The 57,271-nt window shown below is 67.5% G+C and carries 53 protein-coding genes and 3 tRNA genes (1 of these 56 cut by a window edge); 33 read left to right on the forward strand and 23 right to left on the reverse strand.

From position 1 onward, the window contains the following. From dnaA to BJQ94_RS00050, 10 genes are all read left to right on the forward strand, one after another. Positions 1-1,419, forward strand: a complete 1,419-nt coding sequence (gene dnaA / locus BJQ94_RS00005; RefSeq protein ID WP_265398165.1) for a chromosomal replication initiator protein DnaA — start codon at positions 1-3, stop codon at positions 1,417-1,419. A 365-nt stretch (positions 1,420-1,784) separates the two neighbouring features. Beyond that, positions 1,785-2,933, forward strand: coding sequence for a DNA polymerase III subunit beta (gene dnaN / locus BJQ94_RS00010; protein WP_265398166.1), 1,149 nt, complete (start codon positions 1,785-1,787; stop codon positions 2,931-2,933). Between the two features lie 43 nt (positions 2,934-2,976). Further along, positions 2,977-3,864, forward strand: a complete 888-nt coding sequence (gnd, locus tag BJQ94_RS00015; RefSeq protein WP_345893461.1) for a phosphogluconate dehydrogenase (NAD(+)-dependent, decarboxylating) — start codon at positions 2,977-2,979, stop codon at positions 3,862-3,864. A 7-nt stretch (positions 3,865-3,871) separates the two neighbouring features. Then, positions 3,872-5,059 carry a DNA replication/repair protein RecF gene (gene recF, locus BJQ94_RS00020; protein ID WP_265398167.1) on the forward strand — a complete coding sequence of 396 codons (1,188 nt, stop codon included), beginning with the start codon at positions 3,872-3,874 and terminating at the stop codon, positions 5,057-5,059. Next, complete coding sequence (locus BJQ94_RS00025; RefSeq protein WP_265398168.1) at positions 5,052-5,540, forward strand: DciA family protein; 489 nt, start codon at positions 5,052-5,054, stop codon at positions 5,538-5,540. The genes recF and BJQ94_RS00025 overlap by 8 nt, the downstream gene beginning before the upstream one ends. A gap of 121 nt (positions 5,541-5,661) precedes the next feature. Then, positions 5,662-7,641, forward strand: coding sequence for a DNA topoisomerase (ATP-hydrolyzing) subunit B (gene gyrB / locus BJQ94_RS00030; RefSeq protein ID WP_265398169.1), 1,980 nt, complete (start codon positions 5,662-5,664; stop codon positions 7,639-7,641). A gap of 85 nt (positions 7,642-7,726) precedes the next feature. Continuing rightward, on the forward strand, positions 7,727-10,219 hold the full coding sequence (gyrA, locus tag BJQ94_RS00035; RefSeq protein ID WP_265398188.1) for a DNA gyrase subunit A: 2,493 nt from the start codon (positions 7,727-7,729) through the stop codon (positions 10,217-10,219). Then, positions 10,212-10,619 (forward strand): DUF3566 domain-containing protein, encoded by a 408-nt coding sequence (locus BJQ94_RS00040; protein ID WP_265398170.1) that lies wholly within the window; start codon positions 10,212-10,214, stop codon positions 10,617-10,619. The genes gyrA and BJQ94_RS00040 overlap by 8 nt, the downstream gene beginning before the upstream one ends. 84 nt (positions 10,620-10,703) lie before the next feature. Then, positions 10,704-10,777: transfer RNA gene (locus BJQ94_RS00045), tRNA-Ile, on the forward strand. Positions 10,778-10,836: 59 nt separating this feature from the next. Further along, positions 10,837-10,909, forward strand: a tRNA-Ala gene (locus tag BJQ94_RS00050). Between the two features lie 54 nt (positions 10,910-10,963). On the opposite strand, the gene BJQ94_RS00055 is transcribed toward BJQ94_RS00050, so the two are convergent. From BJQ94_RS00055 to BJQ94_RS00070, 4 genes are all read right to left on the reverse strand, one after another. Continuing rightward, positions 10,964-12,412, reverse strand: coding sequence for an MATE family efflux transporter (locus BJQ94_RS00055; RefSeq protein WP_265398171.1), 1,449 nt, complete (start codon positions 12,410-12,412; stop codon positions 10,964-10,966). Positions 12,413-12,542: 130 nt separating this feature from the next. Next, positions 12,543-12,989: a MarR family transcriptional regulator gene (locus tag BJQ94_RS00060; protein WP_265398172.1), complete on the reverse strand. Its 447-nt coding sequence runs from the start codon at positions 12,987-12,989 to the stop codon at positions 12,543-12,545. A gap of 278 nt (positions 12,990-13,267) precedes the next feature. Next, on the reverse strand, positions 13,268-14,116 hold the full coding sequence (locus BJQ94_RS00065) for a peptidoglycan DD-metalloendopeptidase family protein (protein ID WP_265398173.1): 849 nt from the start codon (positions 14,114-14,116) through the stop codon (positions 13,268-13,270). A 164-nt stretch (positions 14,117-14,280) separates the two neighbouring features. Then, complete coding sequence (locus tag BJQ94_RS00070; protein WP_265398174.1) at positions 14,281-14,529, reverse strand: hypothetical protein; 249 nt, start codon at positions 14,527-14,529, stop codon at positions 14,281-14,283. A 51-nt stretch (positions 14,530-14,580) separates the two neighbouring features. Between BJQ94_RS00070 and BJQ94_RS00075 the strand changes: the two genes are divergently transcribed. The 3 genes from BJQ94_RS00075 (at position 14,581) to BJQ94_RS00085 (ending at position 16,341) form a co-directional block, all read left to right on the forward strand. Next, complete coding sequence (locus tag BJQ94_RS00075; RefSeq protein ID WP_265398175.1) at positions 14,581-14,808, forward strand: hypothetical protein; 228 nt, start codon at positions 14,581-14,583, stop codon at positions 14,806-14,808. Between the two features lie 132 nt (positions 14,809-14,940). Beyond that, positions 14,941-15,480 (forward strand): peptidylprolyl isomerase, encoded by a 540-nt coding sequence (locus tag BJQ94_RS00080; RefSeq protein WP_265398176.1) that lies wholly within the window; start codon positions 14,941-14,943, stop codon positions 15,478-15,480. Positions 15,481-15,492: 12 nt separating this feature from the next. Then, on the forward strand, positions 15,493-16,341 hold the full coding sequence (locus BJQ94_RS00085) for a rhomboid family intramembrane serine protease (RefSeq protein WP_265398177.1): 849 nt from the start codon (positions 15,493-15,495) through the stop codon (positions 16,339-16,341). Positions 16,342-16,492: 151 nt separating this feature from the next. Here the strand turns inward: BJQ94_RS00085 and BJQ94_RS00090 are convergent, their stop codons facing one another. After that, positions 16,493-16,735, reverse strand: a complete 243-nt coding sequence (locus BJQ94_RS00090) for a cell division protein CrgA (protein ID WP_265398178.1) — start codon at positions 16,733-16,735, stop codon at positions 16,493-16,495. A gap of 86 nt (positions 16,736-16,821) precedes the next feature. Between BJQ94_RS00090 and BJQ94_RS00095 the strand changes: the two genes are divergently transcribed. Genes BJQ94_RS00095 through BJQ94_RS00105 form a run of 3 tightly spaced genes read left to right on the forward strand, consistent with a single transcriptional unit; the run spans position 16,822 to position 18,469 of the window. Further along, positions 16,822-17,619, forward strand: a complete 798-nt coding sequence (locus tag BJQ94_RS00095; protein ID WP_265398179.1) for a class E sortase — start codon at positions 16,822-16,824, stop codon at positions 17,617-17,619. A gap of 53 nt (positions 17,620-17,672) precedes the next feature. Further along, entirely contained in the window at positions 17,673-17,834 is a 162-nt protein-coding gene (locus BJQ94_RS00100; protein ID WP_265398180.1) for a hypothetical protein, read from the forward strand. Continuing rightward, entirely contained in the window at positions 17,831-18,469 is a 639-nt protein-coding gene (locus BJQ94_RS00105) for a gamma-glutamyl-gamma-aminobutyrate hydrolase family protein (RefSeq protein ID WP_265398181.1), read from the forward strand. The genes BJQ94_RS00100 and BJQ94_RS00105 overlap by 4 nt, the downstream gene beginning before the upstream one ends. Before the next feature lie 74 nt (positions 18,470-18,543). On the opposite strand, the gene pknB is transcribed toward BJQ94_RS00105, so the two are convergent. The 7 genes from pknB to BJQ94_RS00140 form a co-directional block, all read right to left on the reverse strand. After that, positions 18,544-20,241, reverse strand: a complete 1,698-nt coding sequence (gene pknB, locus BJQ94_RS00110) for a Stk1 family PASTA domain-containing Ser/Thr kinase (RefSeq protein ID WP_265398182.1) — start codon at positions 20,239-20,241, stop codon at positions 18,544-18,546. Between the two features lie 84 nt (positions 20,242-20,325). After that, positions 20,326-22,071, reverse strand: a complete 1,746-nt coding sequence (locus BJQ94_RS00115) for a protein kinase (protein ID WP_265398183.1) — start codon at positions 22,069-22,071, stop codon at positions 20,326-20,328. Beyond that, the gene (locus BJQ94_RS00120) at positions 22,068-23,519 is read right to left on the reverse strand and encodes a penicillin-binding protein 2 (RefSeq protein WP_265398184.1); all 1,452 of its coding nucleotides are present in this window, start codon (positions 23,517-23,519) and stop codon (positions 22,068-22,070) included. Before BJQ94_RS00120 ends, BJQ94_RS00115 begins: the two co-directional genes overlap by 4 nt. Then, on the reverse strand, positions 23,520-24,860 hold the full coding sequence (locus BJQ94_RS00125) for an FtsW/RodA/SpoVE family cell cycle protein (RefSeq protein ID WP_265398189.1): 1,341 nt from the start codon (positions 24,858-24,860) through the stop codon (positions 23,520-23,522). It lies immediately after the preceding gene. Positions 24,861-24,909: 49 nt separating this feature from the next. Further along, positions 24,910-26,139: a PP2C family serine/threonine-protein phosphatase gene (locus tag BJQ94_RS00130; protein ID WP_265398185.1), complete on the reverse strand. Its 1,230-nt coding sequence runs from the start codon at positions 26,137-26,139 to the stop codon at positions 24,910-24,912. Positions 26,140-26,142: 3 nt separating this feature from the next. Beyond that, positions 26,143-26,742 carry an FHA domain-containing protein gene (locus BJQ94_RS00135; RefSeq protein ID WP_275875530.1) on the reverse strand — a complete coding sequence of 200 codons (600 nt, stop codon included), beginning with the start codon at positions 26,740-26,742 and terminating at the stop codon, positions 26,143-26,145. Then, positions 26,739-27,485 carry a DUF3662 and FHA domain-containing protein gene (locus BJQ94_RS00140; RefSeq protein ID WP_265398571.1) on the reverse strand — a complete coding sequence of 249 codons (747 nt, stop codon included), beginning with the start codon at positions 27,483-27,485 and terminating at the stop codon, positions 26,739-26,741. Before BJQ94_RS00140 ends, BJQ94_RS00135 begins: the two co-directional genes overlap by 4 nt. 228 nt (positions 27,486-27,713) lie before the next feature. On the opposite strand from BJQ94_RS00140, the gene BJQ94_RS00145 reads away from it, so the two are divergent. Continuing rightward, positions 27,714-27,797, forward strand: a tRNA-Leu gene (locus BJQ94_RS00145). Between the two features lie 100 nt (positions 27,798-27,897). On the opposite strand, the gene BJQ94_RS00150 is transcribed toward BJQ94_RS00145, so the two are convergent. Next, positions 27,898-28,266 (reverse strand): hypothetical protein, encoded by a 369-nt coding sequence (locus BJQ94_RS00150; protein ID WP_265398570.1) that lies wholly within the window; start codon positions 28,264-28,266, stop codon positions 27,898-27,900. A 147-nt stretch (positions 28,267-28,413) separates the two neighbouring features. Between BJQ94_RS00150 and pgl the strand changes: the two genes are divergently transcribed. Beyond that, positions 28,414-29,139: a 6-phosphogluconolactonase gene (pgl, locus tag BJQ94_RS00155; RefSeq protein WP_265398569.1), complete on the forward strand. Its 726-nt coding sequence runs from the start codon at positions 28,414-28,416 to the stop codon at positions 29,137-29,139. 117 nt (positions 29,140-29,256) lie between these two features. Beyond that, entirely contained in the window at positions 29,257-30,186 is a 930-nt protein-coding gene (locus BJQ94_RS00160; protein ID WP_265398568.1) for an aldo/keto reductase, read from the forward strand. A 33-nt stretch (positions 30,187-30,219) separates the two neighbouring features. On the opposite strand, the gene BJQ94_RS00165 is transcribed toward BJQ94_RS00160, so the two are convergent. Then, complete coding sequence (locus BJQ94_RS00165; RefSeq protein ID WP_265398567.1) at positions 30,220-30,378, reverse strand: hypothetical protein; 159 nt, start codon at positions 30,376-30,378, stop codon at positions 30,220-30,222. A 54-nt stretch (positions 30,379-30,432) separates the two neighbouring features. Continuing rightward, on the reverse strand, positions 30,433-31,770 hold the full coding sequence (locus tag BJQ94_RS00170; protein ID WP_265398566.1) for an MFS transporter: 1,338 nt from the start codon (positions 31,768-31,770) through the stop codon (positions 30,433-30,435). A gap of 217 nt (positions 31,771-31,987) precedes the next feature. On the opposite strand from BJQ94_RS00170, the gene BJQ94_RS00175 reads away from it, so the two are divergent. Both BJQ94_RS00175 and mtnN read left to right on the forward strand, forming a co-directional pair. Further along, positions 31,988-32,440 (forward strand): S-ribosylhomocysteine lyase, encoded by a 453-nt coding sequence (locus BJQ94_RS00175; RefSeq protein ID WP_265398573.1) that lies wholly within the window; start codon positions 31,988-31,990, stop codon positions 32,438-32,440. After that, on the forward strand, positions 32,437-33,192 hold the full coding sequence (gene mtnN, locus BJQ94_RS00180) for a 5'-methylthioadenosine/S-adenosylhomocysteine nucleosidase (protein ID WP_265398565.1): 756 nt from the start codon (positions 32,437-32,439) through the stop codon (positions 33,190-33,192). Before BJQ94_RS00175 ends, mtnN begins: the two co-directional genes overlap by 4 nt. Before the next feature lie 75 nt (positions 33,193-33,267). Here the strand turns inward: mtnN and BJQ94_RS00185 are convergent, their stop codons facing one another. The 5 genes from BJQ94_RS00185 to BJQ94_RS00205 all read right to left on the reverse strand — a co-directional run bounded on the left by BJQ94_RS00185 (position 33,268) and on the right by BJQ94_RS00205 (position 40,332). Beyond that, entirely contained in the window at positions 33,268-34,374 is a 1,107-nt protein-coding gene (locus tag BJQ94_RS00185) for an alcohol dehydrogenase catalytic domain-containing protein (protein ID WP_265398572.1), read from the reverse strand. 225 nt (positions 34,375-34,599) lie between these two features. Beyond that, the gene (locus BJQ94_RS00190; RefSeq protein ID WP_265398564.1) at positions 34,600-35,154 is read right to left on the reverse strand and encodes a DUF4287 domain-containing protein; all 555 of its coding nucleotides are present in this window, start codon (positions 35,152-35,154) and stop codon (positions 34,600-34,602) included. A 90-nt stretch (positions 35,155-35,244) separates the two neighbouring features. Continuing rightward, complete coding sequence (locus tag BJQ94_RS00195) at positions 35,245-37,761, reverse strand: glycosyl hydrolase family 65 protein (protein WP_265398563.1); 2,517 nt, start codon at positions 37,759-37,761, stop codon at positions 35,245-35,247. Continuing rightward, positions 37,758-38,498, reverse strand: a complete 741-nt coding sequence (locus BJQ94_RS00200; protein WP_265398562.1) for an HAD-IA family hydrolase — start codon at positions 38,496-38,498, stop codon at positions 37,758-37,760. The genes BJQ94_RS00195 and BJQ94_RS00200 overlap by 4 nt, the downstream gene beginning before the upstream one ends. Before the next feature lie 328 nt (positions 38,499-38,826). Further along, entirely contained in the window at positions 38,827-40,332 is a 1,506-nt protein-coding gene (locus tag BJQ94_RS00205) for an MDR family MFS transporter (RefSeq protein ID WP_265398561.1), read from the reverse strand. A gap of 214 nt (positions 40,333-40,546) precedes the next feature. Between BJQ94_RS00205 and pnuC the strand changes: the two genes are divergently transcribed. The 12 genes from pnuC (at position 40,547) to BJQ94_RS00265 (ending at position 55,099) form a co-directional block, all read left to right on the forward strand. Further along, entirely contained in the window at positions 40,547-41,185 is a 639-nt protein-coding gene (pnuC, locus tag BJQ94_RS00210) for a nicotinamide riboside transporter PnuC (RefSeq protein WP_265399425.1), read from the forward strand. Beyond that, positions 41,178-42,293 (forward strand): AAA family ATPase, encoded by a 1,116-nt coding sequence (locus tag BJQ94_RS00215; protein WP_265399426.1) that lies wholly within the window; start codon positions 41,178-41,180, stop codon positions 42,291-42,293. The genes pnuC and BJQ94_RS00215 overlap by 8 nt, the downstream gene beginning before the upstream one ends. 9 nt (positions 42,294-42,302) lie before the next feature. Continuing rightward, positions 42,303-43,880, forward strand: a complete 1,578-nt coding sequence (locus BJQ94_RS00220) for an AAA family ATPase (RefSeq protein WP_265399427.1) — start codon at positions 42,303-42,305, stop codon at positions 43,878-43,880. Beyond that, positions 43,877-44,662, forward strand: a complete 786-nt coding sequence (locus tag BJQ94_RS00225) for a hypothetical protein (RefSeq protein ID WP_265399428.1) — start codon at positions 43,877-43,879, stop codon at positions 44,660-44,662. Before BJQ94_RS00220 ends, BJQ94_RS00225 begins: the two co-directional genes overlap by 4 nt. Beyond that, on the forward strand, positions 44,659-46,653 hold the full coding sequence (locus BJQ94_RS00230; RefSeq protein WP_265399429.1) for a VWA domain-containing protein: 1,995 nt from the start codon (positions 44,659-44,661) through the stop codon (positions 46,651-46,653). The genes BJQ94_RS00225 and BJQ94_RS00230 overlap by 4 nt, the downstream gene beginning before the upstream one ends. Continuing rightward, on the forward strand, positions 46,646-47,527 hold the full coding sequence (locus tag BJQ94_RS00235) for a hypothetical protein (RefSeq protein WP_265399430.1): 882 nt from the start codon (positions 46,646-46,648) through the stop codon (positions 47,525-47,527). Before BJQ94_RS00230 ends, BJQ94_RS00235 begins: the two co-directional genes overlap by 8 nt. After that, entirely contained in the window at positions 47,520-48,899 is a 1,380-nt protein-coding gene (locus tag BJQ94_RS00240) for an AMP-binding protein (RefSeq protein ID WP_265399431.1), read from the forward strand. Before BJQ94_RS00235 ends, BJQ94_RS00240 begins: the two co-directional genes overlap by 8 nt. A 175-nt stretch (positions 48,900-49,074) precedes the next feature. After that, the gene (locus BJQ94_RS00245; protein WP_265399432.1) at positions 49,075-49,593 is read left to right on the forward strand and encodes a DinB family protein; all 519 of its coding nucleotides are present in this window, start codon (positions 49,075-49,077) and stop codon (positions 49,591-49,593) included. A gap of 108 nt (positions 49,594-49,701) precedes the next feature. Beyond that, on the forward strand, positions 49,702-50,589 hold the full coding sequence (locus BJQ94_RS00250) for a PRD domain-containing protein (protein ID WP_265399433.1): 888 nt from the start codon (positions 49,702-49,704) through the stop codon (positions 50,587-50,589). 202 nt (positions 50,590-50,791) lie between these two features. Further along, positions 50,792-52,642: a beta-glucoside-specific PTS transporter subunit IIABC gene (locus BJQ94_RS00255; protein WP_265399434.1), complete on the forward strand. Its 1,851-nt coding sequence runs from the start codon at positions 50,792-50,794 to the stop codon at positions 52,640-52,642. A gap of 96 nt (positions 52,643-52,738) precedes the next feature. Beyond that, a complete protein-coding gene (locus BJQ94_RS00260; RefSeq protein WP_265399435.1) occupies positions 52,739-54,160 on the forward strand; it encodes a glycoside hydrolase family 1 protein in 1,422 nt (473 codons plus the stop codon). Positions 54,161-54,241: 81 nt separating this feature from the next. Next, positions 54,242-55,099, forward strand: coding sequence for a Cof-type HAD-IIB family hydrolase (locus BJQ94_RS00265; RefSeq protein WP_265399436.1), 858 nt, complete (start codon positions 54,242-54,244; stop codon positions 55,097-55,099). 88 nt (positions 55,100-55,187) lie between these two features. Here BJQ94_RS00265 and BJQ94_RS00270 read toward each other — a convergent pair whose 3' ends face one another. The 3 genes in view from BJQ94_RS00270 to BJQ94_RS00280 are tightly spaced (each overlapping or abutting the next) and all read right to left on the reverse strand, a layout consistent with a single transcriptional unit that may run on beyond the window. Further along, complete coding sequence (locus BJQ94_RS00270) at positions 55,188-56,381, reverse strand: acetyl-CoA acetyltransferase (protein WP_265399437.1); 1,194 nt, start codon at positions 56,379-56,381, stop codon at positions 55,188-55,190. Then, positions 56,378-57,031: a CoA transferase subunit B gene (locus BJQ94_RS00275; RefSeq protein ID WP_265399438.1), complete on the reverse strand. Its 654-nt coding sequence runs from the start codon at positions 57,029-57,031 to the stop codon at positions 56,378-56,380. The genes BJQ94_RS00270 and BJQ94_RS00275 overlap by 4 nt, the downstream gene beginning before the upstream one ends. Then, positions 57,028-57,271, reverse strand: partial view of a CoA transferase subunit A gene (locus tag BJQ94_RS00280; RefSeq protein ID WP_265399439.1) — the 3' end only. The gene runs 497 nt beyond the window's last position; 244 of the gene's 741 nt are visible here — the last part of the coding sequence; its start codon lies beyond the right edge, outside the window — the gene reads right to left on this strand; it ends in the stop codon at positions 57,028-57,030. The genes BJQ94_RS00275 and BJQ94_RS00280 overlap by 4 nt, the downstream gene beginning before the upstream one ends.

The raw sequence follows: 57,271 nt of genomic DNA on the forward strand, positions 1-57,271 counted from the left end.
ATGCCAGACGGGGAACAGCCCATCAGCGAAACATGGCGGTCGGTCCTGACCATCCTGGAGTCCGATGATTCCATCACTCCCATGCTGTACGGCTTCCTGAACCTGGTCGAACCCAAGGGCATCGCCGCCGGCACGTTCTACCTCGAGGTTCCGAACGAGTTCACCGCGAGCATGCTCAACCAGCGGATGCGCGTTCCCCTGCTCACCGCGATGGGCCAGCTCAACGAGTCGGTCGCCGTCTCGACCTTCTATGTCGTGGTCAACCCCGAGCTCGAGCAGGAATCCCTCCGGCCGGTGCAGGAGCCTGTCCACCAGCCCGACATCGAGATGCCGGCCTCGCCGCAGTCCGTGTTCGAGAGCCCCGCACCGGAAAGCCCGCACGACACCAGGTTGAACGCGAAGTACAGCTTCGACAACTTCGTCATCGGCCAGTCCAACCGGTTCGCCCACGCCGCGGCCGTCGCCGTGGCCGAGGCCCCCGCCAAGGCATACAACCCCCTCTTCATCTACGGATCCTCCGGACTGGGCAAGACCCACCTTTTGCACGCCATCGGCCACTACGCGATGAGCCTGTATCCCGGCATCCGTGTTCGTTATGTCAGCTCCGAGGAGTTCACCAACGACTTCATCAACTCGATCGCGAACAACCGCGGGTCCGCATTCCAGAACCGCTACCGCAACATCGACATTCTGATGATCGACGACATCCAGTTTCTGCAGGGCAAGGCGGAGACGCAGGAAGCGTTCTTCCACACGTTCAACACCCTGCACGACCACAACAAGCAGGTGGTCATCACCAGCGACCTGCCGCCCAAGGCCCTCACCGGGTTCGAAGACCGGATGCGCTCCCGCTTCGAGTGGGGCCTCATCACCGACGTGCAGGCGCCCGACCTGGAGACGCGTATCGCGATCCTCCGCAAGAAGGCACAGAGCGAGAAGCTGCAGGTGCCGCACGACATCCTCGAGTTCATGGCATCGAAGGTGTCGTCCAACATCCGTGAACTCGAGGGAACCCTCATCCGGGTGACCGCTTTCGCGAGCCTGAACCGCACCCCGGTGGACATGAACCTGGTGCAGACGGTACTCAAGGACGTGATCACGCTCGACGAGGACAACGTGATCGCGCCGGTGGACATCATCACCAACACCGCGGACTACTTCAAGCTCACCGTCGACGACCTATACGGATCGTCCAGGTCACAGGCCGTCGCAACCGCGAGGCAGATTGCAATGTACCTCTGCCGGGAACTGACGAATCTGTCCCTTCCCAAGATCGGCCAGCTCTTCGGTAACCGCGACCACACGACCGTGATGTACGCGAACAAGAAGATCAGCGAACTCATGAAGGAGCGCCGGTCCATCTACAACCAGGTGACGGAACTCACAAACCGCATCAAACAGGATCACCGCTACAAGTAAGAGAAAATTTTTTTGGTTTTCGTACCTGTGGATAACCCTGTGGAAACTCATCGGACAACTTGCTCCGGCCTGTAGAAACTGAGCGGCGTCTTGTGAAAACTCTGAATTACAGAAACAACTTCCTGTCATTCATTGGCGTTAACGCTCACAGGGCGTCCACAAGTTACACGTTTGTGGTTCCCAGTCGTTCAGGGCGATCCACAGAGTTATGCACAGTTTCCACACCGGTTAAGAAGATTAACGATTAACTTAATTAGCTCCAGGTCCAACAACCTTTACTCGCCCAGGCTCACAAGAAATGGGCCGCCGATAAACCCGACTAGCATTGAGGCCGTATCCAGGTCTCCATCGACAGGAGTGACTTCGTGAGATTTCAGGCCAACCGGGACGTCTTCAGCGAAGCCGTATCTTTCGCTGTAAAACTCCTTCCCCAGCGCACCACCCTGCCCATTTTGAGCGGTGTGTTGATCGAAGCGACCGAAACCGGCCTGATCCTGTCGTCGTTCGACTACGAAGTGTCGGCTCAGACCGAAATCGCCGCCGATGTCGAAGAGACCGGCAAGGTACTCGTCTCGGGTCGCCTGCTCGCTGAGATCGCCAGCCGGATGCCCAACGCCCCGGTACGGTTCTCGACCAACGAGTCCCGGATCACCGTCAGTTGCGGCACCGCGAACTTCACTCTGCTGTCTATGCCGGTAGAGGAATATCCAAGCATTCCCCAGGTCAGCGCCCAATCGGGCCTCGTTCCTGCTGAGGAATTCGCCGCGGCGGTCTCCCAGGTCGCCGTCGCCGCGTCCCGGGATGACGTCACCCCGGTGATCACCGGCGTTCAGCTGCAGATCACCGAGAACAGCATCAGCCTCGTGGCCACCGACCGTTACCGGGTGGCCGTGCGCGAGATCGACTGGGACCCGGGAGCCAACCAGGCGCAGGAGCCGATCACCGCCCTCGTCCCGGCCCGCACTCTGCAGGAGGTCGGCAAGACCTTCGGCCACAGCGGCACCATCTCCGTGGCGATCACCAGCACCGACGACCGCGAACTGATTGCGTTCACCGCCGACAAGAAGACCGTCACCTCGCTGCTGATCAAGGGCAACTACCCGCCCGTGCGCCGGCTCTTCCCCGACAACGTCGACAACTACGCCGTGATGAACACCGCTGAACTGATCGAGGCCACCCGCCGCGTGCAGCTGGTGCTCGAGCGTGAAGCCGCCCTCCGGTTCAGCTTCACGACCGACGGGCTCACGCTCGAGGCGATCGGCTCCGAACAGGCCCAGGCCTCGGAGACCATCGACGCGATCCTCTCCGGCGGTGACACCGTGGTGTCCCTCAAGCCGCAGTTCCTGCTCGACGGCCTCGGCGCCGTGCACTCCGAATTCGTGCGGATCTCGTTCACCAAGACCGAGAACCCCAACAAGCCCGGGCCGGTGCTGATCACCAGCCAGACGTCACGCGAGCAGCCGGGCGCCGACAGCTACCGTTACCTGCTCCAGCCGAACCTCCTTCTGCGCTAGCGATACCGCCCCACCAGCACGACACGAACCACGAAGGACAGCCATGCACATCGGAATCGTCGGCCTCGGAAAAATGGGTGCGAACATGCGAGACCGGCTGCGCGCCGCCGGTCTCGAGGTGACCGGTTACGACCGCAACCCCGACGTGTCGGATGTCGCATCCACCGACGAGCTGATCGCTGCCCTTCCGGCCCCGCGGCTGGTCTGGGTGATGGTCCCCGCCGGTGCGATCACCACCGCGGTGATCGCCGACCTGGCCACCAAGCTCTCCCCCGAGGACCTCGTCATCGACGGTGGCAACTCACGCTTCACCGATGACTTCACCCACTCGGCCCTGTTGGCCGAACAGGGTGTGCACTACGTCGACGCCGGTGTGTCCGGCGGCGTGTGGGGCGCTACCAACGGCTTCGGCCTGATGGTCGGTGGCGACGCCGCCGACGTGGAACGCGCGATGCCGGTCTTCGACGCGTTGCGCCCCGAGGGTCCCCGCGAAGAAGGTTTCGTGCACGCGGGCAAGGTCGGCGCCGGCCACTACGCCAAGATGGTGCACAACGGCATCGAATACGCCCTCATGCAGGCGTACGCCGAAGGCTACGAACTCCTCGAAAAGCGCGACGACCTGATCCAGGACGTTCCGGGAGTCTTCACCGCCTGGCAGCGCGGAACCGTGGTGCGGTCCTGGCTGCTCGAACTCCTCGTACGCGCCCTCAAGGACGACCCGCAGCTGAGCGACATCGAAGGCTACGTCGAAGACTCCGGCGAGGGCCGCTGGACCATCGAGGAAGCCATCAATAACGCCGTGCCGGTTCCCGCGATCAGCGCCTCGATCTTCGCCCGATTCACCTCCCGCCAGGAGGACTCACCGGCCATGAAGGCGGTGGCAGCGCTGCGGAACCAGTTCGGCGGCCATGCCATAAAGAAGGCAGACTGATCCTCGCGTGCGGGTCACACACCTCTCACTCACCGACTTCCGCAACTATGCAGAAGCCGAGGTACCGTTCGGCCCCGGCCCGAATCTGATCGTGGGGCGCAACGGCCAGGGCAAGACCAACCTGGTTGAAGCGCTCGGATTCCTCAGCACGCTCAGCTCCCACCGGGTCTCCCAGACCGGCGCAATGGTGCGTTCGGGCCAGGACGCCGCGATCATCCGTGCCCGGCTCGAACACAATGGCCGGGATATCCTCGCCGAGGTGCAGATCAACCGTTCCGGACTCAACCGGGCCCAGATCAACCGTTCGGTGATCAAGACCCGCGAACTGCCCCGATACTTCTCCAGCGTGCTCTTCGCCCCTGAAGACCTCGCCTTGGTCCGCGGCGACCCATCCGGCCGCCGCCGGTTCCTGGACCAGCTGCTGGTACTGCGGAGCCCCCGGCTCTCCGGGGTGCTCACGGACTACGACCGGGTACTCAAACAGCGGAACACCCTGCTCAAATCGGCCCGGGCATCCGGCCTGAAGACCACCCAGCTCGGCACCCTGGACATCTGGGACGAACGCCTGGTGGCCCTGGGCTCCGAAATCATCGACGCCCGCGCCGATCTGGTCGCCCAACTGCTGCCGCCGCTGCACAACGCCTACCAGGCTGTGGCCGGCGCCGACCACGGACCGAACCTGGTTGCTTCCCTGAGCATTCTCGGCGCTGACGAGGAATCCGACGAGACCGGCTCCCCCGCCGCCACACCCCCGGCCGGCGGCAGCGACACCGCCGGCACCTTCCGCGCCGCGCTGGCCGGACTGCGCCGCAAGGAGCTGGACCGCGGCATGACCCTGGCCGGACCGCACCGTGACGACCTGGTCTTCGAACTGAACAACCTGCCGGCCAAGGGCTATGCCAGCCACGGCGAATCCTGGTCGTTCGCGCTCGCCCTCAAGCTCGCATCCGCCGAACTGCTGCGCCGGGATTCATCCAGCGGCGACCCGGTACTCATCCTCGACGACGTCTTCGCCGAGCTCGACCAGTCCCGGCGACGCCGCCTCGCGACTGCCGTGACCGGATACGAACAGGTGCTCATCACCGCGGCCGTCTTCGAAGACGTGCCCGAGATCCTGGCCGCACACGCAATTCATATTAATGCCGGCGCCGTCGTCGACGGGCCCGCGGCCGAAACCGAGCCCGACAATGGCTGAACACAGCGAGGCAGCGAAGGTCTACCTGCGGTTCAAGGACGTTTTCGGCGACCCCAACGCCGCGCGCAAGCGCACCCGGCGCAAGGCCAGCCCGCAGATCGGGTCCAGCGTGCCGTTCGGTGCCGGCCGGGATCCGCGCGGACTCGGCGAAACCATCAACTCACTGACCGCGCAGCTGGGCTGGAACTCCCCGATGGCCCAGTCCGACCTGCTCGGCTCCTGGATCGAACTCGCCGGAGAAGAGACTGCGAAGCACTCCACCCCCGCCGGCATCGACGAGGGCATTCTCACCGTGCACTGCGAGTCGACCGCCTGGGCCACACAACTGCGAATGATGAGGGTGGAGATCATGACGCACATCGCTCAGAAGTTCCCCGATGCCGGCATCGCCGCAATTCGTTTTCAAGGGCCTAACGCGCCCTCCTGGAAAAAGGGTCCCAGATCAATTCCAGGGCGGGGTCCACGCGATACCTACGGGTAGGGAGACAAATCAGGTCAACCATGCGAATAAAACGCGTCAAACGGCGGATTTGGCCTCTGGGGTCCAGGTCGTTTGGTAGGCTGAAGGGTCGCCTGTGCGACGGTCAGGAGCCCAATTTCACATGACAATTGAACCGAAAACTGAGCCGGAGCAGCACGCTTACGGCGCAGAAGACATCCAGGTTCTCGAAGGCCTCGAAGCTGTTCGCAAGCGACCCGGAATGTACATCGGTTCAACCGGTCCACGCGGTCTGCACCACCTGGTCTACGAGATCGTCGACAACTCCGTCGATGAGGCCCTCGCCGGGTACTGCGACACCATCGACATCCGCATCCTCGCCGACGGCGCGGTGCGCGTTCAGGACAACGGTCGCGGCATTCCCGTGGACATTCACAAGGCCGAGGGCAAGTCGACCGTCGAGGTTGTGCTGACTGTTCTGCACGCCGGTGGAAAGTTCGGCGGCGGCGGCTACGCGGTCTCCGGTGGTCTGCACGGCGTCGGCAGCTCCGTGGTCAACGCCCTCTCCAGCCGCCTCGAGGTCGAGGTGCGACGGCAGGGCAACGCCTGGCGGCAGAGCTTCGCGAACGGTGTGCCGAACGAGTCACTGCACCAGGACGAGGTCTCCGACGAGACCGGCACCACGATCACCTTCTGGCCGAGCGCCGAGACGTTCGAAACCATCGACTTCGACTACGAGACGCTGCGCGCCCGCTTCCAGCAGATGGCCTTCCTCAACAAGGGCCTGAGCCTCACCCTCACCGATGAGCGCCCGGAGAGCCTCGACGCCGAGGGCAAGCCGCTCACCAACACGTTCATGTACGAGCAGGGCCTGATGGACTACGTGGCCTACCTCAACCGGGCCAAGAGGGCCGAGCTGGTCAACGACGAGATCATCTCGTTCGAGTTCGAAGACACCGAACGCAAGATCGCGCTCGAGGTGGCCATGCAGTGGACCACCGCATACACCGAGAGCGTGCACACCTACGCGAACACCATCAACACCCACGAGGGCGGCACCCACGAAGAGGGCTTCCGCGCCGCGCTGACCACCCTGGTGAACAAGTACGCCAGGGAAAAGGGCATCCTCAAGGAAAAGGACGACAACCTTTCCGGCGACGACGTGCGCGAGGGCCTGACCGCTGTCGTGTCGATCAAGCTCGCCGAACCGCAGTTCGAGGGCCAGACCAAGACCAAGCTGGGCAACACCGAGGCCAAGGCATTCGTGCAGCGCGTCGTCGGCGACCAGCTCTCCGACTGGTTCAACCGCAACCCCGTGCAGGCTCGCGAGATCATCCGCAAGTCCCTGCAGGCCGCGACGGCCCGCATGGCCGCCCGCAAGGCGCGCGAGACCGCCCGCCGCAAGGGCCTGCTCGAGGGCGGCGGAATGCCGGGCAAGCTCAAGGACTGCCAGAGCAAGGACCCTGCCTCCTCCGAGATCTTCATCGTCGAGGGTGACTCGGCCGGCGGCTCCGCCGTGCAGGGCCGCAACCCCGAAACCCAAGCGATCCTGCCGCTGCGCGGCAAGATCCTCAACGTGGAGAAGGCCCGGCTCGACCGGGCCCTCGCCAACGCCGAGGTACAGGCCATGATCACGGCGTTCGGTGCCGGACTGGGCGAGGACTTCAACCCGGACAAGGTGCGGTACCACAAGATCGTGCTGATGGCCGATGCCGACGTCGACGGCCAGCACATCACCACCCTGCTGCTCACGTTGCTGTTCCGCTACATGCGCCCGCTGATCGACCTCGGTTACGTGTACCTGGCGCAGCCGCCGCTGTACCGGCTCAAGTGGTCGAACTCGGCCCACGAATACGTCTACTCCGACGCCGAACGAGATGCCCTGCTCGCCGATGGCGCCGCCGCCGGCAAGCGCATCCCCAAGGACAACGGCATCCAGCGCTACAAGGGTCTCGGTGAGATGGACTACAAGGAGCTGTGGGAAACCACCATGGCGCCCGAGTCCCGCACCCTGCTCCAGGTGACCCTGGACGACGCGGCAGCCGCCGACGAAATTTTCTCCACCCTGATGGGCGAAGACGTCGAATCCCGACGCAACTTCATCCAGAAGAACGCGAAGGACGTGCGTTTCCTTGACATCTGACGACACCACCGGCACCACGCCCGACACCGCCGACGCGGCGGCAGCGGCGGAAGCTGCGGCCAAGTACCGCACCCAGCACGGCAAGATCGACCAGGTCGACCTGCAGCTGGAAATGCAGCGCTCTTACCTCGACTACGCGATGAGCGTCATCGTGGGCCGCGCGCTGCCCGACGTGCGTGATGGCATGAAGCCCGTGCACCGCCGCGTCATCTACGCCATGTACGACGGCGGCTACCGCCCCGACAAGGCATTCTCCAAGTGCGCCCGCGTCGTCGGCGACGTGATGGGCCAGTTCCACCCGCACGGTGACTCCTCGATCTACGACGCGCTCGTGCGCCTCGTGCAGCCATGGAGCCTTCGCTACCCGCTGGCGCTCGGCCAGGGCAACTTCGGCTCCCCCGGCAACGACGGCGCCGCCGCCCCGCGATACACCGAAACCAAGATGGCCCCGCTGGCCCTTGAGATGGTGCGCGACATCGACGAAGACACCGTCGACTTCCAGGACAACTACGACGGCCGCACCCTCGAGCCCACCGTGCTGCCGGCCCGCTTCCCGAACCTGCTGGTGAACGGGTCCGTCGGCATCGCCGTCGGTATGGCCACCAACATCCCGCCGCACAACCTGCGCGAGGTGTCCGCCGGAGCCCTCTGGTACCTGGAGCACCCCGACGCCACCCGCGAAGAGCTGCTCGAAGCGCTGATCCAGCGCATCAAGGGCCCCGACTTCCCCACCGGCGCGCAGATCCTGGGCATCAAGGGCATTCAGGATGCCTACCGCACCGGCCGCGGCTCGATCACGATGCGTGCCGTCGTGAGCATCGAAGAACTCCAGGGTCGCACCTGCCTGGTCATCACCGAACTGCCGTACCAGGTGAACCCGGACAACCTGGCGATCAAGATCGCCGACCTGGTGAAGGACGCCAAGATCACCGGCATCGCCGACATCCGCGACGAGACCAGCGGCCGCACCGGCCAGCGACTCGTGATCGTGCTCAAGCGCGACGCCGTAGCCAAGGTAGTGCTGAACAACCTCTACAAGCACACCCCGCTGCAGGAGAACTTCGGCGCGAATATGCTCGCGATCGTCGACGGCATCCCGCGCACCCTGGCCCTGGACGGTTTCATCAGCGCCTGGGTCGACCACCAGATCGACGTCATCGTGCGTCGCACCCAGTTCCGGTTGAACAAGGCCGAGGCGGATGCGCACATCCTGCGCGGGTACCTCAAGGCGCTCGACGCGCTCGACGAGGTCATCGCCCTGATCCGCCGCTCCCCCACCGTGGACGACGCCCGCGAAGGCCTGATGGACCTGCTCACGGTCGACAAGCTGCAGGCCGACGCCATCCTCACCATGCAGCTGCGCCGCCTGGCCGCTCTCGAGCGCCAGAAGATCATCGACCAGGCCGCGGAACTCGAACTGCAGATCGTCGAGTTCAAGTCGATCCTGGCCAGCCCCGAGCGCCAGCGCACCATCGTGAGCGAGGAGCTCACCGAGATCACCACGAAGTTCGGTGACGACCGCCGCACCGAGATCATGTTCGGTTTCGACGGCGACATGTCGATCGAGGACCTCATCCCCGAAGAGGAGATGGTGGTCACCGTCACCCGCGGCGGCTACATCAAGCGCACCCGCAGCGACAACTACCGCAACCAGCACCGCGGCGGCAAGGGCGTCAAGGGTGCGCAGCTGCGCGCCGACGATGTGGTCGAGCACTTCTTCGTGACCACGACGCACCACTGGCTGCTGTTCTTCACGAACACCGGCAGGGTCTACCGGGCCAAGGCCTACGAGGCCGTCGAAGCCGGACGCGACGCCAAGGGTCAGCACGTCGCCAACCTGCTCGCGCTGCAGCCGGGCGAGGAGATCGCCCAGATCCTCGACATCCGCGACTACGGTGTGGCCCAGTACCTCACCCTGGCCACCCGCGAGGGCCTGATCAAGAAGACCGCGCTGGCCGAGTACGACACGAACCGCACCGGCGGCATCATCGCGATCAAGCTGCGCGAGGGCGACGAACTCGTCTCCGCACTGCTGGTCGACGAGGACTCCGACCTGCTGCTGGTGTCCCGCAAGGGCATGTCCATCCGCTTCACCGCGTCGGACGAGGCACTGCGCCCGATGGGCCGCAGCACCTCCGGCGTGATCGGCATGCACTTCCGCGGCGACGACACCCTGCTCGACGCCTCGGTGGTCTCCGACGACGGTTACGTCTTCGTGGTCACAGAGGGCGGCTACGCCAAGCGCACCTCCGCCGACCAGTACCGCCTGCAGAACCGCGGCGGGCTGGGCATCAAGGTGGCCAAACTCAACGACGACCGCGGCGACCTGGTCGGCGCCCTCATCGTTGATGAGGAAGACGAGGTGCTCGTGGTCCTTGCCAGCGGCAAGGTGGTACGCTCTGACGTCGCCGAAGTGCCGGCCAAGGGCCGGGACACCATGGGCGTCGTCTTTGCAAAATTCGCGGACGAAGACAGGATCATCGCCATCGCGAAGAACACCGAACGCAATCTTGTGGTCGAGGAAATCGAGACTGCAACCGAGAGCGAGCCGGGGAAAGTAGAATCAGCAGATGAGTAGTGTCGCCGAGAAACTGGCCAAGAAGTCGAGTCGAGGTGCAACCACGTCCAAGCAGGTACGTCTGAAGCTCGTGTACGTCGACTTCTGGTCGGCCGTCAAGCTGTCCTTCCTAATCGCGGTGTGCCTGGCCGTCGTGACCATCGTCGCGACGTTCCTCACCTTCACGGTGCTCAACGGCACCGGCATCTTCACCCAGATCGACGCCCTGTACACCGACATCGCGGGCAGCTCTTCGCAGCTGACCACGATCCTGTCGATCGGCAACGTCATGGGCTTCGCGGTTGTCGTGGCGGTCATCAACACCGTCGTCATCACCGCACTCGGCGCTATTTTCGCCGTGCTGTACAACCTGAGCGTCAAGGTCACCGGAGGCCTGCTCGTCGGATTCACCAACAACTGATCGTCGGATGCCCGATCGGGGTCGCCTCGCGGCCTCGATTGGGACTTTTCGCCGGTTTCCGTTAGTCTGAAACCTGCCCAATAGGGGGATATAGCTCAGTTGGTTAGAGCGCTTCGCTGATAACGAAGAGGTCCCAGGTTCAAATCCCGGTATCCCCACGTAGTTCAAGAAAAGCCTTACATCTCCACCAGATCCTCGTCTACTGAGGAACCGGTTCGGGGCCATAGCTCAATTGGTAGAGCGCCTGCTTTGCAAGCAGGAGGTCCGGGGTTCGATTCCCCGTGGCTCCACAGAAAGAAACCCCAGTCGGCTCGTGCCGGCTGGGGTTTTCTCGTTCTCACGGGTCAGCCAGCCGCCTGCTCGAGGAGTTCCTCGGCGCGCTCAGGGCTGCCGCCGGCAAGGCCGGCTTCGATCGTGCGACGCGAGGCGGCCCACATCCCGATGCCGACGAGCAGCACGGCGCTCTCCGTGACGGTGAGCGCCCAGATGATGCCGGGCAGGCCGAACCAGAGGTTGCCCAACAGCACGATCGGAATGAACAGGATCCCCTGGGTCACCGACATCACCGTGGCTGCCATCGCCAGCCCGGTGGCCTGGAAGAGTGACGTGATGAGGCCGGTGAACCCATTGGCCACCATCGCCACCAGTTGCGCGGTGAGGATGCTCACGCCGATGACCAGAACAGTGGGGTCGGAGACGAAGGCGGAGAAGACCTCCTCGCGGAAGGCGAACACGGCCGCGGAGAAGAGCAAGGCGATACCGCCGACGGCGATGAAGGATGCGCGCAGCGCCGCGGAGAGCCGGGCCTGGTCGCCCTTGCCGTAGGAGTAGGCCAGGAGCGGCAGAACCCCGATGGTGACACCCATCAGCAGGAACTCCGGCACCTGTGCGATCCGCACGGCGACGCCCATGGCCGCGAGCGGCCCGTCGCCGTAGCCGGCCGCCAGGTTGTTGAGCACCAGCGAGGTGACGATCAGGAACGCGGATTGCAGCAGGGTGCCGACGCCGACGCCGAGCACAGGGCGCAACACCGTGGGCGAGAGGGTGAACCACCGGGGCGCGAGGCTGACGTGCTCGCTGTGGCGGGTGAGCCAGAAGGCGAAATAGCCGACGACACCGAGGTTCGCCAGACCCATCGACAGTGCGGCACCCGCGACGCCCCAGTGCAGCACGAGGATGAACAACACGTCGAAGACGACATTGGCCACCACCGACGCTATGAGCCCCACCATCACCTGGCGGGCGGCGCCCTCCGCCCGCACGATCTGCTCGAGGCAGACGGCCGCGGCGAGCACGGGCACGAAGGCCAGCATGACGCCGACGAATGCTGTCGTCGGTGGCACGGCGGCCGCGGTCGCGCCGAGCAGGGCCACCAGGGGGTGCAGCAGGAGCAGCCCGATGCCGCCCACCACGGTGCCGGCCATCACCGCTCCCCAGACGGCGAAGGAGGAGACCCGCTTGATGCCGTCGACCTGGGCGGGTTCCTGTTCCGCTCGGCCGAGGAGGCGAGAGATCATCGCGCCGCCGCCGACACCGAACACGTTCCCGACCGCCATGACAAGGCCCAGAATCGGGGAACCCAACGTGATCGCCGCCAGCAGGGCGGTGTCGTGGAGGGATCCGATCACGCCGGCGTTGACGAGGTTGTAGATTGCGCCCACGATCATCGCGGCGGCCATCGGCACGCAGAGGTGCACCAGGGCGCTGATGATCGGGGCCGACGAGAGGTACCACCGGTTGGTGCGGACCGGGTCTGGCATTCCTTCGGATTCGAGGTGTGTGGTGGTGTTCATGGCTGGCCTTTCCGGGCAGGTTCGAGCGCGCGCCGACGAACGCCGGCACGGCGAAGGGAGATTCAGGTTTGTCGGGGCGCGCCGAAGGTCGCCGGCACGGGGTGGCCGGCGTGGCTAGGCGGTGTGGCGGTTAGGACCGAGTTGGTTGCGGCAGTTGCGACGTGATCTTGGTCAGCAGGGCGTGCAGGGTGGCCCGCTCGTCCTGATTCAGCGGGGCGAGGATGGTCTCGTCGGCGGCGGCCATCGCGGTTTCGAACCCGGCGATCAACTCGGCGCCGGCGGGTGTGGCGTAGACCCGTTTGCTGCGCTCGTTGCCGGCGTCCGATCTGCGCTCGACAAGGCCGCGACGTTCGAGCCTCTGCAGGAGGCTCGTGACGCTCGCCGCGCTGGTGCGGCTGATCTCGGCGATGTCCCGTTGGATGGCACCGGGATTCTGGGCCAGGTACCCGAGTACGAAGCTCTGGGCGTGACTGAGCTCACGCTCCTTGATCCATTCCTCGCCGGCCTTCATCTGGGCCCAGCCGATCCAGCGGACCAGCTCGAGGCTGGTGGTGAGGGTGGGTCGCTGTTCGTCCATGATCAGAACTCTAACCGTTAGAGATCTAACTGTCAAGGATCGAACTGAGGTGGTGGCCGTTCGGTGCGGGCCCGTGAGGGTGCCGGTACTCCCCCACCGGCTCCCTGCGGGGCGCTCACGGCGTCGGGACGGCCAGACAGCGCCCTGCGCGACGGTGGCGGGCGCATCCGCTCACACCCGCGCACAGGGCCGCACAGGGCCCAGACTCGCAACAAGGCCCCCGTCAGAGACGAGGGCCTTGGGTGTTAGTGCCCTCCACGTTTGCCGCGGAGGGGTACTCAACTGTTGCGACTGGTAACCCAGGCTCCGAGAGGGTAGCTCGTTCCCTGTTCAACGGTATTGATAGTCTCGCGGCTCAAACGGGTGTCGCAGTAGACCATGTTCCAGTGCAGGTGTGCCGCGTAGTAGCCCTGGCGCCCGTAACCGGAGCCTCCGACTGCGCCGATCTTCTGTCCCTTCGCGACAGAGTTTCCCTTGTCCACGACGCTCCGACTCAGGTGTGCGTATTGAGTGCACCGGTTGTTGCCGTGGTCGATGAGCACAATGATTCCACCCGCCCCACTCCAGCCCTCGGAATAGACCTTCCCGGCAGCTGAGGCAACGACGCTCCCGCCCGAGGTGCCGTTACCGAAGTCGACTGCATTTCGGTTGTACTTGTCGGCGTGGGATGCAGTTCCCGGTGTGGTCGTGACCTTGTAGCGTGAGCCCGCTGGGAAGGGCAGAGCGAACGTTGTCGTCTGCGCCACACCGCACTTGGGCGTGACCGGATTGTTCGAGCCGGTCTCGAGATAGGCGTCGGTGACCCATCCGCCGCCGTCGATGCTGTACCAGATCGTGGACGTACCGTAGGGGCCTTTGACTGCTCCCCCGGACTGATAGCAGTTCAGGCCCACGGCTGCCCCGAACTTGATGGTTCGCAAGATTGTGCTTGTGGTGTTCGTGTTCGCTCGAACATTCACGAACTGGACACCCCGGCCGCTGATGACGTGAGCGGTGAAGACGCCTGCTTGGGCGGCCGTCGCGCCGGTGATGCTGAGGCCGATGCCGGCGACTGCAGCCAGTAACAAGGCTAGGGCCCTGCGTCCGGCTTTAGAGCGTTTTGCGTGTTGGGAGAACGTGGAATTCATCGGGTACCACCATTCCTGAGATGGTCCGACTGGACGCCTTCCAGTACGGCCACCAATTGTCACCTAAAGGTATGGGCCCCGCCCCGCTCAATGTCCCCCCACTTGGGGGGACAGAACAGGCCCGCATCCGGGAGGATGCGGGCCTGTAAACGGCGATCTGCGAACTAGACGTCCGTGGACTTCTCAATCGGGGAGTCGAGCAGCGACTCGTCCTCTGAGACCCACAGCTCGTCGTCGGCGCGGAAGGTCTGCCAGATGGCGTACGCCACACCAGCGGCGGCAGCGATGCCCACACCGATGGCGATGTACGTTCCCGCACCCAGCCCCTGCTTCTGCACCACGACGGGCTTCTGGAACCGCACCCGGTTGAGCGCGGCGACGCGGGCATCCTTGGCGATATCGCCAACGGACATGACAGTGCCCAGAGCGGTTCCGATCCCCGGCAGAACCTTGTCAGTGACCTGGTGGCGAACGCCACCGGCGAAGTCTTGGGTGGCGTGCACACCGGGGAGCAGGTAGTGCTCATATCCCTGGCGAACGCGGGGTACTACTTCTTCACGAGTGAGCACACCAGCCTGACGGCCGGCTTCACGTGCGATCTCGTTTGCGCGGTCGAGAACTTCCTGCTGATTACTCCACAGTTCGTCCGCGCTCTTGCGCAGACGAGTGAGTTCCTTTCGGCGCTTGCGTGACAGGCTCATCTGGACCCTCCATCGTTTCTTGTGGTGAACACTGCCCATCTTGCCACTGAATAGCCTGTGAGCGCTCTGAATGCCTGACAGGGAGACGGATTCGGACAATGCTGCTGTGCAAGAATTATCCCTATGTCTAAGCACACTGCCGTCGCAACGCTCAATACAACCCTCGGACCGATCAAGGTCAACCTCTTCGGAAACCACGCCCCGAAGACCGTCAGGAACTTCGTCGGGCTCGCCACCGGTGAGATCGAGTGGAAGCACCCGGCCACGGGCAAGACCTCCACCGACCCGCTGTACAACGGAACCGTCTTCCACCGCATCATCAAGGACTTCATGATCCAGGCCGGCGACCCGCTGGGCCAGGGCACCGGTGGACCCGGCTTCCAGTTCGATGACGAAATCAACCCGGAGCTCGACTTCACCCAGCCCTACGTCCTCGCCATGGCGAACGCCGGCATCCAGGGCGGCCGCGGCACCAACGGCTCGCAGTTCTTCATCACCGTCGTGCCGACCACCTGGCTGCAGGGCAAGCACAGCATCTTCGGCGCCGTCGAGGACGAAGCCTCCCGCAAGATCGTCGACCAGCTCGCCGTTGTGCCCACCGACGGCCGCGACCGTCCGCTCACCGACGTCGTCATCGAGAGCATCACCGTCGAGCAGGTCTAGGACCACTCGATCATGACCAGCCTGCCCGGAACCGCCGCCAACTTCTGTTACCGGCATCCGGGCAGGCAGAGTTTTATCCTCTGTCAGCGTTGCGGGCGCACCATCTGCCCCGAATGCCAGACGCAGGCCGCTGTCGGGGTCATCTGCCCCGAGTGCATGCGGGAGCAGCGCCAGAGCGCGCCCCGCACCAAGTCGGCCGTGCGCACCCGGCTGGGACGGATGACGGCCCCCGGCCAGCCCACGGTCACCTACGCGATCATCGCGCTGACCATTCTGGTCTTCCTCCTGCAGCTGATTCCCGGGCTGGGCGTCACCGACCGGCTGCTCTACGCCGGTCTCTACTCGTACCCCGGCTCATTCGAACCGTGGCGCATGCTGACCAGCGTCTTCGTGCACTCCACCGGGTTCATCTTCCACGTGCTGTTGAACATGTACACGCTGTGGATCTTCGGCCAGATCCTCGAGCGGATGCTCGGACGCGGCCGGTTCCTGGCCCTCTACCTGCTCAGCGGGCTGGCCGGGTCGCTGGGAGTGCTCTTCCTGGCGTCGCCGCTCACTCCGGTCGTCGGCGCATCCGGCGCGATCTTCGGCCTGATGGGCGCGTTCCTCGTGATCCAGCGGAAGCTCGGCGGCAATGCCACGCAGCTGCTGATCCTGGTGGGCATCAACCTGGTGATCGGGTTCCTGCCGGGGCTCAATGTGGCCTGGCAGGCGCATGTGGGCGGCCTCATCGGCGGCGCCATCATCGGCCTGATCTTCGTGCAGACCCGCGGTCGCTCCAAGCGCGTGCTGCAGTTCGTTCTGCTCGGCGGATTCACCGTGCTGCTGCTCGCACTCAGCCTCGTGAAGTTCTTCGTTTAGCCCGTCCGCGGCCGGCCACAACGGGGATATCCCCAGCCTGAAGAAAAGTTATCCACAGGAGTTTCCACATTGGGGATAATTACACGGCTGTAATTGACTACCCGAACGGGTGGTTAACCTGTGCGGAACAGGTGGTGAAGAGTGGGGCGGCTCAGCGCCAGCGTGTGGTCATCAGGAAGCCGATGAAGGCGATCCCAAATCCGACCAGGATGTTGAACGAGCCGAAGCTCGCAACGGGCAGTGCGCCCTGGCTCACGTAGAAGACGATGATCCAGGCGAGCCCGATGAGCATGAAACCGAACATCACCGGCTTGAACCAGGCGGCGTTCGGAGCGTCCTCGCCCGAGCGGGCCTCCGGGCGGGCGGGCTTGGTGCGGGGGTTTGTGCGTGCCATGCCTGAGATTCTAGCGTCCCAGCCTGCGGGCGCCTGCCGAATCTTCCCGGAAGAGCACCAGGGTCGGCCCGATTAGAATCGAGTGCATGACCGAGCCGGCCCTGCCCGAAGTTCCGGCCCAGCGTGGGCGCAGGGCCCTACGCGCGCCGAAGCCGCGTGCCCGGCGCCGGGTCAGCGTTGTCGGGGTGCTCGGCGAACTGCTGATCACCGGGGGCGTCATCGTGCTCCTCTTCCTCGCCTGGCAGCTGTGGTGGAACGACGCCGTCATGGCCGCGTCGCAGTCCCGGGCCGCCGAGTCGATCAGTCAGGGCTGGACCGAGGACGTGGCCCCCGACCCGGACCCCGCCCCCGCCGAGGAAGGCTACGGCGACCCCGTCGTGGCCCAGGCGCCGGGCAACGCGAGCGCGTTCGCCGTGCTCTACGTGCCGCGCTTCGGCGCCGACTACCACCGCACCATCGCGCAGGGCACGGGCACGGATGTGCTCAACAGCCCGGATCTGGGCATCGGGCACTACCCGAGCAGTCAGATGCCGGGCGAGGTGGGCAACTTCGCCATCGCCTCGCACCGCAGCGCCAACGGCGGCGGCATGCACGTGATCAACGAGCTGCAGTTGGGCGACGCCATCTACGTGCAGACCGCCGACGGCTATTACACCTACAGGTTCCGTGACTTCGAATACGTGCCGCCGAGCGCGATCGAGGCGATCGCACCCGTTCCCCACCAGCCGGAGGCCACCGCCGTGGACCGGCTGATCACCCTCACCACCTGCAACCCGCTCTTCTCCACGGATGAGCGGATCATCGCTTACGGTGTCTTCGAATCCTGGCAACCGACCTCCGCGGGGCCTCCCGCCGAGTTGGCGGCCATGATGCCCGGCGCCTGACCGACACCCCACAGCGCGACACACACAGACCGAACGAGATCGAGGACCACACCATGTACGCAGCCCTCTGGCGCATCCTGCCCGGACCGGTGTGGGTGCGCATCCTGCTCGTTCTCGTGCTGTTGGCCGCTGTGCTTTATTCACTCGCCACCTGGGTTTTTCCATGGGCGAATACGATCGTTGACAACCAGGAAGTGACGGTGGGCGCCCCATGACCCGCATTCTCGTAATCGATAACTACGACAGCTTCGTTTACACGCTCAACGGGTACCTCCGGGAACTGGGCGCGGAGACCGAGGTCGTTCGCAACGACGCTTTTCCGGCCACGGAGATCACCGAGCGCATCGCCGAGTTCGACGGCGTGCTGGTCTCCCCCGGACCGGGCAAACCGGCGGACGCCGGGGTGTCCATCGCGGCCGTGGAGGCCGCGCTGGCCACCAACCTGCCGCTGTTCGGCGTGTGCCTGGGCCACCAGGCGATCGCCGAGGCCTTCGGGGCCACGGTGACCAACGCCGAAGAGCTCATGCACGGCAAGACGTCCCAGATCACGCACGACGAGAGCGACTTCTATGCTGGGGTTCCGCAGCCGTTCACGGCCACCAGGTACCACTCCCTCGCCGTTGTGAACGGCACTGTGCCCAGCGACCTCGTCGTGACGTCACGCACCGCCGGCGGGGTGATCATGGGCCTGCGACACGTGTCGGCGCCGATCCTCGGTGTGCAGTTCCACCCGGAGTCGGTGCTCACCGAGGGCGGCTACCTGATGGTGGCGAACTGGTTGGCGCTGGCCGGTCTCCCCCAGGCTCGGGAGACCGCCAAGCACCTCACCCCGATGCTGAAGCTGGGTTAGCCCCAGCTTCGCGAGCCGTGACCTGAGCCCCGAAAAGTTCCACTTTTCGGGGCTTTGCTCACGGCTCGCGGGCGTTAGCCGGCGCAGTAGGTGAGTTCGACCTCGGACTTCTGGGGCACGTCTCCGGGCGCCAGCGACTGCTTGGTGATCGGGGAGCCGGGCTGCGCGTCGCAGGTGTAGTCGGGTTCGAGAACCGGCACCAGCTGCAGGGCGGATGCCTGCAGCAGCTGGTTGGCCGCCGTGAGCGACTGCGCCACCACGTTCGGCATCGTCACCAGGCCGCTCGACACGGTGAAGTCCACCGTGGATCCCGCGGCGGTCTGGCTGTGCGGCGCCGGCACCGTGTCGATGACGATTCCCTCCGGGACATCCGGAGAGTTCTCGGTGGTGACGGACCCAGAGATGAAGTCGCGTTCGGTGAGGAACGGCTCGGCGGCCGAGAACGGCTGGTTGGTGGTGTCCGGCATCTCCACGAGCTCAGCACCCGTCGACACGTACACCTTCACCACGGTCGCCGGCGGGGCGATGGTTCCGGACGGCGGGTCGGTGCGGATGACCTCGTCCTTGGCCACGGTGGGGCTGGCCTCTTCGGCCTTCGTGGCGGCCAGATCCAACTCGAGCAGGGCATCCTGCGCGTCGTCGTAGCTGTAGCCGGTGAGCACGGGCACGCGCCTCGACGCATCCGGCAGTTCATCGCTGGGGCTCAGGCTGAGCGCCCAGAACATCACCGCGATGACGATGACGATGACGCTTACGATGCCGGCCCAGATCCAGATCACCGGTGGGCGCCGCTGGGTGCGGTCCATGGTCTGGTCTTCGGCCAGCTGCTTGAGCGCGAGCTCGGAGGTGGAGGCCACCTCCGGCGGGGCACCGAACAGGCCGCCGGCGAGGTCCTCGGCCGTGCGACGCACAGGGATGTGCCCGGCGCCGGCGGTTTCCACATCGTTGCGGAATTCGACGGCGCTCTGGTACCGGTCGAAGCGGTCCTTGGCGAGGGCGTGCACAACGACGATGTCGAGGGCGGGGGAGACCTTGGGGTTGATCGAGCTCGGCTTGACCGGCGCTTCACTGACGTGCTGGTACGCAACGGCGACCGGGGTGTCCCCGCGGAACGGCGGACGACCGGTGAGCATTTCGAAGAGCACCACACCGCTGGAGTACAGGTCGGTGCGGGCATCCACGGATTCGCCCTTGGCCTGCTCGGGCGAGAAGTAGGAGGCGGTGCCCAGGATCGCGGTGGTCTGCGCGACCGTCGTGGCGGAGTCGGAGATGGCACGGGCGATACCGAAGTCCATCACCTTCACCTGGCCGGCCTTGGTGATCATGATGTTGCCCGGCTTGATGTCGCGGTGCACGACCCCGGCGCGGTGCGAGTACTCGAGGGCGGTCAGCACGCCGTCGATGATGCGGACGGCCTCGGTCGAGTCGATCGGGCCTTCCTTGATGATGTCCTTGAGCAGGCGACCGTCGACGAACTCCATGATGATGAATGGAATCTGAGATTCGGTGCCGTCGTCTTCGGAGATAGTCTCCTCACCGGCATCGAACACCCGCACGATGGTGGGGTGGGCCATGCGCGCGGCGGCCTGCGCCTCCTGGCGGAAACGGGTGCGGAAGGCGGGGTCGGCGGCGAGAGACGACTTGAGCAGCTTGATGGCCACTGTACGGCCGAGCCGGGAATCGGTGCCGATGTGCACGTCGGACATGCCGCCGCGTCCGATCGACGCGCCGACGCGGTATCGACCAGCAAGCAGTCGGCCCTCATCAGTCAATGCAAATCTCCCTGCTCGCAGACATTGTTGGTCATTTTACCCTTGGTCCCGCCCGTGGCCGGTTGCCCGGCCGGGCGGTACCGGTTAGCCGGCCGGCTTGGCCGGCGTGGCGGTGGGTGTGGGTGTGGCCGCCGGCGCCGTGACGTCGACGCTGGTGGCACCCGAGTATTCGGATTCGACCTGGCCACAGAAGTAGCGGAACTTGACCGTGAAGTCCCCGGTGCCGGCCGTGACGGTGGCGGTGGTGACGTCGGCGCCGGTGGGGGCGGGCGACTGGGTGCCGTTGCCCTCGGCGAGCAGTTCGTAACCGGAGAGCTCCTGACCGGCGGGGCAGGACTGGGCCGGCCACGTGACCGTGACCGTGCCGGCGGGCGCGACGGTGGCGGGTGTGGCGGTGGGCGTGCCGGACGGGGCGTCCGGCAGCGCGACGTCGCCGTAGACGCGCACGGTGATCTCGGTGCCCTTGGCGACGGACCCGGTGGGGTTGATGCCGTAGACGGTGTCGATCTGCTCGGCCGTGGTGGCGGCCTTGTCGGCGACCACGTTCGCGCTGAGTTCCATCTCGCTGAGCTTGTCTCTGGCGGCGGAGCTGGTCAGGCCCAGGAACTCGTCCTGGTTGACCCGCACGGTGGTGGGCGTGGCGGAGGGCGTGGGCGTCGGAGTCTCCGCCGGCGTCTCAACGGGTGTGGAGGACGTGGACGGAGCCGGATCCGGAGTGCTGGTCTGCTGGGTGAAGAGCGTGACCAGGGTACCGACCAGCACGAGCCCGAGGATCGAGATGAGCGCGATGAGCGGCCAGGTCCACGGGCTGCGTTTCTTCTTCTTCGGCGGCGTCTTGGCCGCTGCGGCCGCGGCCGCCTCCGCACGGGTGGCCGGCTGCGTGCCGGCCGCACCGGCGGACGGCATCAGCATGGTGGTCTGGTTGGTGCCGGCGCCGGGCATCAGCTGGGTGGCGGCGGTGGGCGTGATCCCGGCCATGACGGCGGGCACGGATGCCGCTGCCGCCGCGACGTCGCCACGGCGCAGCGCGATGGCGGCGCGCGCCAGATGCGCCGCTGAGGCGGGCCGCTCGGCCGGGTTCTTGGCCAGGCAGGAGATCACCAGGTTGCGAACCGGCTCGGACACGGTATCGGGCAGCGGCGGCGGCTGCTCGTTGATCTGCGCCATGGCGATCGCAACCTGCGACTCGCCCGTGAACGGGCGGCGGCCGGCGAGGCTTTCGTAGGCGACGATGCCGAGGGAGTAGATGTCGGTGGTCGGCGAGGCTGAACGTCCGCTGGCCTGCTCCGGGGAGAGGTACTGCACGGTGCCCATGACCTGGCCGGTCGCGGTGAGCGGAACCTGGTCGGCGATGCGCGCGATTCCGAAGTCGGTGATCTTGACCCGGCCCTCGGGCGTGATCAGCAGGTTGCCCGGCTTGATGTCGCGGTGAACGAGGCCGGCGGCGTGCGCGGCGTGCAGGGCGGCGGCGGTCTGCGCCACGATGTCGAGGACCTTGTCGGCGGGCAGGGTGTGCTCGCGTTCGAGGATGGTGGAGAGCGCCTCACCGGGAACGAGTTCCATCACGAGGAACGCGCTGCCGTCTTCTTCGCCGTAGTCGAACACGTTGGCGATGCCTTCGTGGTTGACGAGGGCGGCGTGGCGTGCCTCAGCGCGGAAGCGCTCGAGGAAGCCCGGATCGCCGAGGTATTCGTCCTTGAGGATCTTGATGGCGACCGTGCGCCCGATCACGAGGTCGACGGATTGCCAAACCTCGCCCATACCGCCGATGGCGATGCGGGATTGCAGCTCGTATCGTCCCCCGAAGGTGAGCCCTGCTGTGGGTCTCATTTATTCAGCACCGCCTCTAGTACCTGTTTCGCTATCGGTGCGGCAAGCAAGTTGCCGTACCCCGTCTGACCGAGTCCCCCGCCATCTTCGATGAGAACGGTGATCGCGTATTGCGGGTCATCCGCGGGAGCGAATCCGGTGAACCATAGAGTGTATGGATCGTCGTCGCCGTTCTCCGCAGTCCCCGTTTTTCCCGCCACGTCGACTCCGTCTATTCTTGCATTGCTCGCGGCACCGTCCTGGACTCCATTGACCATCATCTGGGTCATGGTGGCCGCGGTTTCGGCGCTGATCACGCGATCTGCGGCGACAGGTTCGAAGGTTTGCAATGGGCTGAGGTCGGGCGCCAGGATCTGGTCGACGAGGTTGGGCTGCATTTCAATCCCTCCGTTGGCGATCGTGGCCGATACCAGGGCCATCTGGAGCGGTGTCGCCCGCACGCTGGTCTGCCCGAATGCCGAGAGCGCCGTCTGCGCGTCGTCGGGATCCTCGGGGTAGACGCTGGCCGTGACCGACAGTGGGATGGAGAACTCGGAGTTGAATCCGAACTTCTCGGCCATCGCGCGGATGGCGTCATCGCCCAGCTGCAGGCCGAGCTCGGCCATCGGGATGTTGCAGGACAGCCGCAGGGCCGTGGCGATGGTGACGGTGTCGCCGGCGCCGCAGGTGCCGCCACCGGAGTTGGTGACGATGGAGCTGGAATTGGGCAGCTGGTACGTGGCGGGGTTCGGGAAGGTGCTCTCCGGGGTGAACTGGCCCGATTCCAGGGCGGTGGCCACCACGACGAGCTTGAAGACCGAGCCGGGCGGGTTGAGCGAGTTGATGGCCCGGTTGATCAGCGGGTCGCCGGGGGCGTTCACGAGGGCGTCGTAGGTGTCGTTGACCGCGGCGCTGTCGTGCACGGCCAGCTGGTTGGGGTCGTAGCTGGGCTTGGAGACCATGGCGAGAACCCGGCCGGTGGACGGCTCGGTGACGACCACGGAGCCGGTGAGGTCGCCCAGGGCGTCCCAGGCGGCCTGCTGCGCGACGGGGTCGATGCTGGTTTCCACGGCGGCGCCCTTGGGGTCCTGCCCGGTGACCAGGCTGGAGACCTGGTCGAAGAATTGCGCGTTCGAGGTGCCGCTGAGCTCGCCGTTGAGGGCCTGCTCGAGCCCGGTGGGGGCGCCGTTGACGGGGATGAACCCGGTGATCGGGGCGTAGAGCAGTCCGTTGCTGTAGGTGCGCTGGAACTTGTAGTTGTCGTCGACCGGCATGGACTGGGCGATCGGCTCACCGCCGGCGAGGATCGCGCCGCGTTCGACGGAGTAGCTGTCGAGCAACGTGCGGGTGTTGCGGTCATCCGCGGACAGGTTGTCGGACTGGAAGACCTGGATGATGGACGTGGAGCAGAGCAGCGCCACGAACATCAGCAGCACCACGATGCTGACGCGCTTGAGTTCACGATTCATCTAGACCACCAGCCGAGGTTGGTTGCGTACGGTGTCGCTCAGGCGCAGCAGAAGCGCCACGATGATCCAGTTGGCCACGAGCGAGGAGCCTCCGGCGGCCAGGAACGGGGTGGTGAGCCCGGTGAGCGGGATCACCCGGGTGACGCCGCCGATAACGATGAAGCACTGCAGAGCCACGACGAAGGAGAGACCCACGCCGAGGAGCTTGCCGAAGTCGTCTTGGCCGGCGAAGCCGATGCGGAAGCCGCGGGCGACGAAGAGCAAGTACAGGGCCAGGATGGCGAACAGGCCGGCCAGGCCGAGTTCTTCGCCCAGGCTGGCGATGATGTAGTCGCTCTGCGGCACCGGGGTGAGTTCGGGTCGGCCCTGGCCGAGGCCGGTGCCGATCAGGCCGCCCTTGGCGAGGCCGAACAGACCCTGCACCAGCTGGTAGCTGCCGCCGTCCGCGCCGTACACGGCCGGGTTGAGCGCATCCAGCCAGTTGGTGAACCGGCCGTTGACGTAGTCGAGGGTCTGGCTGGCGATGAGGGCGCCGCCGAGGAACAGCGACATGCCCAGCAGCACCCAGCTGAGCCGGCCGGTGGCGAGGTAGAGCATCACCAGGAACAGGCCGAAGTAGAGCAGGGCGGTGCCGAGGTCGCGCTGGAAGATGATGACCGACATCGACAGAGCCCAGACGACGAGGATCGGGCCCAGGTCGCGCAGCCGCGGGAAGCGCATCCCCAGGAATTTCTTGCCCACCATGGACAGGCTGTCGCGGTTGCGCACCAGATACCCGGCGAAGAACACGGCCAGCGCGATCTTGGCGATCTCGCCGGGCTGGAAGGTGGCGAAGTCGCCGAACCCGATCCAGACCCTGGCGCCGCTGACTTCGCGGCCGAGGCCGGGCACGAGGGGCAGCAGCAGCAGCGCGACACCGACGAAGCCGGCCACGTAGGTGTACCGGAACAGCACGCGGTGGTTGCGGATGATGAGGATCACGGCGATGGCGCAGGCGATGGCCAGGCCGCTCCACACGGTCTGCCGCACGGCGGCGCTGGCCCAGCCGCTTTCGTTGTTGGCGATGTCGATGCGGTAGATCATGGCGATGCCGATGCCGTTGAGCAGGGTGGCGATGGGCAGGAGGAACGGGTCGGCCTCGCGCGCCACGAACCGCAGCACGAAGTGCATGGCGATGACCAGGCCGGACAGGCTGGCACCGAGCAGCACCAGGGTGGTGTCGATCACCCCGAGCGCGCCCAGCTGCACGAGCACCACGGCACCGAGGTTGATGCCGCAGGCGATGACGAGCAGGAACAACTCGAGGTTGCGCAGCTTCTGCGGCAGGTGCAGGCGGCGGATCTTGCCCGTGGCCGGGGCGGATTCGCGGGCACGGGCATCCGTGGTCTGGTTACTCTGCCGGGGCACTGCTCAACCGTTCCACAATGAGTTTGGCGTCTTCCAGCGACGACGCGCTGATGGTGCGCTCCACCTGCTGGCGGTCGTAGACGCGCAGCTGGTTCAGTTCCAGGTCGGTGTCTTCGTAGACGCTGGAGAGCTTGATCGGGCCGAGGTCTTGCTGGATGCCCTGGTAGATGGCGACGGTGCTGCCCTCCACGCCCACGTAGTAGCGGCTCTGCGTCCACTGGTAGCCGAGCAGCGCCGCGCCCAAGATGGCCACGACGAGTAAGACGATGCCGGCCAGCCAGGTGACCTTGCGCCGCAACGCACGGCGGGCATCCTCTTCGATGAGCTCGGAGAGGTAGTCCTGCGAGTCGGGCTCGAAGTGGGTTTCCCGCACCGGGTGCAGCCGCAGCGAGGGGATGCGCGGGGCGCGGGTGCGCACCGGCTCCTCACCGAAGGCGAGGGGAGCGGAGGCGGAGCCCACCACGATGGGTTCGCCCCGGCGTTCCTCGCCGTCGCCGATGTCGACGACCACGATGGTGACGTTGTCGGGGGCGCCGCCGTCCAAGCTTTCCTTCACCAGCCTGTCGGCCACGGCCTGCGCGTCGATCGGGGACTTGAGGGCGTTGCCGATGCCGGTGTTCGATACCACGCCGCTGAGCCCGTCGGAGCAGATCAGCCAGCGGTCACCGGCGCGGGTAGCCAGGATGGACGTGTCGATCTCGGGGGACGCCTCGACGTCGCCGAGCACCCGCATGAGCACGGACCGGCGCGGGTGCACCATGGCCTCGGCTTCGGTGATGCGTCCGCTGTCGACGAGGCGCTGCACGAAGGTGTGGTCGGTGGTGATCTGGGACAGTTCGCCGTCGCGGAACAGATAGATGCGGGAGTCGCCGATGTGGGCGATGGCAACCTGGTCGTGCAGCACCACGAGGGCGCTGACCGTGGTGCCCATGCCGGTGAGTTCGGCGTGCTCGAAGACGGTTTCGGCCAGCTGCGAGTTCGCGGCGATGAGCGCGGCCTGCAGGGCGAATTCGGCGTCCTGCGCCGACAGGTAGGCCTTGTCGGCCTCCATGATGCGTTTGGTGGCGATGGCGGAGGCGACGTCGCCGCCGGCGTGCCCGCCCATGCCGTCGGCAACGACGAACAGGGTGTGCCCGGCGTACCCGGAGTCCTGGTTGTTGGATCGAATCTTGCCAACGTTGGACGCGGCTGCGCTGTGACTAACCGATGCCATGCACTACCGCCGGAGCTCGAAGCTGGTCGCGCCGATCTTGACGGTGGTGTTCAGCGGAACCGAGGTGGGCACCGCCACGCGTTTGCCGTTGAGGAAGGTGCCGTTGGTGGAGTCGAGGTCCTGCAGCATCCAGTCGTCGTGCCAGAGCATCAGGCGCGCGTGGTGGGTGGAGGTGTAGTCGTCCCGGATGACCAGGCTGGAATCGCTGGAGCGGCCGATGGTGATCGGCTCTGACCCGAGCGGGAAGTCGGTGCCGGCTTTGGGGCCGGAGGTGATGACCAGCCGGGTGGCGGTCTGGGTGGTGGCCATCTCCGGGCCGGACGACACCGGCGGGGCCGCTGCCTGACGGGCGAACTGCTCGGTGGGGGCGGATGCCGAGGCGGCCGGCGGCTGCGCGAACGCTCCAGCCGGAACGGGGGCGGGCGGCGGGGTGGCGAAGGGGACCGGGGCGGCGGCCGCGGCGGGCGCATCCGTGGCGAGCTTGCGCACCCGGTGGCCGAACAGGTCGCTGCGCAGGGCGTAGACGATGCCGAAGATGAACAGCCAGAGCACCAGCAGGAACGCCAGGCGCAGCACCAACAGGGTCAGTTCACTGGGATTCATGCGTTCGGCCCCCAAAATCCGCCCATGTCGTGTCGCTGGGTGGCATCGTCGACCCGGCGGGCTTCGGCCTGGTCGGCGCCGGCCTGCGCGACGACCCGGAAGACGATGCGGGTGCGGCCGATGGTGATGACCGAGTCGGGCTCGAGGATCGCCTGCTTGACGGGGGAGCCGTTGAGCTGGGAGCCGTTGGTGGAGCCGAGGTCGCGCACCTGGGCGCGGGCGCCGTCCCAGATGATCTCGACGTGGCGGCGGGAGGTGCCGGTGTCGTCGATGGTGATGTCGGCATCCGAGCCGCGGCCGATGACCGTGCGGGACTTGACCAGCTGGTGGCGCTGACCGTTGATGTCGACCACCGGGGTCCAAGCGACGGTGCCCTTGACCGACGTGGAGTCGACCTGCACCATGCCCACGCTGAGAGTGTCGTCGTTGGCGAAGGCGATCGAGACCGCGCCGGTGAACTGGTAGCCCTGCGAGGCGGCGTGCTGCTGCACGAGCTGGCTGAGTTCGTCGATGAGGGCGGGGCCCAGATCGATCATGCGGCGGTAGTCGGCCTCGGCCAGGCGCACGGTGAAGCGGTTGGGAGCCAGGATGCGGTCGCGGGAGACGACGGCGGCTTTGGTGTCGAGCTCACGACGCAGCGCTGAGGTGATCTCCACCGGCTGCACGCCCGACTTGAAGGTCTTGGCGAAAGCACCGTTTACGGCGCGCTCAAGACCTTTCTCAAAGCTGTCCAGTATGCCCACAGGTCTCCCGATCCGGTCCGTTTGGCTATCAGCATGTTACTTGCCTCACGTGTTAACTCGCCCAATGGGCGGGTCAGGGCACGGGAAGTCATCCTACGGGGGTAGTGGCGTTGAACCACCAATGGGGGTGGTTTGAGAGGATTCGTGACCGGTTGTGCCGGGATCAGTCCGGGCCGAATTGCGCCGAATGGCGTTGGGGCCCCACGGAATGCTAGGATTTCAAAGTTCGCGCGAGTGGCGGAATTGGCAGACGCGCTGGCTTCAGGTGCCAGTATTCGAAAGGATGTGGGGGTTCAAGTCCCCCCTCGCGCACAGTATGCAAGTGCACGATGGATGAAAATCTGCGCGAACAGGAAAGGCCTCCGGGAAACCGGGGGCCTTTCGTCATTCCCGGGCTGCGTCCGCGTGCCCGTCAGTCCGGCGAGTCGGAGGCGGTGTTGTCTACCGTGACCTCGATCATGTCCCGGCCCGCGGTGGTGATGGCGAGGTCGAGGTACTGGATGACAAATCGATCCGACTGGTAGGCGCTGTGGCCCAGTGACTCGGCGAAGTCGTTTGCGTGGGCGGGGGAGTCGAACCTGACGAGGCGCACACTCGTTGATTCCGCAGCCTTCTCGCATCCGTTCAGGTCCTCGCAGACCGTGTCCGACACATCCATTGGCGACTCTGAATCGCGCAGGAGGTAGACCTCGGACGCGAACCCGTCGAGCGGATCGAGGCTGGCCCGGGGGTCGACGTACGCGCAGGACGACAGTGCAGTGACAGCCAGTGCCAAGAGCACGGGGAGAAAGACCCGACGGTTCTGCACATTTCCCCCAACTAAAGTGCTCAGTGATAAGTTTTGCGGGCTGCGACGACGGCATCATTCCGTTGAAGCGGGACCTACCGAAGCAATATATATAGAGCCGATCAGAAACGGAGCCATCCGGTGGCATCAATTGAGAAGTATCAGACCAGTGCCGACGTTGCCGCGGAAGCCGCTCGTTCGGCGATCACGGTGCTGCAGCAGGCCATCGACACCTTCGGCGAAGCCCGCTGGGTACTCGCGGGCGGCAGCTCGCCAATGAGCGCATACAAGATCATTGTGAACGAGTACGCCGATTCCCTGGACTGGTCGAAGGTCACCGCCGTCATCGGGGACGAGCGAGCGGTGGCGGTGGATTCGCCCGACTCCAACTGGGGCCAGGTGACGCCGTTGCTGTTCGGCACGCCGCAGACCTCGACCGTTCGCGGATTGCGCCCCGTCACCGAGCTGGGCGCCGAGATCGCGGCCACCCGGTACAACGAGGACCTGACCGGTCTGGTCGGCGCCACCGAATCGGCGCCGCGGTTCGACCTCGTTTGGCTGGGCGTCGGCGAAGACGGCCACACCCTGTCGCTGTTCCCCGGCCACCCCGAGTTCAATGAAGGCGACGAGGCCCTGGTGGTGCCCATTCACAACTCGCCGAAGCCGCCGCCGAACCGCATCACCCTCACCACGAAAGCGCTGACCAACTCTAAGAACGCCGTCATTTTCGCCACGGGTGCCGGCAAGAAGGACGCACTGGCGCTGGCGCTGAGCGAGAAGACACTGCCGATCGCACGAGTGAGCGCCGTGCTCGAGGCCGCCGGCGCAGATGTGCGCTGGCTCTTCGACGAGGCTGCAGCGGGGTAGTTGGTTACGGGGTGGGCGGTGATTGACCGACCTCGGTTCTCAATGGCATCACCGCCACCTGTTGTACTTCTGTCGCGCGCCTCCCTAGCGTGGAGAGCACCTCTTGAAAGGACCATTTTGAAGACCTTCACCATGCCCGGAACCGATATCGTCGCGCCGAACGTTGTGCTCGGACTGATGCGCATCGCCGACAAGTCCAACGACGAGGTGCGCGAACTGGTGCGCACGGCCCGCGACGCCGGCATCGACTTCTTCGATCACGCCGACATCTACGGCCCGGAGCGGAACGGCTGTGAACGCCGATTCGCCGACGCGATGCAGCTGACCCCGTCGCAGCGGGACGAGATCACGATCCAGACCAAGACCGGCATCCGGGAGGGGTACTTCGACTTCTCCTATGAGCACATCATCGAGTCGGTCGACGAATCCCTGGCCGCCCTGCAGACCGACCGCATCGACATCCTGCTGCTGCACCGGCCCGACGCGCTCGTTGAGCCCGCCGAGGTCGCCCGCGCCTTCGACGAGCTCGAGGCCGCCGGCAAGGTGCGAGCATTCGGTGTCTCCAACCACACTCCGCGCCAGATCGACCTGCTCAAGAAGTATGTGAAGCAGCCGCTCGTGGCCAACCAGCTGCAGCTCTCGATCACGCACGCGCCGATCATCGCGCAGGGAGTCGCGGCGAACATGGCCGGCGAAGAGCAGGCCACCACTCTCGACGGCGGCGGGATCCTGGACTACTGCCGGCTGAACGACATCACCGTGCAGGCCTGGTCGCCGTTCCAGGCGGGCTTCTTCACCGGTGTCTTCCTGGGCTCACCGGAGTACCCGGAGCTCAACGCGGTCATCGACCGCCTCGCTGCCGCCTACGACGTGCCCGCCATCGCCATCGCCACCGCGTGGATCACCCGACACCCGGCGCAGATGCAGGTGGTGCTCGGCACCACCAGCCCCGAGCGCGTCGCTGCGGCCGCGTTGGGTTCGGAGATCCCGCTTACCCGCGCCGAATGGTACGAGCTGTTCCGGGCAGCGGGATACCGGCTTCCCTAACCGCGACCGCGCGGGCGGTCCGGCCGGGCTGAGTCAGTCTGCCGGGCCGCCCGAGACGGTGTCGTCGTCGGTCTCGGCCGTGCCGTCGCTCTGCGATCCGTCGGGCAGTGCGTCGGCCCGGGCCTTCTCCGCGTCGCTGATGTCGGTGGAACCGTCTGGGGTCTTCTCGGTGCTTCCGGTGTCGTGAGTCATGGCACCACTATAGGCAGAGCGTCTGTCAGTCCCGCGTCCGGCGACGGACCGGGCCTAGGCCGTCGGGGTACGCGAGTCGTAGGAGCGGAAGGTCGGGCGCATCCGCACCAGGATCGTCACCCACGCGGCGATGACCAGACCGCCGAGCAGTGGCGGGAACCACAGCGCCACCAGCGACGCCAGAATGCCGGAGTACAGGTCGCCCACCCGCGGGCCGCCGCCCACGACCACGGCGAAGACGCCCTGCAGGCGGCCGCGCATCTCATCGGGTGCTGCCGTGAGCATGATGGTGGAACGGAAGATCGCGCTGACCTCGTCGGCGGCGCCGGAGCCGGCCAGAGCGGCTGCAGCGATCACCAAAGCGACCACGATTGTGCCCGACCCAGGCTGGCCGAAGAGGCCCAGCTGGGTGGCCAAGATGGTGAGTCCGAAGACCAGGATGAATCCGCCGAAGGCCGCGATCGCCCGCGACACCGCGAGGCCGTGGTGGTGGATGTGCTGCACCGGGCCGCTGAACAGGGACGCCAGAAATGAACCGGCCGCCGTCGCGGCGGTGAGGATGCCGACGGTGACCGGGCCGCCGCCGATGACGGTGGCGCCGATCGCGGGAAACAGCACGATGGGCCGGCCGAAGGTCATCGCGATGATGTCGACGACGAAGGTCAACCGCACCGTCGGCGCCGAGCGCAGGTAACGCAGGCCGTCGCGCACGGATTCGAGCCCGGGCCGTGCCGTCGCCACGAGGGCGCCCAGGCGCGGCAGCGTGAAGATGCCCAGGAAGCCAGCGGCGAACAGCACCGCGTCCACGGCGAACGTCGCCGGAAATCCGACCACGGCCACGAGAACCCCGGCCAGGGCCGGCCCCACGGTCAATTGCAGGCCGCCGGAGATTCCGTTCAGGGCACTGGCCCGCGACACCATCTCCGGTGGCAACAGCCGGGGGATGACCGCCGCCCTGGTGGCCTGGGAGATCGTGGCCGACATGGTGGTGACGGTGGTGATCACGTAGATCGGCCAGAGCAACAGGTGCCCTGACGCCTGGCTCTGCTCGACGAGGGCGAGGATGACCATGCCCAGGATGCAGACCCAGCCGATGATCGCCGACACTATGAGCACCCGGCGGCGGTCGAAGGCATCCGCCAGCATGCCGCCCCACAGGCCGGCGATGATCATCGGGACCAGTGCGATGCCGCCCACCAGCGACACGGCCAGGGTGGATCGGGTGATCTCGTAGATCTGCAGGCCGACCGCGACGACGGTCAGTTGCGCGCCGGTGCCGGAGATCACCGAGCCGATCCAGAGCCGGGCGAAGGCGGGGGAGGCGCGCAGCGGCGACAGGTCGACGAACACCCGGCGGGACGGCTGCTGGGTCTCTGTCGTCTTCGCGTCCACGTTTCTCCTCGTTCCGGCGCGCCCGGCCTCGCCACTCACGGTGTGCGGGGAGGAGATACGGTGCTCTCTCGCCAACTCGAAAGCGGTCTCAACAATTCCCGGGGCCGCATGCACTCCCGGGTCTGGGGCGGGTGAGGCCCGCCTGTTACTGTCGATTGGTCACCTCGAACCGGGCTGACCCCAGAGTTTTCAAGGAGATCTCGTGAACCAGCCACGCATGAACGTCGAGTCGTTCAACCTCGATCACCGCACCGTCGTCGCGCCCTACGTGCGCCTGGCCGACACCAAGGTGCTGCCGCAGGGCGACGTGATCGTGAAGTACGACGTGCGCTTCACCCAGCCCAATGTGGCGCACTTGGAGATGCCGGCGGTGCACTCGATCGAGCACCTCTTCGCCGAGCACTCCCGCAACCACTCCAAGCGGGTCATCGACTTCTCGCCGATGGGCTGCCAGACCGGTTTCTACCTGATCCTGCAGGGTCAGCCGGAGTTCACCGAGGTGCTCGAGCTGATCGAGGCCACCATGACCGACATCCTCGGCGCTACGGAGGTTCCAGCCGCCAACGAGGTGCAGTGCGGCTGGGGAGCGAACCACTCCCTCAGCGCCGCGCAGGAGGCCGTCACGGTGTTCTTGGCGGGCCGCGCGGGCTGGCCCGACGTCACCAAATGAGCTCCGTCGACGCCCCCGTGATTGTGCCCGCCGCGATCGTCCCCGCCGTCATCATCCTCGTCGCGATGGAAGAGGAAGCCGCCCCGTTCCTCGCCGCCGCGACGGCCGTGGCGCCCCCGGTGGTTGTCGGCAAGTCCCGGCAGCAGCGCGTCACCCTGGCCGGGCGTGAGGTGCTGCTCGTGCAGAGCGGTATCGGCCTGGTCAACGCGGCCGGGGCGGCCACATCCGCCATTCTGGCCGCCCGCCTGGTCGATCCGGCGGCGACGCCACTGGTGATCAGTGCCGGCTCGGCCGGCGGCGTGGGCGTGCAGGTGCGCGTGGGCGAGGTCGTTGTCGGCGGCGATTGCCTGAACAGCGACGCGGATGCCCGCCCGTTCGGTTACGCCCTCGGCCAGGTGCCGGGCATGCCGGCCCGCTATGCCGGGGCGGCCGCGGCCCTGGACGCCGCCGAATCGCCGGCCCGGATGCCCGACGGCTCGACCGTGGTGGTGCAGCGCGGGCTCCTGGTCTCCAACGACAAGTTTGTGGGCCCGGAGCTGGCCGAGAGCCTGCGAGTGCTGTTTCCCGGTGTGCTGGCCACCGACATGGAGTCGGTGGGCATCGCCCAGACGTGCTTCGTGTACGGGGTGCCGTTTGTGGCCATCCGCGGTATCTCGGACCTGTGCGGACCGGTGGGGGACCACCTCACCCACGTCGACGACGCGGCCGAACGCTCCGCCGTGGTGGTGCTGGAGACCCTCCGCCGGCTCTAAGCCCTCGCGCGGACACCGCGCGCCGGCGCATCCGCCCAACTGTTGCGCACGGGGCACAGTTGGTGCTCGCGGCCATCAGTCGAAGAGGATGATCTGGCGCACGGCGTTGCCGTCGGCCAGCGTGTCCATGCCCTCGTTGATGTCCTCGAGGCGGATATGGCTGGAGATCAGGCTCTCCACGGGCAGCTTTCCCTCGCGCCAGAGTTGCGCATAGAAGGGGATGTCGCGCTCGGGCACGGCCGAGCCCAGGTAGCTGCCGATGATGGTGCGGGCTTCGGCGGTGAGGGTGAGCGGTGACACCGCCGCGAGCTGGTCGGCGCCGGGCAGCCCGACCGTGACGGTGGTGCCGCCGGCCGCGGTGATCGCCACCGCGGTCTCGAAGGCCCGCGGATGCCCGGCCGCCTCGATTACGACGTTCGCCCGGATGCCCTGCGCGAGCGCCTCCTCCGGGGTGAAGACCGCCGCCGCGCCGAGGGCGAGGGCCTGGTCGAGTTTCGCCCGCACCGAGTCGACACCGATGACGCCGGCCACATCGAGGGAGAGCGCCGTGATCAGCGCGGCCATGCCGACCCCGCCGAGACCGACCACGGCGACGGTGTCGGCCGGGCCCGGCCGGCCGGCGTTGATGACGGCGCCGCCGCCGGTGAGCACGGCGCAGCCGAGTACGGCGGCGATGTCCGGCGGCACGTCGTCGTCGACGGGCACCACGGAGAACCGGTTGACCACGGCGTGGTCGGCGAACGCCGAGACACCCAGGTGGTGGTGCACGGATGTGCCGCCCAGGCTCAGCCGCCGCGCCCCGCCGAGCAGGGTGCCGGCGTTGTTGGCGGTGCTGCCCGGGATGCAGGGCAGTTTTCCGTCGGTGCGGCAGCCGGCGCACTCGCCGCAGCGCGGCAGGAAGGCCATCACGACGCGTTGGTCGACCCGGAGATCATCGACCCCGACGCCGAGCTCGACGACCCGGCCGGCCGCCTCGTGGCCGAGCAACATCGGGGTGGGGCGCACCCGACTGCCGGTGACCACCGAGAGGTCTGAGTGGCAGAGCCCGGCGGCCTCGATCTTGACGAGGATCTCGCCGGGGCCGGGGCCCTCGAGCTGCAGATCGACGATCTGCAGGGGCCGCGACGACCGGTAGGGCCGGGCGGCTGCGGTGGCCGACAGCACGGCCCCGCGGATTGCCAGGGGCGGCCGGGTCGGGGCGGCGGGCAGGACGGGTGCGACGACGGTGTCGGAATCCACGGTGATCTCCTCGGTGAGTCAGGTGCCCTCAAGTATCCCCGAGTCGTCCGGCGCACGCGAAGCGGGCCGCGCCACCGGCGCAATTGTTGCCGTTCCGGACTTCTGCACCCGGTGTGCCGGGCGCAATTGTCCGCACGGGGAACAGTCAAGGCGCCGCCACCGGGCCACTCAGGCCGCGTCGTAGGCGCGGTGCAGCCAGTCGAGCACCTCTGGGGTGAGCTCGGCCGGGTCGGCCAGGCGCAGCCGGTGGGTGACCATGCTGTTCCAGCTGCCGGATGCCTCCAGCACGTCCGCGCCGGCGACGCCGGGCAGTTTGAGGCCCAGGTCGAGCCGGCCGGCGGTGACCTGCACGATGGCGAACTTCTTCGTGCCCTTGAGCAGGCTGATGTAGGTGTTGGTGGGCGCCAGACTCACCTCGCCGAACTGGCGGGCCAGGGCGAGCAGCGTGTCGAAGGTCTCGCGCCAGTGCGCCTTGGCGCCGCTGAACTGGGCGGCGACCTTCTCCTCGACGGGCAGCCGCTGGCCGGGAACCTGGCCCAGGGCCGAGACCAGGGCCATCGCATGGCCGGTACCGAGGCCGTAGTCCTCCTTGAGCCAGGCGACGATGCGGGCGGTCTTCACGTCGGGGCCGAGCAGGCCCTTCGCCGCCGCCGCGGCCAGGAAATCGTCGGGGCCGAGGCCGGTCTTGGCCTTGATGGTGTCCAAATAGGCCTGGGAGGTCATGGGGCTCCTCATACTCAGTGAGAACTGTGCAATTAACGTAGCAGGGCCACCCATCCGTGAAGAAGGGCGGCCCTGCTGCTGGTTGATGCGTCAGTCGAGCGTGGGCATCTGCTCGGTGATGTGCGCGATCGTGGGGATCGACGACGTGATCACGGTGCCGTCGGCACGACGGTTGCCCTCAATGAGCGCGACCGTGGGTGCACCGGGGTCGCGGGCGCCCTGGTGCGACAGCGGGATGGTCTCGGGCTGGCCGGCCGTGACGACGACCTGCAGGCCGCGCACGGTGAGCCGGGCCTCCGTGCCCTCCTCGATGCTGAGGTGCACGCTGGTCTGGGTGACCGCCACGCGCAGGCGAGAGCCCTTGAGGGTGACCCTGAAGATCAGCTCGTCCCAGTCCTCCGGCAGGCGCGGGTCGAGCGTGATGCGGCCACTGTGGTCGCGGAGCCCTCCGAAACCCATCACCAGCGCGCTCCACACACCACCGGCGGATGCGACGTGCACGCCGTCGGCCGCGTTGTGGTGCAGGTCGGCGAGGTCCACGAACAGCCCGGAGGTGAAGTACTTGAGCGCGAGCTCGTGGTAACCCACCTCGGCGGCGATGATCGACTGCACGACATCCGACAGCGTGGAGTCGCCCGTGGTCAGCGGGTCGTAGTAGTCGAAGTCGTTTCGTTTCTCCTCCGGCGAGAACTGGTCGCCCTGCAGGAGCAGCGCCAGCACCACATCGGCCTGCTTGAGCACCTGGAAGCGGTAGATCACCAGCGGGTGGTAGTGCAGCAGCAGCGGCCGGTTCTCCGGCGGCGTCGCGGCGAGGTCCCAGCGTTCCTTCTCGAGGAACTGGGCGTCCTGCGGGTGGATGCCGAGGTTGCGGTCGAAGGGGATGTGCATCGCCTCGGCGGCGAACGACCACTCCATCACCTCGGCCTCATCGAGCTTCAGCCTGGCGCACATGGAATCGAACGAGGCCCGGTCGACGGAGTACAGCCGGCGCACGCTCTTCACCGCGGCGCGCAGGTTGGAGCGCGCCATGATGTTCGTGTACAGGTTGTCGTTGACGACGGTGGTGTACTCGTCGGGCCCGGTGACGCCGTGGATGTGGAAGACGTCGTTGCCGTTGCCGCGCCAGAAGCCCAGGTCAGCCCACATTCGGGCGGTCTCCACCAGGATGTCGATGGCCTCGCGGGCGAGGAAGTCCTCGTCGCCGGTGGCCGCGACGTACTGGCTGAGCGCATAGGAGATGTCGGCGTCGATGTGGTACTGCGCGGTGCCGGCCGCGTAGTAGGCGCTGGACTCGAGGCCGTTGATGGTGCGCCACGGGAACAGCGCGCCGAGCTGGTTGAGCTCGGTGGCGCGGGCCCGGGCGTGGTCGAGCAGGCCGTGCCGGAACCGCAGCGCATTCCTCGCCGCGTTCGGCGAGGTGTAGGTGAGGAACGGCAGCACGTAGATCTCGGTGTCCCAGAAGTAGTGCCCGCCGTAACCGGAACCGGACACACCCTTGGCCGAGACGCCCTGGCCGTCGGCGCGCATGGACGCCTGGGCGAGCTGGAAGAAGTTCCACCTGGTGGCCTGCTGCAGGGCCGGCTGACCGGTCAGTTCGACATCCGTGCGGGCCCAGAACGCGTCGAGCCAGTCGCGCTGCTCCTGGATGATCGCGGCGACGCCGGTCTCCTTGGCGCGGTCGAGGGTGCGGTCGCAGCGGTCGGCGAGCTCGTGCGTTGGCACGCCGGCGGAGGTGTGGTAGCTGAGCAGCTTGGTGATGCGGATGGGGTTGCCCATCTTGGCCTTCACCTTGTAGACGTGCTTGGCGAGGTCGTCGCCGAGCTGCGAGGACTCGTCGAAGTCGTTGATGGTGTCGATGGAGTGGTCGGATGCCGTGGCGATGGTCATGCCGGAGTTGGTGCAGCGGAAGCCCAGGATGTAGCGGCCGTTGTTGGCCCGCTTGAATCGCGGCTGCAGCACCCGGTCGGTGAAGGTCTCGGCGCGGCGGGGGTCCCAGTCGGTGGTCGAGCCGGACTTGGGCCGGTCGTACTCGCCGATGCCGTCCTGCCGGTTGAGGGTCTGGCTGGAGATGACCACGGACGCGTCGGCGTCGAGCATGGTGACCTCGTACTCGATGACGGCGAGGTGGCGTTCGGTGAATGACACCATCCGGCGCGAGCGGATCAGCACCTGCTTGCCGGACGGCGTGCGCCAGACCAGCGACCGCGAGAGGATGCCGTCGGCGAAGTCGAGCCGGCGTTCGTAGCTGAGCAGCTCGGCGAGGGTGAGCACGAGCGGTTCGTCGTCGACGTAGATGCGGATGATCTTCGCATCCGGGGCGTTGACGATGGTCTGGCCGACCCGGGCGAAGCCGAAAGCCTCTTCGGCGTGCCGGATGGGCCAGGTCTCGTGGAACCCGTTGATGAAGGTGCCGTGCACGTGTCCGTCGCGGCCCTCGTCGACGTTGCCGCGGAGGCCGAGGTAGCCGTTGCCGACAGCGAAGAGGGTCTCGGTGCGGCCCATGTCGTCGCCGGAGAAGTCGGTTTCGACCAGGGCCCACTCGTCGAGCGGGAACCGGCTGCGATCCAGCGGATCGGTGAGGTTCGAGATGGCAGCGTCGATGGTCATGCGTGGACTCCACTGGGGGTCGAACTCGGGGACGGGACGGTGCTGCCGATCAGCGGCAGCAGTTCGTCGAGGTCGGCCACGACGGTGTCGGCGCCGGCCTCGAGCAGCACGTGGGCGCCGACGCCGCGGTCGACGCCGAGCACCAGGCCGAAGTCGCCGGCGCGGCCGGACTGGATGCCGGATTCGGCGTCTTCGACGACGACGCACTGGGCGGCAGTGAGGCCGAGCAGCTCGGCGCCGAACGCGTAGGTGTCCGGGGCGGGTTTGCCGGCGAGCTTCTCGGCGCGGGCGCGTACACCGTCGACGACGATGTCGAACCTGTCGCGGAGGCCGGCGGCGGTGAGCACCATCTCACCGTTGAGGGAGCTGGTGACCACGGCCACCTGCAGGCCGGCCGTGACGACGGCGTCGAGGAAGCGGAGCGAACCGGGGTACGGGCTGACGCCGTCCTCGGCGAGGGTTTCGTTGAAGGCCTTGTTCTTGCGGTTGCCGAGGCCGCAGACGGTTTCGAGCTCCGGCGCATCCGTGGGGTCGCCATCGGGCAGGGAGAGGCCGCGGGAGGTGAGCAGCGACCGCACGCCGTCGTAGCGGGGTTTGCCGTCGATGTAGGCGAAGTAGTCGGCGTCGGTGTACGGCTTGACGCCGTGGGCGTCGAGGAACGGGGTGAACAGCCTGGACCAGGCGCTCATGTGCACTTCGGCGGTGGGAGTGAGCACGCCGTCGAGGTCGAAGAGCACGCCGCGCGCGCCCAGGACGCGGTCTCGGGTCTCAGCGGGCGAAAGGGGAAAGTGGGGGGAAGTCAATATGGTGCCCTGCTTGGTAGTTGCGTGATGCAGATGGCTAAAACCGGGTAGTCGAGCTTGTCACTAGCTCCGCGGATCACGAAATTCTCCGCGGAGCCGCCGACGGACCGCGGACGGGAGCCGTTGAACGGTGCAGTTCGATCCTAGAACTTGGACCTGACCGTGGTGTCGTCCGGAGTGTTAACGTTCTGTTGCCAATCTGCGGCGCCGCTGAAGAACGGGCGCCTGCTCACGCAAGTCAGCCAGTCGGTCCGCCGGTCGGTCAGTGCGCGATCAGCGGGGCGTCGTGCGGGTCGGTGACCGACACGGCGGGCTTGCGGATGAAGAACGCCAGCGGGATCGCGAACAGCGAGATGATCGCGCCGTACAGGAACGCGCTCTGGGTGCCGGCGGCCGTTGCGGCGACCTCGCCGGCGCCGGCGGCCATCTGCGTGGCGGCCGTGGACGACATCACGGTGACGAACAGGGCCGTGCCGGCGGCGCCTGCCAGCTGCTGTGCCGTGCCGACGACGGCGCTGCCGTGCGAGTACAGCGTGGGCTTGAGCGAGGCCAGGCCCGAGGTGAACAGCGGGGTGAACAGGAACGCCAGACCGAAGCTCAGCGCCACGTGGGCTACGAGCACCCACCAGAACGGGGTGGTGGCGGTGAGCATGGTGAGGAACCAGAACGCGCCGCTGACGATGATCGACCCGGGCACCAGCAGCACCGTGGGGCCGAACCTGTCGTAGAACCGGCCGACGAAGGGGGCGAGCAGGCCCATCGTGAGACCGCCAGGCAGCAGCAGCAGGCCGGTGCTGAGCGCATCCAGGCCCAGCACGGTCTGCATGTAGATGGGCAGCAGGATGAGCGTGCCGAACAGCGCCATCATGCTCACGGCGAGCATGATGATGGCGAAGGTGAACGTGCGCGAGGTGAAGGTGCGCAGGTCGAGCAGCGCCCGGTCGGTGCGCTGCAGGCTGATCTGTCGCCAGACGAACAGGGCGATGGCCAGGATGCCGATGCCCAGCGGAACCAGGCCGGCCGCGGCGCCGCCCGTGGCCGATTCGCCGAGGTTGCTGAGCCCGTAGACGAGGCTGCCGAAGCCGAACGCGGAGAGGATCACCGAGGCGACGTCCAGCGGCACCTTGGTGGGCGTGGTCACGTTCTTGATGCGGGCGGCGCCGAGGGCGAGCGAGCCGAGGGCGATCGGCAGCACCAGGATGAACATCCAGCGCCAGTCGAGCACGCTGAGGATCAGGCCGGAGATGGTGGGGCCGATCGCCGGGGCGACCGAGATGACGATGGAGATGTTGCCCATGGTCTTGCCGCGCGCGGCGGGCGCCACCAGGGTCATCACGGTGGTCATCAGCAGCGGCATCATGATCGCGGTGCCCATCGCCTGCACCACCCGGCCCACGATGAGAACCTCGAAGCCCGGCGCGATCGCGGCGATCAGGGTGCCGGCGCTGAACAGGGTCATCGCGGCCAGGAACACCGGGCGGGTGTTGAACCGCTGCAGCAGGAAACCGGTGATCGGGATGACCACGGCCATGGTGAGCATGAACGCGGTGGTCAGCCACTGGGCGGCGCCGGCGGTGATGTCGAGGTCCGTCATCAGGTGCGGCAGGGCCACACCCATGATGGTCTCGTTGAGGATGACGACGAACGCGGAGACCAGCAGCAGCGAGATGACGAGCTTGGTGCCCGCGGCATCCGGGGTGTTGCCGGTGGTGGCGGTGGACGCGGCGGCAGGTGGGGCGGTGCTGGTGCTGATGCTGGAGTCGGTCATCGGGGTCCTAACGGAACGGGCTCAGGTGCGACCCCAACCGGGGTACCCCTGATTCAACCAAACCGCGCCGGTTATGTTCCCGAATCGGACAATTGCGCCCGGCGCACCGGGACCATTTGTCCGCACGGGGAACAGTTGCTGCGAGCGGCGGCGGGCGGGTGGCGGCGGGTGGCCGGGGGCGGGCAGCGCGCCCGCGCCTTTTAGACTGGGGGCCATGGGGGACTGGCTGGCAAGTAATTGGACCGAGGTGCTGGGATTCGGCACCGGGGCCGCGTGCGTGTTTCTGGCCGCGCGCCGCAACATCTGGAACTTCCCGCTCGGGATCGCGAACAACCTGGTCTTCATCGTGCTGTTCTTCGGCGCCGCGCTGTACGCCGATCTCGGTCTGCAGATCGTCTACCTGGTGCTCGGCGTGACGGGCTGGTACGGCTGGTCGCGGCACCGCGCGGCCGACGACCGCGCGCTGATCACCCGGATGCCGCGGCGCAGCATCCTGCCGCTGGCACTGGCCGCGGTGGCCGGCACCGCGATCATTGCTCTCGCCCTGCACTCCTACACCGATTCCACCACCGAGATCGCGGATGCCGCCACCACGGCGGTGAGCCTGGTCGCGCAGTACATGCTCAACCGGCGCTGGCTGGAGAACTGGTTCGTCTGGATCGCCGTCGACGTGGCCTATGTCGGCCTGTTCCTCTATAAAGGCCTGAACATCACCGCCGCGCTCTACCTGCTCTTCATCGGTCTCTGTGTCTTCGGCCTGCGCGGCTGGCTGCGCGCCCGCGCGCAGCAGACCGGGGCCGCGACAGCCGTCGCTCCCCGCCAGCCCGTGCCGGCCGGCTCGACAGGTGCCTGACCGGGCGCCGGGCCCCTCGCCGGGCCCCGCGACCCGCTTTCGCCACGGCCTGGTGCTCGGCAAGTTCTACCCGCTGCACGCCGGGCATTCGAGCCTGATCCGCACGGCCCTCGCCCGCTGCGACCGGGTCACCGTGCAGCTGCTCGGCGCCAGCCAGGAGTCCATCCCGCTCAGCGTGCGCGAGCAGTGGCTGCGCGAGGAGCACCCCACCGCCCACATCAGGTGCGCCATCGACGACGCCCCGGTCGACTTCGACTCCGCGGATGCCTGGGAGGAGCACATGCTGCCGATCCGGGCGCTGCTCGACGCGCCCGTTGACGCCGTCTTCTCCAGCGACTCCTACGGCGCCGAACTCGCCGCCCGCCTGGGCGCCGAGTGGGTGCAGGTCGACCCCGGCCGCCGGCACACCCCGGTCTCCGGCACCGCGATCCGGGCGGATGTGCCCGGGCACTGGTGGGCGCTGGCGCCCGCCGTGCGCGCCTGGTTGACCCCGCGGGTGGTGGTGCTCGGCGCCGAATCGACCGGCTCCACCACCCTCGCGGCGGCCCTCGCCGCGCACTACGACACCGAGTGGGTGCCCGAGTACGGCCGCGAGCACAGCGAAACGCGCGCGGGCGGCCTGGACACCCCCTGGCGCAGCGACGAGTTCGACCTCATCGTGGACCGGCAGATCGCGCTCGAGAACGCCGTCCGGCGCCGGGTTCCGCGGCCGCTGCTCATCTGCGACACCGACGTGCTCGCCACCACGCTCTGGCACGAGCGTTACGTCGGGCCGGCCCCGGCCGCGCTCGTGGCCAGGGCCGCGGCGCATCCGCCGGCGCTCTACCTGCTCACCGGCGACGAGATCCCGTTCGTGCAAGACGGGATGCGCGACGGCGAGCACCTCCGGCACGACATGCAGCAGCGCTTTCGGGACGCCCTGGCCGGGCAGTCGGTGCCCTGGCTCGAGACCACCGGGCCGGTGCCCGACCGGGTCGCGCAGGCATCCGCCGCCATCGACCGGATGCTCGCCGGCGCGTTCACCTTCGCGCTGCCGCTCGAGCAGCAGGCCGCGCACGACGCCGCGCACCGTGACGCCGCCCACCGTGCCGCCGGGCCCGCCCGGTAGGCTGCCGTCATGGGGCAGGGGAATCGTTGGACCAAGGTATCCGCATCACCGACGCGCACTGACGGTGCCGCTCTCACCGAGGAGTTGACCGCAGAGGATCTGTTCACCGAGGCGCCGGCCGTGGCCGACACCGCGCTGGACGAGAAGCTGCGGCAGGCCTACTTCTGGCTGGTGAACAGCGCGGTGATCTCGCCGTTCTACGACGTCGAATTCTCCACCGGCTCACCCGTGAGCTTCGCGCTCGGCGATGCCGGCGCGGAACTGCACCTGCCCACCGACCAGTCCTACTCCTCGAACGTGTTGCTGCCGCTGCTCACCTTCGCGGTGGGCGGCAAGTGCCTGCTCGTGGGCGGGCCCGGCCGCGGCAAGACCACCCTGGCGATCCTGATGGGCGTGCTCGCCGGGTCGAGCGCCCGCGAGGTGCGCCGGAACGTGCAGCAGGGCCAGCCGCAGATCACCGTGAGCGACCTGGTGGGGATGCCGCTTCCCCGCGACCTCGTCACCGCCGGGAGCCTGGCCGAGATCGAGATCGCCTGGCGCGGCTGGCTCACCCAGCCGGTGAAGATCATCGACGAGTACAACCGGATCCCCACCAAGACCCAGTCGGCGCTGCTCACCATGGTGGCGGAGGGCTACGTGGAGAGCCACGACCAGATGCGCTCCACGTCGCCGGCTTCCGGGGTGGAGAGCTGGTTCTTCACCGCCAACGACGACGCCGGCGGCGGCACCTTCCCGGTGATCCAGGCGCTCCGCGACCGGATGGACGTGACTGTCGCCGCGCAGGGCTTCAACAACCGGTTCTTCGATGAGCTGGTGGCCAGGGTCGAAGCCGGCGAGAGGCCTGAGGACCACCTGCCCGCCGAGCTCGTTTTCGACGCCGACGAACAGCGGCTGCTCGAGGCGGCCATCCGTGCCGTGCCGCTGCCCGGCGCCGTGCGCCGCCAGCTGGAGTTCTTCGCCAGCCACTTCGAGTTCGTGCAGCACGGCGGCCGCCGGTTCGAATACCGCACCAAAGACACAGTGCGCACCGGAGGCGGCGAGGTGGCCGAGGTGATCGAGGCCAATTCCGGCGCCGACCTGCAGGTTGACCTGGGGTCGCAGACCAGCAACAGCCTCTCGGTGCGGTCGCTGCAGACCCTCATCCGGTACGCCAAGGCCATGGCCTACTTCCGCGGCCGGCCCGTGGTGGGCCTGGACGATGTAGCCGCGGTGCTGCCGTTCGCGCTCCGCGGCAAACTGCTGCCCAATGAGCTGCACCCGCGCTTCGACGTGGGCGCCGACCGCGAACTGGCCACGGACTCGATCAGCTGGCTCGCCGACCTCTTCGCTGAATCCCGCCGGCAGTTCACCGCCCTCGGCCTGGCCGCCAACGACCCGATCACCGACGCGCTCACCCTGTTCAACCAGGGCCTTGACGGCGTCACCTCCGCGCAGGCCGCCCAGAGGCTCACCGGAATTGAGTCGCTGATCAGCGGCATCGCCAAGCAGGGCAAGCTATACGGCCGGCACTTCGACGACCTGCTCGCCCTCAAATACCTGCACCAGCGCTACACCAACTACGTCAGTTGGCTGGGGTTCAGCGGGTGACCCAGCGCCCCCACCACGTTGTGAACGACGACGTGGCCGTCACCGACCCGGCCCTGCCAGAGGTCATCGAGGTCGACCTTGCGCTCTCGGCGACTCGGATCGAGTCGCTGCACGGCACGTCGGCCGGAGCCCGCTACCGGCACTTCCTGGCCCTGGCCCTCGCCGAAGCCCCCGGCGCGGACCGTGACGGCGTGCTCACTCTCGCCGCCCTGGCCGCGTGGCGTTCGGGCGCTCCCGCTTTTCGCACGGATGCGCTCCGCCGGCTCGACCTGGCCCTGGCCGCCGACAGCCCCGCCCTGCCTGCCCTCGCGGCTGCGCTCGGCCTCGGCGAGGGTGACGTCGCCCGATTCGCCGACCTGCAGCGGCAGTCCCGGTTCGGCTGGCCCGCGCTCCAGACGCCCGGCGACCTCGTCGCGGTCCTCGGCGGCTTCCGCGGCCTCTTCGGTCCCTGGCTGGCGCCGCCGGTGGCCGTGCTGGCCGGTGACCGGCCGGGCACCTTCCTGATCCGTACCGGCACCGGCGCAGCCACCGCGGAGGACTGGCAGCTCACCGTGGATGTCTTCGGCCACACCCTGGTGCGGCTCCCGGCCGACGAGGGTGCCGGCTCCGAGTCCGGCAGTGCCGAGTCCGGCAGTGCCGAGTCCGGCAGTGCCGAGTCCGCCAGTGCCGAGGCCGCCGGTACTGCGGCCGCTGCGCCCGGCGCCGTGCTGCGCATCCACGGCTACACGGCGGAGCTCCGGGTGGAGCCCGTGCTGCAGGCAGTGCCGGAGGCGGGCGGATGACGCGTGCGCCCGCCCTCAGCCCCGACCAGCGGGCGGCCTGGCACAGCGCCCAGGCACTCTGGGGTGTCGAGCTGCACGACCCCGAGCTCAAGCCCAACGCCCAGGCGCCCTCGTTCGCGTGGTTCAGCTTCCCGCCGCAGGTGACGTTCGACCTGCCCCTGGCCGAACGGCTGGGTGTCGGCTCGTTTCTGGAGAGCATCTTCGCGCACGAGATCGGCCACCACGCCCTCTCGCCCTCGACCCGGCTGATCAGCCTCAAGATTCAGCACCAGCTGGCGCGCGCCTTCACGGCCACCGACGCCGCACGTATCCCGAACGTGCAGGACGAGGTGAACAATTTCTCGAACCTGTGGTCGGACATGCTCATCAACGTGCGCGTGGCCGAGTTGCAGCGCCGCCGGGACGGCCAGGCGACGCCACCGGAGATGGTGCGGATGTGGACGGTACTGGGCTGGAAGGGCACTGCCGACAGGCTGTGGTGGGTGATTCTGCGCGCTTACGAGATCCTCTGGGTGCTCGCCGCCGGGTCGCTCTGTGCGGTCGAGCCGCCCCCGCCACCGAGCGACCCGGTTCAGGAGCAGCAGCGCACGAGAGCCCAATACTCCACGGCCGCGCATCGCAAGATCGTGCTGGACAACCTCCGGGCCACCAAATCAGAGCGTGCGGTCGCCGAACAGGAGCGGGAGTTCCGGGCACAGGACGCGGCCGCCGACGTGCAGCGCGAGTTCGACGCGTTGGCGCTCACCGATCCGCGCGTCGATGCCGGCCTGCTGGCCGAGACCGTGCGCACCTTCGGCGACGATCCCGTGAGCGGCGCGCTGCGATTCGGGATGCTGCTGGCGCCGTACCTGGTGACGCCGTACCTGGCGGCTCAGGGCCCGTCGGCGCCGGGGACCGCACCCGTTCGGCGGGCCGGGCTCTGCGACGGCGAGTCCGGTGCGACCCCGGCGACGGCCGGCGAGCTCGTCGCCGTGCTGGGCGACGCGCGCCTCCAGGACCTCCCCGAGCATCCGGCCGTGATCAAGGCCCGCAACCTGACCGCGAAGTCCGCTGCGGCCGACGGGACCGGGCCGGGCTCGCCGGCTGCCGTATCCGCCGGCTCGACCGACCAGGGCTACGGTCTGGCCCGCACACTCGAGCTGTACCGCGACAGCGGTGCGAACGCCGTGATCGCCGCCTGGTACCAGACCCGGGCGCGCAGCTACGTGCGACCGCTGCTGCAGCGATCCACGACCGCGCCTCCGGCCGGCACCGAGATCCCCGGGCCGCTGGAATCGTGGGAGCTCGGCGACGACCTGACCGACCTCGACTGGGCAGCCTCGATGGCGCGGAACCCCACCATCGTGCCCGGGGTCACCACCGTGCACCGGGAGTACCTTCCCGACCTGCCGCCGGTCGCCACGGTGAGCCTCGACCTCGACCTGTACATCGACTCATCGGGCTCGATGCGCAGCCCGATGTTCGAATCACCCGCCGTCCTGGCCGGAAGCATCCTCATCCTCTCGGTGCTGCGCGGAGGCGGCCGGGTGCGGGTGACGTCGTTCTCGGCGGCCGGGCAGGTCGCCGGCGGCGCGAGGTTCACCCGCGACCGTCTGGAGGCGCTGCGTGATCTCACCACCTACTTCGGCGCCGGCACCGTCTTCCCGCTCGACCTCTACCGGGACCGCTACCGCGGCCTCGGCCGCACCAGCGCGACAGTGCGCCGACACGTGGTGGTGCTCTCCGACGAGGGCCTGCTCTCGATGTTCGGCACCGGCCAGCCGCAGTTCGCCGACGTGGCGGCACGGGTGCGCAGGGGACTCGACACGGCCACGCTGATCCTGCAGGATGCGCGCCGGTCGGTGGCCGCGCCGGCCGCCGCCGCCGGCTACGACGTTGAATACATCGAGCGGATGGACGACGCCCCGGCCGCCTGCGCCCGCCTGGCCCGGCGCCTGACGACCAGCGCACCGCGGGACCACAGCGCAGTTCGAGGAGGATTCCGTGGCTGAACAACCGGTTCCGTTCTGGCGGAAGATCGCGGAGGCGGTGGGGCTGTCCGAACCCGGCCTGCCGGTGGGGCCCGCTGCTCCCCGGACGGGATCACAGTCTGCCCCGGCGCCCGCGGCCCCGGCTGCTGCCGGTCCTGCTGTGGTTCCCGCGGCGCCCGCCGTTCCGTCGCCGACTCCCGCCGCCGGGGGCGAGCCTCAACCCCCGGCCGCGCCCGATGCCGAGGCCCTGCTCGAACTCTGGTTCGCCCGCGCCGAAGACGACGTCATCGCCTGGCGGCAGTGTGTCCCCGGGCCGAGCGCCGCCGAGATCGGCACGCGGCTCTCCCTGGTGCCGGCCGCATTCCTGAGCGATGCGGTCGCGATCCTGCCCCTGGCCGAACACATTCTGGAAACGGAATATGGTGCCTCGCGCGCCGCGCCCGCCGCCCGCCGTGCCCAGGACGTGCTCGCGGTCGTGGACCAGGTGCGCGCCACCGGATCGAGCGCCGCCCGCCGCGGCGCGGCCCTGGTGCTGTGGCTCTGGGCAAGCGACGACCTGCACGGACCGCTGTCGGTGCCCCTGACGATTGTGCTGCACGACAGGGCGCTGGCCGCGCTCGCCTTCAGGCTGGCGTCGGTGGTCGACCCGGCGGAGTGGGTCAGCGACGCCGACCGGCGCGACGAGGCCGCCCGCCAATTCCTCTTCTGGTCTGGGCATCTCCCGGCCGGTGAAGACGAGGCCACTGCCAGGTCGATCCTCACCATGCGCGATTCACTGCAACAGAACGCCGCTCTCGCCCAGTCCCTCGCCGACCACGAACACCGGCTCGAGGTGACCCGTCGCCTGCAGGCGGCGCGCGCTCGAGAGGCCGCCGCCCGGTATTCGAATGAGTAGCACCGCACCCGGCGGCGCCCCGGCAGCCGATCCCGACGACCCGTTGGCCCTGGCCGAATACGCCCCTGGCCTTGCGGTCGCGCTCACCGACGCGGAACGCTGGCCCACCCTCGACGCGGCCGGCGCCGCGCGCCTCGACGCCGTGCAGCGGCATCCGCTTGCCCCGGACTGGGTGCACCGCACCGGCGACCGTCTCACCGACGAGGGCGTGCGGCGCGCGCAGGCGCCTTTGCCCGTCGAGGGCTGGCTGGTCGAGCACCTCAGCACCGCCCGACGGCTGCCCGCCTACCGCCGGGTGGCCGACAGCCTCGGCGAGCTGCTCACCTGGCCCACCGTGACCCGCGACGACCTACTCGACGACGTTTCTGCGTTCGTGCCGCTGGACGCCGACCTCGATCGCATGATCGAGGGCTCCAGCTCGGGCACCACCGGCCGGGCCCTGCAGATCCCCGACGACATCGAAGAGGTCGCCCGCACCTTCCACCTGCTCGTGAGTCTCGTGGCCGATCAGGGCATCGACTGGCGGCCGGATCCCGGACGGATGGCCCTGGCCTATCTGGTGCACCAGCGGCAGGCGTTCACCTACACCTCGTCGATCAGCAGCTTCGGCCAGTCCACCATGGCCAGGCTCAACCTGCATCCGTCGCAGTGGCCGGCCTCCGGCCAGCGCACCGGTTTCCTACTGGCGCAGCAGCCCCAGGTGATCACCGGCAACCCCACCAGCCTGGCCGAACTGCTGCACCCCGAGTTGGTGGCCGGCTTGCGGCCGCTGGCCCTGTTCAGCGGGGCGATGGCCCTGAGCCTGGGCCTCCGCCGTGACCTGGAGCGGGCCTACGGATGCCCGGTGATCGACGTCTACGGGCTGCACGAGACCCGGCCGATCGCCGCCAGCGTCGACGGCGGCGCGTTCGTGGTGCTGGATCGCCGGGTGCACGTGGAGGTGCTCGACACCGACGGGCGGCCGGTGCCGGCCGGCCAGCGCGGCGAGATCGTGGTGACGGCAGGGGAGAACCCGCTGCTGCCGCTGGTGCGGTACCGCACCGGCGACTTCGCGCGCCTGGTCGACGTGGGCGGACGACCGGCGCTGACCGACCTCGAGGGCCGGGAGGCCACCCGGTTCCTGGCCGGCGACGGCACCCTGGTGCCCAGCGTCGACCTCACCCAGCAGTTGCAGGCCGGCGGGGCGCGCGGCTGGGCCGTGCGCCAGGCCGCGGACGGCACGGTGACCGCCACAGTCGTGGCCGGCGACCCCGGCCGGATCGGCGCGGCGCTCGGTCTGCTGCTGCACCGCCCGGTGACGGTGACCGCGGCGGCGACCCTGCATGGCCTCGGCGAGGGCAAGCCCCGCCGCTACGAGTCCGCGGCAACCTGAACGCAACTGTTCCCCGTGCGGACTTCTGCGTCCGGTGCGCCGGACGCAAAAGTCCGCTTCGGCAACAATTACGGGCCGTGTTGCGGCGGCCGGGGCGCGCGGGTTGGCAGGAGATGCGCGAGGATTGGCAGTCGCCAGCGCACCCGGCCGGGGCGCGCATCCCTACGCTGGGGGCATGCCGATCACCCCCGACACCAAAGACTGGACCTGGGTGCTCGAGCGCCCCTGCACGGAGTGCGGATTCTCCGCCGCAGAGCTGACCTACGACGACGTGCCCGCCCTCGTGCGGCAGAACGCGGCAGCCTGGGCGCCGGTTCTGCAGCGCCCGGATGTGGCGGTGCGGCCCGACGACGCCACCTGGTCGGCGCTGGAATACGCCGCTCACGTGCGCGACGTGTTCCGCATCTTCGCCCTGCGCCTGGGCCTGATGCTCACCGAGGACGACCCGTTGTTCGCGAACTGGGACCAGGACGCCACGGCCGTGGCTGAGCGCTACAACGAACAAGACCCGGAGATCGTGGCCGCGGAACTGGCCGCATCCGCCGCAGCCATCGCTGACGCGTTTGCCGCCGTGCCGGCCGCCGACCGCCAGCGCACCGGCCGCCGCAGCGACGGCGCGAGGTTCACCGTGACCACCCTGGCGCAGTACTTCATCCACGACCCCACCCACCACCTGCACGACGTCTCCGCCTGACGTGGAGTCCTAACTGTGTCCAATGCGGACAATTGCACCCGGTGCGCCGGGACCAATTGTCCGTATTGGGCACAGTTGCATGCGGGTGCTGGCCTGTAAACTGCGGCCATGGCGACGGACAGGAGCGTGGCGCCCACCCCGGCAGTGGTGGCGCACAAGGTGCTCAACAACAACGTCGTCATCTCCGTCGACAGCACCGGTCAGGAGCGCGTGCTGATGGGCCGCGGTCTCGGTTTCCAGCTGCAGCCCACCGACACCATCGACCCGGCCAAGGTGGAGAAGACCTTCATCCTCGAGCAGGGCCGCGAGGCCGACCACGCACGCCAGCTGTTGGCCTCCGTGCCGTACCCGGTCATCGAGGCCGTCACGACCGCGGTCGACGAAGCCGAACGCACCCTGGGCCGCAGCCTCGGCCGGCGCCTGCCGCTGGCCATCATCGACCATGTGCAGTACGTGCTCGAGCGCATGCAGAAGGGCATCCGCATCCCTAGCGCGGCGATGCCGGAACTGCGGGTGCTGCACCCGCAGGAGTTCGACGCGGCCACGGCCATGGCCCGCTCGGTGAGCGCCAGCCTGCAGACGGACCTCCCCGAGGAGGAGGCCGTATTCCTCACCATGCATATTCTGAACGCCACTCGGGATGAGCCGAACGGAACCGCCGCACTGCTCTTCCGCCGGGTGCAACACGTGGTCACGACGGTCGAGCGAGGGCTCGGCGTGCAGCTGGACGCACAGTCGCCGGACTACGCGCGATTCATCCTGCACATCCAGTTCCTGCTGCAGCGGCTGGTGGCCGAGTCGATGCTTCGCGGCTCCGACACGTCGTTCTTCGAGTTCGCCAAGATGAGTTATCCCCGCTCCTATGCGATCGCGGCCGACGTCAAGCTGTACGTCAGTGAAGCAACCGGGTCAGACCTCACCGACGAAGAGCTGCTCTACGTGATCGTGCACGTCGAGCGTTTGGCCAATCAGGTTGTCGATCGCGAAACGCCCTGATGGTGTGATAGCGTGAGCGACGCAGGGCGAAGACGACCTGTGGTAGCTTTTCGGATTGTTACTGCGCAAGCAGGCAAAACCTGAACTCGAACCGCCATACAGCGGTGACGGAGTTCAGGTCTTTTTTTTGCCCAAAATCCGGGAAACGGCTGCCATTGAGAAAGAGAAGCCGCGAGGTCGCGGCGGAAGGTGAACCAGAACGATGGATTACTCCAAAACCGCTGCTGCGGTTCTCAAGGGCGTAGGCGGCGAGGAGAACGTCTCCTCGCTCGTGCACTGCGCGACGCGACTGCGTTTTGTCATCAAGGACGACGCGAAGGTCAACAAGGCAGCGGTGAAGGCCACGCCCGGCGTCATCGCCACGGCAGAGGCCGGCGGCCAGTACCAGGTCGTCATCGGCAACGAGGTTCCCGAAGTCTTCGCTGAGATCGCCAAGATCTCCAAGCTCGCCGGCCCGTCCGCGAACGAGAAGGCGTCGGATGCCCCGAAGGGCAACCCGCTCAACCGCTTCATCGCGATGATCTCCGCGATCTTCACCCCGCTGCTCTGGGCGCTGGCCGGTTCGGGCCTGCTCAAGGCATTCCTCGCCGCGGCCGTCACCTTCGGCTGGCTCGACAACACGACCACCACGTACACGATCCTCAACGCCCTCTCGGATGCGTTCATCAACTTCCTGCCGCTCGCACTCGCGATCACCGCGGCGAAGTACTTCAAGGCGGAACAGTTCACCTCGCTGGCCATCGCCGGTGCCTTCGTGTATCCGTCGATCGTGGCGCTCAACGGCGTTCCGGACATCACCTTCTTCGGCATCCCGGTCACGATGGTCAGCTACGTGTCGAGCGTCATCCCGATCATCGTCATCGTCTGGCTGCAGAGCCACGCCGAGCGGTTCCTCTACGCCAAGCTTCCCTCCGCGATCCGCCGATTCGTCACCCCGATGCTTCTGCTCCTCGTGCTGGTTCCCCTGACCTTCCTCGTGATCGGCCCGCTGTCCAACCTGATTTCCGGTGGCCTGGCCAGCGGCATCGGCTGGGTCTTCGACGTCGTGCCGTGGCTCGGTGGCGCCATCATGGGTGGCCTCTGGCAGGTCTTCGTGATCTTCGGTCTGCACTGGGGCTTCGTGCCGCTGATGACCGCCGAACTCCAAAGCGGCGGCTTGATCTACCTCGTCGCCCCCCTGTTCGCCGCCGTCCTGGCGCAGGCTGCGGCCGTCGCCGGCGTCTGGGTGCGCACCAAGGACAAGAACCTCAAGTCCCTCGCCGCCCCCGCCGCGCTGTCCGGCTTCCTCGCCGGTGTGACCGAACCCGCCATCTACGGCGTCAACCTGCCGCTCAAGCGCCCGTTCGTGTTCGGCATCATCGGTGGTGTCATCGGTGGTGGCCTGATCTCGGCCGGTGGCATCGCCGCCAACGCTTTCGTGCTGCCGTCCCTGCTGGCCCTGCCCGCACTGCTCAGCCAGGGCAACATCGTCCTGCTGTTCCTCGGCCTTGCCGTCGCGATCGTCGTCCCGTTCCTGCTCACCGTCATCGTGGGCTTCAAGGACCCGGTCGCCGAGACTGCGGCTCCCGTTGAAGGCACCGACCTCGAGGTCCTCAGCCCGCTGGACGGCACCGCCGTTCCCCTCACCGAGGTTCCCGACGCGGTCTTCGCCGGCGGCGCCCTGGGCAAGGGTGTCGCGATCATTCCCCGCGTCGGCGCCCTGTACGCCCCGTTCGACGCCCTCGTCGTCGCCGCCTTCCCCACCGGTCACGCCATCGGGCTGCAGCATGCGGATGGTGCTGAAGCGCTGATCCACATCGGCATCGACACGGTCAAGCTCGGCGGCAAGCACTTCTCCCTCAAGGTCGAGAAGGGCCAGCAGGTCAAGGCGGGCGACCTCCTGGTGGAGTTCGACATCGCCGCGATCACCGCGGCCGGATATGACATCACCACCCCGGTCATCATCACGAACCCCAAGAAGTACCCCACCATCGGCTCGCCCGCATCGGGGCCGGTCGCGCACGGCGACTCGCTCTTCCTCGCCATCGCCGAAGAAGAACTCGCTCTCGTCTAGACAGCACACCCAGCACGTCCCGGTGGAGGGGCGGCCCGCTGCCCCTCCATCCCCTGCACTGCAGCACACTGCACTGCGTAATAAAGGAGTACACGAATGACTGTTTCATCAACTTTCCCCGCCGATTTCCTCTGGGGCGGCGCCACGGCCGCGAACCAGATCGAGGGTGCGTACAACGAGGGCGGCAAGGGCCTGTCGATCCAGGACGTCATGCCCAAGGGCATCACCACGCCGCGCACCGAGGGTCCGACGGACGACAACCTCAAGCAGGTCGCCATCGACTTCTACCACCGCTACGCCGAAGACATCGCCCTGTTCGCCGAGATGGGCTTCAAGACCTTCCGCTTCTCCATCGCCTGGAGCCGGATCTTCCCGCTCGGCGACGAGACCGAGCCCAACGAAGAGGGCCTCGCCTTCTACGACCGGATGATCGACGAGTGTGAGAAGTACGGCATCGAGCCGCTCGTGACCATGTCGCACTACGAGACGCCGCTGCACCTCACCGACACCTATGACGGCTGGGTCAACCGCGACCTGATCGGCTTCTACGAGCGCTACTCCCGGGTGCTCTTCGCCCGCTACGGCGCCCGGGTGAAGTACTGGCTCACCTTCAACGAGATCAACTCCGTGCTACACGCCCCGCTGATGTCCGGCGGCATCAACACCCCCAAGGACCAGCTCTCCAAGACCGACCTGTACCAGGCAATCCACAACGAACTGGTCGCCAGCGCCCTGGCCACCAAGGCCGCGCGCGAGCTCGCCCCGAACGCCCAGGTCGGCTGCATGGTGCTCGCGATGCCCGCCTACCCGCTCACTCCGGACCCGGACGACGTGATGGCGTCGCTCACCACCGAGCGCACCAACCTCGCCTTCGGCGACATCCACGTGCGCGGCGAATACCCGGGCTACTACCTGCGGAGCCTGCGCGACCAGGGCGTCGAGCTGACCATCACCGACGAAGACCGCGCCCTGCTCAAGGAGTACACGGTCGACTTCGTGTCGTTCAGCTACTACATGAGCGTGGCCGAGACCGCCGACGACTCCAAGCGCGTCATCGGCGAGGGCAACATCATGGGCGGCGTCTCCAACCCGACCCTGAAGGCATCCGAGTGGGGCTGGCAGATCGACCCCGTCGGCCTGCGCATCGTGCTCAACCAGTTCTGGGACCGGTGGCAGAAGCCCCTCTTCATCGTGGAGAACGGCCTGGGCGCCAGGGACCAGCTCATCGAGATCGACGGCCGCAAGACCGTCAACGATGACTACCGCATCAACTACCTGAACGACCACCTCGTGCAGGTCGGCGAGGCCATCACCGATGGCGTCGACGTGATGGGCTACACGCCGTGGGGCTGCATCGACCTCGTCAGTGCCAGCACGGCGCAGCTGAGCAAGCGCTACGGCTTCATCTACGTGGACCGCAACGACGACGGTTCCGGCACGCTGGACCGGTACAAGAAGAAGTCCTTCGACTGGTACGCCGAGGTCATCAAGTCGAACGGTGCCAGCCTCACCCGCTAGCGTCGATGTATACGTATTAACCCTGTTGGTGGTCTCCGGGACATTGTCCAGTCCCGGAGACCGCCTCGTTTGGAGCTCTAGATGATTTCCCCGCGGATCGCGTTTCTCGACGTCGACGGCACCCTCATCGACTCGGGCGAGGTGATCGCCCCGTCCACCATCGAGGCGGTGCAGACCGCTCGGGCGAACGGCCACCTGGTCTACCTCAGCACCGGGCGCGCCTCGGTGGAGATCTACCCGGCCATTCGCGATATCGGCTTCGACGGCGCCATCAGCGCCGGCGGCGGATTCGCCGAGATCGGTGACGAGCTGGTGATCAGCCGCACCATGCCGGAGGCGGCGGTGGCACGGATGGTGGGCTTCTATGAGGAGTCCGGCTACGACTTCTATCTGCAGGCGTTCGACGAGCTCTTTCCGAGCCCCGGCGTGCGGGCGCGGTTCGCGAGCTACCTGCAGGATGACCAGGAGCGGCGGGGCGAAACCCGCACCGACCTGGAATCGGTCACCGACGCCCACGAGCACCCCGCGCTGAAGGCGTTCGCCGATGTGCGGCCGCTCAGCCACACCGGCATCGCCAAGTCAGTGTTCCTCGCCAGCGATCTCCTTGCCTTCGACAGGGTCACCGCGGCCCTCGGTGGCGACTTCCACGTGATCACCGGCACCATCCCGCACATGGGCAAGGGCAGCGGCGAGGTCACCCTCGGCGGGGTGAACAAGGGATCGACCATCTTGCAGCTGCTGGAGAAGCTCGGTCTCGCCGCCGCATCCGCGATCGGCATCGGCGACAGCAACAACGACATCGAGATGCTGCAGGTCTGCGGCGTCGGCATCGCCATGGGCAACGCCACCGCCGAGGTGAAGGAGCACGCCGACGAGGTCACCACCTCCGTGCTCGACGACGGCGTCTGGAACGCGTTCCGCCGCCACGGCCTGATCTAAGCCGCAACCCTCCACTCAACTGTTGCCAGAACGGACAATTGCGCCCGGCGTACCGGGCGCAATTGTCCGGACGGGGAACAGTGTGGGGTTAGAGGGCCTCGAGGATGCTCACGTAGTTGGCCACACCGACGCCGCCCATGTTCTGCACCAGTGCGCGGCGGGCACCGGGCAGCTGCATGTCGCCGGCGGTGCCGGTGAGCTGCATGGCCGAGACCACGTGTTGCGAGACCCCGGTGGCGCCCACCGGGTGCCCCTTGGCCTTGAGCCCGCCGGACAGGTTCACCGGCAGCCGGCCGCCCGGCTGCACCCAGCCCTCCTCGATGGCGCGGCGGCCCTGCCCCACCTCGGTGAGGCCCATGGCCTCGTAAAGCACCAGCTCGGCGATGGTGAAGCAGTCGTGCAGCTCGGCGAAGTCGACCTCATCCAAGCCGATGCCGGCCATCGTCAGAGTGCGCTCGAACGAGACCCGGGTGGCCGCGAACGCGGTGGGGTCGCGCCGGGCCGCCGGCAGGAAGTCGTTGGCCTGGCCGAACCCGGCCAGGCGCACCGGGTCGGTGGCCGCGCCCGACCCGCGCCGGGCATGCGTGCTGAGGATCACCGCCGCGGCGCCGTCGGAGACCGGGGAGCAGTCCGTGCGGCGCAGCTGCCCGGCCACGATCGGGTTCTTCTCCGAGACGGTGCGGCAAAACTCCTCGCCGAGGTCCTTCCGAAGTTGCGCGTACGGGTTGCTGACGCCGTTGCGGTGGTTCTTCGCGGCGATCGAACCGAGCACGTCACCGATCGCGCCGTACCTCTCGGCGTAGGCGTCGGCCACGACCGCGAACAGTCCGGCGAACCCGGTGCTGGACGGCATGCCGGCCAGGTCGTAGTCGGCGCCGAGCAGCGCCGAACCGACCTGATCGGCTGAGGCGTGGGTCATCTTCTCTGCGCCGATCACCAGCACGGTCTTGGCGGTGCCGGCCAACAGCGACTTCACGCCCTGCTGGAACGCGGCCGAGCCGGAGGCGCAGGCGTTCTCCACCCGGGTGGCCGGCACGTTCGCCAGCACCGGGTCGGCCTGCAACACCAGTGAGGCCGGGAACGCCAGCGGCACCAGGGCGGAGTTGAACTGGCCCAGGTAGATCTCGTCGATCTCGGCGGCATCGATACCGGCGCCCGCGATGGCCTCCCGGGTAACCTGCACGATGAGGGACTCGAGGGTGTCGTCGGTGAGCTTGCCGAACCGGCTGTGTCCCCAGCCGGTGAGCAGCACATCGGTGCCGAACTGGGTGGCGAGGCTCATGCGACGACCTCGCTCGGGGCGGCCGCCGTGAAGGCGGCCTCGGTGCAGTCCCGCAGCTGTTCGACGGTGACGCCGGGGGCGAGGCGGACGAGCCGGAGGCCGGCATCCGTGATGTCGAAGACGGCCAGGTCGGAGATGATGCGGTCGACCACGCCCACGCCGGTGAGCGGCAGGGTGCACTCGGTGACGATCTTGGCGGAGCCGTCGCGGGCGACGTGCTCGGTGAGCACGACCACGCGCGGGGTGCCGGCGACGAGGTCCATCGCGCCGCCCATGCCCTTGACCATCTTGCCCGGGATGGTCCAATTGGCCAGGTCGCCGGTGCCGGAGACTTGCATGGCACCGAGGATGGCGACCTTGACGTGACCGCCGCGGATCATGCCGAAGGAGGTGGCCGAGTCGAACACCGACCCGCCGGGCAGCACCGTGACGGTCTGCTTGCCGGCGTTGATGAGGTCTGCGTCCTCCTCGCCGTCGAACGGGAACGGGCCCATGCCCAGCAGCCCGTTCTCGCTCTGCAGCGTGACGCTGACACCATCCGGCAGGTTGTTGGCCACCAGGGTGGGGATGCCGATGCCGAGGTTGACGTAGTCGCCGTCCTCCAGCTCGGATGCCGCGATCGCGGCCATCTCGTCGCGGGTCCAGCTCATCGGAGTGCTCCTTCAGTTCTGAAAGTGACGCTGTCGGCGTCGCGCTGGCGCACGGTGCGCTGTTCGATCGGCTTCTCGCGGGCGGTGGCCGGCACGAGGCGTTGCACGTAGACGCCGGGGGTGACCACGTTGTTCGGGTCGAGCTCGCCGGCCAGAACGATGTGCTCGGCCTCGACGATGGTGACTCGGCCCGCGGTGGCGACGACGGGGTTGAAGTTGCGGGCGGTGTAGCGGTAGGTG

Origin of the sequence: Cryobacterium sp. SO2, assembly GCF_026151165.2 — a bacterium.
In the GTDB taxonomy this organism is placed as follows: Bacteria; Actinomycetota; Actinomycetes; order Actinomycetales; family Microbacteriaceae; genus Cryobacterium.

Bases quoted from the DNA above. Each gene is read 5' to 3' on its own strand.
- gnd (WP_345893461.1), top strand. From the start codon at position 2,977: ATGCACATCGGAATCGTCGGCCTCGGAAAAATGGGTGCGAACATGCGA.
- BJQ94_RS00065 (WP_265398173.1), bottom strand. From the start codon at position 14,116: ATGAATTCCACGTTCTCCCAACACGCAAAACGCTCTAAAGCCGGACGC.
- BJQ94_RS00165 (WP_265398567.1), bottom strand. From the start codon at position 30,378: ATGACTCACGACACCGGAAGCACCGAGAAGACCCCAGACGGTTCCACC.
- BJQ94_RS00250 (WP_265399433.1), top strand. From the start codon at position 49,702: ATGGCGACGGACAGGAGCGTGGCGCCCACCCCGGCAGTGGTGGCGCAC.
- BJQ94_RS00090 (WP_265398178.1), bottom strand. From the start codon at position 16,735: ATGGCACGCACAAACCCCCGCACCAAGCCCGCCCGCCCGGAGGCCCGC.
- mtnN (WP_265398565.1), top strand. From the start codon at position 32,437: ATGAGCTCCGTCGACGCCCCCGTGATTGTGCCCGCCGCGATCGTCCCC.
- BJQ94_RS00275 (WP_265399438.1), bottom strand. From the start codon at position 57,031: ATGAGCTGGACCCGCGACGAGATGGCCGCGATCGCGGCATCCGAGCTG.
- BJQ94_RS00240 (WP_265399431.1), top strand. From the start codon at position 47,520: ATGAGTAGCACCGCACCCGGCGGCGCCCCGGCAGCCGATCCCGACGAC.
- BJQ94_RS00190 (WP_265398564.1), bottom strand. From the start codon at position 35,154: ATGACCTCCCAGGCCTATTTGGACACCATCAAGGCCAAGACCGGCCTC.
- BJQ94_RS00070 (WP_265398174.1), bottom strand. From the start codon at position 14,529: ATGTCCGTTGGCGATATCGCCAAGGATGCCCGCGTCGCCGCGCTCAAC.
- BJQ94_RS00260 (WP_265399435.1), top strand. From the start codon at position 52,739: ATGACTGTTTCATCAACTTTCCCCGCCGATTTCCTCTGGGGCGGCGCC.
- BJQ94_RS00115 (WP_265398183.1), bottom strand. From the start codon at position 22,071: ATGAGACCCACAGCAGGGCTCACCTTCGGGGGACGATACGAGCTGCAA.
- gyrB (WP_265398169.1), top strand. From the start codon at position 5,662: ATGACAATTGAACCGAAAACTGAGCCGGAGCAGCACGCTTACGGCGCA.
- BJQ94_RS00060 (WP_265398172.1), bottom strand. From the start codon at position 12,989: ATGGACGAACAGCGACCCACCCTCACCACCAGCCTCGAGCTGGTCCGC.
- BJQ94_RS00270 (WP_265399437.1), bottom strand. From the start codon at position 56,381: ATGAGCCTCGCCACCCAGTTCGGCACCGATGTGCTGCTCACCGGCTGG.
- BJQ94_RS00220 (WP_265399427.1), top strand. From the start codon at position 42,303: ATGGGGCAGGGGAATCGTTGGACCAAGGTATCCGCATCACCGACGCGC.
- BJQ94_RS00105 (WP_265398181.1), top strand. From the start codon at position 17,831: ATGACCCGCATTCTCGTAATCGATAACTACGACAGCTTCGTTTACACG.
- BJQ94_RS00100 (WP_265398180.1), top strand. From the start codon at position 17,673: ATGTACGCAGCCCTCTGGCGCATCCTGCCCGGACCGGTGTGGGTGCGC.
- BJQ94_RS00055 (WP_265398171.1), bottom strand. From the start codon at position 12,412: ATGAACACCACCACACACCTCGAATCCGAAGGAATGCCAGACCCGGTC.
- BJQ94_RS00080 (WP_265398176.1), top strand. From the start codon at position 14,941: ATGTCTAAGCACACTGCCGTCGCAACGCTCAATACAACCCTCGGACCG.
- BJQ94_RS00175 (WP_265398573.1), top strand. From the start codon at position 31,988: ATGAACGTCGAGTCGTTCAACCTCGATCACCGCACCGTCGTCGCGCCC.
- BJQ94_RS00135 (WP_275875530.1), bottom strand. From the start codon at position 26,742: ATGAATCCCAGTGAACTGACCCTGTTGGTGCTGCGCCTGGCGTTCCTG.
- BJQ94_RS00195 (WP_265398563.1), bottom strand. From the start codon at position 37,761: ATGACCATCGACGCTGCCATCTCGAACCTCACCGATCCGCTGGATCGC.
- BJQ94_RS00205 (WP_265398561.1), bottom strand. From the start codon at position 40,332: ATGACCGACTCCAGCATCAGCACCAGCACCGCCCCACCTGCCGCCGCG.
- BJQ94_RS00040 (WP_265398170.1), top strand. From the start codon at position 10,212: ATGAGTAGTGTCGCCGAGAAACTGGCCAAGAAGTCGAGTCGAGGTGCA.
- BJQ94_RS00120 (WP_265398184.1), bottom strand. From the start codon at position 23,519: ATGAATCGTGAACTCAAGCGCGTCAGCATCGTGGTGCTGCTGATGTTC.
- BJQ94_RS00025 (WP_265398168.1), top strand. From the start codon at position 5,052: ATGGCTGAACACAGCGAGGCAGCGAAGGTCTACCTGCGGTTCAAGGAC.
- BJQ94_RS00085 (WP_265398177.1), top strand. From the start codon at position 15,493: ATGACCAGCCTGCCCGGAACCGCCGCCAACTTCTGTTACCGGCATCCG.
- BJQ94_RS00245 (WP_265399432.1), top strand. From the start codon at position 49,075: ATGCCGATCACCCCCGACACCAAAGACTGGACCTGGGTGCTCGAGCGC.
- BJQ94_RS00130 (WP_265398185.1), bottom strand. From the start codon at position 26,139: ATGGCATCGGTTAGTCACAGCGCAGCCGCGTCCAACGTTGGCAAGATT.
- dnaA (WP_265398165.1), top strand. From the start codon at position 1: ATGCCAGACGGGGAACAGCCCATCAGCGAAACATGGCGGTCGGTCCTG.
- BJQ94_RS00255 (WP_265399434.1), top strand. From the start codon at position 50,792: ATGGATTACTCCAAAACCGCTGCTGCGGTTCTCAAGGGCGTAGGCGGC.
- pnuC (WP_265399425.1), top strand. From the start codon at position 40,547: ATGGGGGACTGGCTGGCAAGTAATTGGACCGAGGTGCTGGGATTCGGC.
- BJQ94_RS00095 (WP_265398179.1), top strand. From the start codon at position 16,822: ATGACCGAGCCGGCCCTGCCCGAAGTTCCGGCCCAGCGTGGGCGCAGG.
- BJQ94_RS00265 (WP_265399436.1), top strand. From the start codon at position 54,242: ATGATTTCCCCGCGGATCGCGTTTCTCGACGTCGACGGCACCCTCATC.
- BJQ94_RS00230 (WP_265399429.1), top strand. From the start codon at position 44,659: ATGACGCGTGCGCCCGCCCTCAGCCCCGACCAGCGGGCGGCCTGGCAC.